This window comes from Microbacterium sp. NPDC058342 (assembly GCF_042723935.1).
Taxonomy (GTDB): Bacteria; Actinomycetota; Actinomycetes; order Actinomycetales; family Microbacteriaceae; genus Microbacterium.
The window spans coordinates 342,004-397,157 of record NZ_JBHXID010000001.1 but is presented as its reverse complement, the minus strand read 5'-3'; the positions used below and the strand labels follow the sequence as shown (position 1 = coordinate 397,157).

The following is a 55,154-nucleotide window of genomic DNA, read 5'->3' as shown; positions in this document are numbered from 1 at the left end:
GACCGGGCACGTCGTAGAAGTCCCACTGGTTGCGGTCGTCGATGCCGATCACCGGGTAGGCGTGCCAGAGCACGATGCCGTCCAGGCCGCCGAAGCGCGTGCGGGCATCGGCCACGAAGCGCTCCGGCGTGAAGCGCTGAGCATCGAAGTCGAAGAACAGCTCGTCCCACAGCCACACCTGCGCGACCGTGAAGCAGCTGCTCGCCCAGGCGGACTCCGGGTCGTCGTAGCGGGTCGGCACGCCGTGCCGTGCGCGGGCGCCGTCGCGCCACGCGGCCAGCTGCGTGCGCCAGTCTTCGAGCTCTGCGGGGTCGGACGGGGCGACGAAGATCTTGCCGTCGTCCATCGTCAGGGCGGCCTCGCCGGAGGTCACGTCGACGAGTTCGCCGTCCGCTCGCAGCGGCACGGGTGTCGGGCGGTCCAGCTCTCGCGGTCGGAGGGGATCGAATCCGCTGCTCACGTCTTACTCGCTCTCTTCACGCAGGCGCGCGACCTCGGCGGCCTGGGGGACGGCGTCCTGTGCGCCGGGTCGGGTCACGGAGATGGCCGACGCGGCGGCGCCCCAGCGCGCGGCGTCTGCCAGCAGGGCGGCATCAGCATCCGCAGGCAGGCGACCGGATGCCGCCAGGCGCGCGGCGAAGACGCCGCAGAAGGTGTCGCCGGCACCGGTCGTGTCGACCGCGCGGGCCGCGAACGCGGGCACGTGAACGCGCTCGCCGCCGACGACGACGAGCGACCCGCGCTCGCCGAGCGTGACCACGAGCGCACGCACGCGGGCCGAGAGCACGGTCACCGCCGACTCCAGATCGTCGGCCCCGGCGATCTCCCGCGCCTCGTGCTCGTTGACGATGAGCACGTCGATGCCCGGGAGCAGCCGCTCGGCTGCGGAGACGAACGGACTCGACGGCGCGGCGTTGAGCACGTGCCAGCTGCCGGTGGGCCGGAGCGCCGCGGCATCCTCCACCAGCGAGATCGGCACCTCGAGCTGGGTCAGCAGCACGAGCGATCGGGCGACGACCGTGCGCTGAGCCTCGGCGAGGCGAGGCAGCGCGGCATTGGCTCCCGGCACCACGACGATCGTGTTCTCGGCGTCGTCGTCCACGGCGATCAGGGCGGTCCCGCTCGGCCCGTCCACCTCGGCCAGACCGGACACGTCGATGCCGTCGCCCTCCAGCGCAGCGCGCAGCACCGCGCCGTCGGCATCCGTGCCCACCGCCCCGACGAAGGCGACCTCCGCACCGCCCGCGCGGCGCGCAGCGACCGCCTGGTTCGCGCCCTTCCCACCGCCGGAGCGCGTGAGCGATGTTCCCAGCACGGTCTCGCCGGGGCCGGGGATGCGATCGACCCTGGCGACCACGTCCTGGTTCACGCTGCCGACGATGACGACGGTCATGCCGGCGCCCCCGAGAGCCGGAGGGTGCGCTCGGCCAGCCCGCGGATCGAACGCTCTGCGCCGCCGGGCATCGACGTCGCGATGCTGTCGCGCAGCGGATCGGTCCAGGCGGGGTCGATCGCATCCGCGCCGATCAGACCGCCCACGACGGATCCGACGGTCGCGCCGGCGGAGTCGGTGTCCCAGCCCCCGGCGACCGCGAGCGCGATCGCCGAGCCGAAGTCGTCGCCGTGCGCCTGCAGGGCACAGGCGATGAGGGCGGCGTTGTTCAGCGTGTGCACCCAGTGCATGCCGGCGAACTCGGCGTGCAGCGCGTCGAGCGCCGCGGCCGTCGTGAGGCGCCCGGCGGCCAGCTCGCGTCCGGTGGCACGGCCGAGGCGCACGGCGGCGGCGAGACGGGATGCCGGGGGCACGACCGCGTCTGCCGCGTCGAGCACCTCGTCCGGCGTCGCCGCGACGAGAGAGGCCGCGCACAGCGCAGCGACCCAGATCTCGCCGTAGACGCCGTTGCGGGTGTGGCTGAGACGCGCGTCGATCCACGCCGACCGCGCAGCCGCGCGCACGTCGCCGGGGTGGGCCCAGCCGTGCACGTCGGCGCGGATGAGAGCGCCGATCCACTCCCGGAACGGGTTGAGGTGGGTGGCGGTCTCCGGCACCGGCCGGGCGTCGAGGATGTTGCGGTACGCCGCCCGCTCGGCCGTGAACACGCGGCCGGCGGGGAGAGAGGCGAGCCACGCCTGCGCGACGTCGTCCGTGGTGAGGTCGGCGCCGTGCTGCTCGAGCAGGTCCAGCGCCAGGATCGGGAAGTTGAGGTCGTCGTCCTCGGGCATCCCGTCGATGTTCTCGACCAGCGACGTCGGCGCCGACCGCCGATTCCACGGCCAGCGCTGCGCGATCTCCGCCGGCAGGCCGCGCGCCGTGAAGTACGTGCGGATGGGCCAGTTCCCGGTCGCGCGGGCGATGCGCTCGATGCCCTCACGCGGGATCTTCTCCACGGGCTTGCCGAGAAGGCAGCCCGCGGCCCGCCCCGCCCAGGCGCCGTGCACGCGGTCGAACGTCGCGCGTGCGGAGAACGTCGGCGGCTCGGGGAGGAGCGCCTCGATCTCGGCCCAGTCGTCGGGCTCCGCGCTGCTCGGCTGCTGCTGGAGCTGCAGCTCGGCGAGCAGCTCCCTGGCCAGCGCGCGCAGTTCGGGGCTCGCCGGCGTCGCACTCGCGCCGGACGGCGCCAGAGCCGTGGAACCACCCGCGTCCGCCCAGCGCTGCTCCACGGCGGCGAGGGCGGGCTCGGGTGCGCCCTGCTCGCGGAGCGCCGCGAGCTCGGCGGGCACGAGGTCCTCGGGCTGGGCCCAGGTCAGTCTCACGCCGCCGCCTCCCGGCCGAGCAGCGTGTGGAGGGCGTCCGCACGGCGGGCGGCGCGCCGGGCATCCTCACCGGCGATGTCACGGACCACCTCGGTCATCGCGGTCACGACGCCGTCGAGATCGAGACGGCTGGCGGTGGTGACCTCCTGCACCCACTCGGCGGGGATGACGTCGATCCCGCCGAGTCCGCCGCAGATGGCGCCGGCCATCGTCGCGATCGAGTCCGAGTCGCGGCCGTAGTTCACGGCGTCGAGGACGGATGCGCGGGCGTCTCCGTCGTGCGCGAGCACGAACCCGAGCGCGACGGGAAGCTCCTCGATCGACTTCGTGCGCGAGGGCAGGCGCGCATCCATCGCGGGCGCGCGGTACTGGTCGCCCACGGTGTCGTACGGTGCGACGGCGGCGCGGATGACCCGGCCCAGCTCGCGCGGGTCCTCCGACCCGCCCGCGGCGCGGAAGGCGTCGACGGCGTCGAACACGGCGGCGATCGCGGCGGCGGTGCCGTCGTGCGCGACCTCGCCGACCGCGGCGCGTACATCGGCGACGGTCGCCCCGGGAGCCGCCGCGGCGGCGACGGCGGCCGCGAAGACACCGGCCGCCTCGCGTCCGTAGGAGGACTGGTGGGCGCCCGCCAGGTCGATGGCCTCGGCGTACGCCCCGCGGGGATCGCCGATGTGCACGAGGCCCACCGGTGCCATGTACATGGTCGCGCCGCAGTTCACGACGTTGCCGACCCCCGCCTCGCGCGGATCCGCGTGCCCGTAGTGCAGCTTCGCGACGATCCACTTCTCTGCCAGGAAGACGCGCTGCAGGATGAGCGCCTCGTCCTCGAGCTCGGGGATCCAGCGGCGCTCGCCGATCATCAGCGGAACCAGGTCACCCGCCACGTCGAACGCGTCGAGGTGGCGACGGCGCTTCACGTACACCTCGATGAGCGCATGCGTCATGAGGGTGTCGTCGGTCACGTGTCCGTCGCCCTTGTGGTACGGAGCGATCGGCCGGGCCGTGCGCCAGTCGGCGAGGAAGGGACCGACGATCCCCTCGACCCGGCCGCCGTGGCGCTCCTCGATCTGCTCAGGGGTCCAGCCCTCGGTCGCCCCTCCGAGCGCATCGCCCACCGCGGCCCCCGCAAGCACTCCGGCCACCCGGCTCTGCAGCACGTCCATTCCACTCCTCGTTTCGTGTGTCATCCGTCGGAGGGGGCGGGCACCCGGCCCGCCCCCTCATGTCTCAACCGGCGATGTCGGCCCAGCCGTCGGAGAGCTGCTTCGCCAGCTGCTCCTTGTCGATCTTGTCCGCCAGGTACTGCTGGTACGCCGGGGTCGCGATGGTGTCCTTCCATTCGGTGTACTTGTCCACCTTCAGGAACGGCGGGCCCTCGAGGCCCTCGCCGGAGGCGAGCACCTGCGTCCACGCGGGGTTGTCAGCGGCGAGCTTCTCGACCGCGGCGCGCGCCTCGCCCGACGACGGGATGAGAGCGTCGGCGTAGGCGATCTCGGCGAGGTTGTCGGCACCGAGGAAGTAGTTCAGGAACTCGGTGGACTCCTCGACGTGCTCGGAGTCGATGTTCACCGAGTAGGTCTGCGGATTGGCGGCCTGCACCGCACCCGCGGAGCCCTCCAGCGGCGGGAGTGCGACCCAGTCGAGGCCCTCCGGGGCGTCCTTGGCGATGTTCGTCGCCTGGAACGAACCCTGCACGGTCATCGCGATCTTGCCGCCGTAGAACGATGCGAGGACGTCCGAGCCCGACTGCGTCAGCGAGGTCAGATCGAGCGACTTGTCTGCGTAGGCCATGTCGTGGATGCGCTCGGGCACGGCGAGCTCGTCGTCGCCGACCTCGATCGTGGCCTCCTCGCCCTCGCCGTCGAAGAAGCCGCCGTCGAAGCCCAGCGACAGGCTCATCATCGTCGCCGTGGGCGAGGCCAGACCCCAGCCGAGCCCCTTGTGGTCGGTGGTGGTCGTGGCCTTGGCGATCTCGGCCAGCTCGTCCCAGCTCATGGTGTCGCCGGTGGGGACCTCGACGCCGGCCTCCTTGAGCAGATCGGCGTTGGCGAAGGCCATGTACGACTGCAGTGTCGACGGGTACGCGATGATCTCGTCGCCGACGGTCACCGAGTCCCAGATGCCCTCGGAGATGTCGGACTTCAGCTCGGGATCGATGTACTCGCTCAGGTCGGCGAGGTAGCCGTCGGCGGCGAACGAGACGATCGAGCTCGCCTCGAAGTGGATGATGTCCGGGGCCGTCCCACCCGTGAACTGGGTGATCAGCTTGTCGTAGGTGCCGTCCCATCCGGCCTGGACGATCTCGACCTGGATGTCGGGGTTGTCGCCGTTCCAGGCGTCGACGATCTTCTTGATCGCGGCCTGGGTGGCGGGCTGGTCGGAGAGGGACTGGAACTGGAGCGTGACCGCCCCGTCCTCGCCTTCTCCGCTGTTCTGCGTGGCGCTTCCCTGCGTGCAGGACGTCAGCGCCAGGGCTGCGACGCCGGCGAATGCGATGGCGCCGATGCCTCGGATTCTCTTCATGATGATCGCCTTTCTCGGTGGATCTGTCGGTGCGTGGACGGGTGTGCGGGGGCGGGTGTGCGGGGGCGGCGGTTCAGCCCTTGACGGCACCGGCGAGCATGCCGCCGGTGAGCTTCTTCTGCAGGACGCTGAAGATGATCAGGGAGGGGATGGTGGCGAGCACCGCTCCGGCCGCGAGCGGGCCGAGCTGCGTCTGCCCCTCGGCGCCCAGGAAGGAGCGCAGCGCGATCGGCAGCGTGTACAGCTCCGGGCTCTGCAGCAGCACGAGGGCGAGGAAGAACTCGTTCCACGCCGACACGAAGGTGAACATCGCCGTGGCGACCAGCCCCGGTGCGAGCAGCGGCAGCACGATCCGGCGCAGGATCGTGAGCCGGTTGGCCCCGTCCATCTCGGCCGCCTCTTCGAGCTCCGGTGGGATCGCGGCGACGTAGCCCTGCAGCATCCACAGCGTGAACGGCATGGTGAAGGTGACGTAGACGAGGATCAGCCCGAACAGGGTGTCGTTGAGGTTGATCGTCCGCAGCACCAGGAACAGCGGGATGATGATCAGGATGCTGGGGAACACCTGGCTGGTGAGGATCCACACGGTGCCCGCGGCCCGGAGCCTGCCGCGCAGGCGCGCCAGTGCGTACGCCATCGGCATCGACAGCAGCACGGTGATGATCATCGTCACCACCGACACCAGCAGGGAGTTGCCGGCCGCGGGGATGAGGTTCTGCCGCTCCAGGGCCGAGGCGTAGTTGGAGAAGTCCCATTCCGCGGGGATCAGGTTGACTGCGAGGGAGTTCAGCTCCTGCGACGACTTGAAGGACGCCGACACCAGCCACACCAGCGGAAAGCCGAGGAAGGCGAGGAAGAACGCCAGGGCGGCGTACATCAGGACGGTGGCGTACCAGGGACGCTTGGCGTTCACGCGCGGGCCCCCTTGTTCTGCCGGAACTGATTGATGAGGTAGAGCGAGAGGATGATCAGGATCGCGACGACGAGCACGTTGCCCATCGCCGAGGCGGCGCCGATCTCGCGGTTGCGGAACGCCTCGAGGTAGGTGAACAGCGGCGGGATCATGGTCTGCCCGCCCGGGCCGCCCTCGGTGAGCACGTAGATCAGTCCGAAGGAGTTGAACTGCCAGATGAAGTCGAGGGAGGTGACGGCGATGATGACGGGGCGCAGCGCCGGCAGGGTGACGTGCCAGAAGCGCCGGAAGACACCCGCACCGTCCACGGCCGCCGCCTCGTGCTGCTCGGCCGAGATCGACTGCATCCCGGCCAGCAGCAGAACGGTCGTCTGCGGGATGCCGGACCAGACTCCGACGACGATCACGGCGGGCAGCGCCGTGGAGAAGTCGCCGAGCCAGTTGACGCCGGGCAGCCCGAACCACTCCAGCACCCCGTTGAGCGGACCCGAGTTCGGGTTGTAGATCATGCGCCACACGATCGCGATGACCACGGGGGGCATGGCCCAGGGGATCAGCGCCAGCACGCGCGTGAGGCCCTTGAGACGCAGGTTGCTGTTGAGCAGCAGCGCGAGGCACATGGCGCAGATCAGCGTCAGCAGGGCGACCGAGGCGGACCAGACGAGCCCGATGCCGAACGACCCCCAGAAGCGCTGATTCCCGGCGAGGTCGATGTAGTTCTCGAGACCGTTGAAACGGATCTCGGCGTTGCGCTTGAGCGTCGCGTCGGTGAAGCCGATGGCGACGCCGCTCACGAGCGGGATCACCGAGAAGACGATGATCGGCAGCAGCGCGGGGATGACGAGCGCGATCGCCTCTTTGCGCTGCGCCCGGGTGCGGGCGCCGATCTGCCGCACCTTCGGGTTCGTGCGCGCCGTCTGCTTCCTGTCGGTTGCGGTGCTCATCCGGCGACCCTCTCCTCGTCGATCGCGACGATCTCCCCTTCGTCCGGCGACGTCGCCGAGCGCAGCGTCGACCCGCGGACGACGAGCTGGGGAGCGATCGCGACGGTGTGCACGGCGCGCTGCGGATCGGCGATCCGCGCGAGCAGCAGCTCGGCCGCGACGCGACCGCGGTCGGCTGCCCCCATGTCGACGCTGGTGAGCCCGGGCCGGACGACGGAGGCGAGCGGGGTGTCGTCGATACCGGTCACGGCCAGATCCTCCGGCACGGAGAGCCCGAGGTCCTCCGCGGCGCGCAGCGCGCCGATGCCGATGAGGTCGTTGGCGGCGATGATGGCCTGCGGTCGGTCGGCAGCCCGCAGCAGCGGCAGGGCGGCGTCGTAGCCGGCCGCGATGGTGAAGTCCGCGGCGGAGACGCTCTGCGCGTGCACGCCCGGATGTGCGGCGAGCGCGCCGGCGAAGCCCTCGCGACGGAACGCGCCCGGTGTCGTGTCGATCGGTCCGTTGATGAACGCGAGGTCGCGGTGAGACTGCTCCACGAGGTGGTCGACGACCTGGCGCATGGCGGTGAGCGAGTCGGCGCGCACGGTGTCGAAGCCTGCGTCATCCGGCACGCGGCCGAGCACGACGACGGGCAGCGGAGCGGCGGCGAGGGCGGCGAGAAGCTCCTCGGTCACGCGCAGCGGCGAGATGATCAACCCGTCGACGTACCCGCGGCTCAGGTCGCGCACCACGTCGACCGACGAGGACGAGCTGCCGGTCGAGGAGAGGAGCAGCCGGTAGCCCGATGCGGCGATCACCTCCTGGATCGACGTCATCATCTCCACGTAGACGGGGTTGCCGATGTCGGCCACGGCGTACGCGAGCTGGAAGGTGCGCCCACGCTTGAGCGACTGGGCGGTGGCATCGGCGACGTAACCGAGATCGGCGGCCGCCTGACGCACCTTGGCGATGGTCTCCACGCTCGCGGTGCCGCCGTTGAGGGCTCGGGAGGCCGACGCGATCGAGACGCCGGCGCGCGCGGCGACCTGCGTGATGGTGACCTTGACCATGGGGCTCCCGTGCTGCGCTCTGGAAACGTTTCCAACGTTACTGGAAACGTTCTCACTGCCCAGGTCCGATTGTCAAGAGGCAGTTGCGTGAGCCGCTGATATGTACGCACCACGCCGTCGATGCCTTGATGTCACTTCGTTGTTATGTTCTAATATCGAGATGCGGTGGCAAGGACAGACGATCGACGATGCGGATCCTGACGCGCTGCCCGGCCTGGAGAACCGCAACGGCATCGTGCAGTCCGTCACCACGCCGGAGTTCTCCGGCATGACGTTCCACGAGGTGCTGGCCAAGTCGGCACTGAACGAGGTACCCGGACCGTCGCGGATGCCGTTCAACTGGACGATCAACCCCTACCGCGGATGCAGTCATGCATGCGTCTACTGCTTCGCTCGCGGAACGCACCAGTATCTCGATCTGGATGCGGGGCACGACTTCGATTCTCAGATCGTCGTGAAGACGAACATCGTCGACGTGCTCCGGCGCGAGCTGCGCCGCGGCTCCTGGCAGCAGGAGACCGTCGCGCTGGGCACGAACACCGACCCGTATCAGCGGGCCGAGGGGAGGTATCGGCTGATGCCGGGGATCATCCAGGCGCTGGCGGAATCCGGCACGCCGATGTCGATCCTCACCAAGGGCACGCTGGTCCGCCGCGACATCCCCCTGCTGAGGGAGGCTGCGAAGCGCGTGCCGATCGACATCCAGATGTCCATCGCGATGTACGACGACGCGCTGCAGCATTCCATCGAACCGGGCACGCCGACCACGCAGGCCCGGCTCGACACCGTGCGCGCCCTGACGGACGCCGGATTCCGGGTCGGGATCTTCCTGATGCCCGTCCTGCCGCACATCACCGACTCGGTCGGAGCGATCGACCAGGCGCTGTCGCGGATCGCGGATGCCGGCGCCGACCACGCCGTGTACGGTGCGCTGCACCTGCGCGCCGGCGTGAAGCCCTGGTTCTTCGAATGGCTGCAGCGCGAGCGCCCCGACCTGGTCGCCTCCTACCGCGGGCTGTACCCGGGGGCGGCGGCCGAGGCCCCGAAGGGCTACCGTCAGTGGCTGGCCAAGCGGATGCGACCGCTGATCCGCGCCCACGGCCTGCACACGCAGTCGGAGGAGGACCACGATCGGATGCGGGGGATCATGCGTGCCCGCATGCGGCCGGCTCCGGCATCCGCTCCCCCGGCCTCGCAGCCGGAGATGCTCTTCTGAGCCGGGCACGCCGAGCCTTTCGAGGCTGCCACGTCGAGACGACGATCAGTCGCGCTCCTTCAGCGGCTTCGTCCAGATCGCCAGGAAGAAGAGGGCCAGCGGGCCGCAGAGCATCGTGATGAAGAACCACCACAGCTTGCCTCGCCCCTGCATACCCGCCAACGCACTCGCGAGCAGAGCCACCGAGGTCCATGCCGCGCTGCCCACCGAAGCCGCTTGCTGCCAGTCCATCAGGACACCCTATGCGCGCATGCACGCGAGAAGCCGCCGCCACGCACCGTTTCGGGTGCGGGACGACGGCTTCGGGAGCGGCGTGATCAGGCGGTGAGCTCCGCCGCGGTCGGGACGCGACCGGAGATCTCCTCGATCACGTCGTCGCCCGGCTGCGCGCTCTCGAAGGGCGCCTCGATCTCGGCGCGGTCCAGCAGATCCTCCATGCGGCGGCGACGCTGACGGGTGATCAGCGTGACGACACGGCCCGAGCGCCCCGCACGGCCGGTGCGACCCGAACGGTGCAGGTACGTCTTGTATTCGTCGGGCGCGTCGGCCTGAACGACCAGGTCGATGTCGTCGACGTGGATGCCACGCGCGGCGACATCCGTGGCGACGAGCACCTGCACCTTGCCGGCGGTCAGCTTCTGCAGGTTGCGGGTGCGCTTGGCCTGGTTCAGGTCGCCGTGCAGCGACACCGCCGCGATGCCGGCGTCCTCGAACTGCTCCGCGAGCATCTCCGCGTAGGCACGCGTGCGGGCGAAGACCAGGGTCTGGCCGTCGCGGTCCACGAGCGAGGTGAGCACCTCGGCCTTGTCGCGGTGCTCGATGACCAGCACGCGGTGCTCGATGGTGCTCGACTGCTGGTCCTCGCCGGCGACTTCGTAGACGGCGGGCTCGACGAGGAACTCCTCGACGAGCGACGCGACCTCGCGGTCGAGCGTGGCGGAGAACAGCAGCTTCTGGCTGGACTCGCGGTCATCGAGCGCCGTTCCCGTGGCACGCAGGATCCGCTGCACGGGCTCGACGAAGCCGAGCTCGGTCATGTGATCCGCCTCGTCGAGCACGGCGACCCGCACCTCGGAGAGGTCGAGCTTGCGCTGCTCCATGAGGTCCTCGACCCGGCCGGGGGTGCCGATCACGATGTCCACACCCTTCTTCAGCGCACCGACCTGACGCGCCTGCGGCACGCCGCCGTAGATCTGCGTGGTGAACAGCCCGACGCTGCGGGCGATCGGCTGCACAGTGCGGTCGATCTGCAGCGCGAGCTCACGAGTCGGGGCGAGGATGATCGCCCGCGGCTTGCGGCCGATCTCACGGCGCCTGCCCTTCTGCGACAGCAGGATGCTCTCGACCAGCGGGGCGCCGAAGGCGATCGTCTTGCCCGAGCCCGTGCGTCCGCGGCCCAGCACGTCGCGTCCCTCGAGGATGCTCGGAATGGTCGCCGCCTGGATGGGGAACGGCGTCTCGGCGCCGAGGTTCCTCAGGATCTCGACGATGTTCGAGCCGAGGCCGAGATCGCCGAAGGTGATGTCCGCGACCTCGCCGGCCTGCACGGCCTGAGCCTCGAGGCGCTCGTGCACGACGTCGTCGACCTGGTGCGGGGCGGCCGGGGTGCGGTTCCAGTCACTGCGGCTGGGTCGGTCCTCGCGGCGGGGACGGGCGGGGCGCTCGGCCTGATCCCGACGGGGTCGCTCGGGGCGGTCGCCACGATCGAACCGCGGACGGTCGTCGAAGCGGGGGCGCTCCGTGCGCTCGAACCGCGGGCGCTCCGTGCGCTCGAACCGCGGGCGGTCGTCCCGCGCCGGCCGCTCGCTGCGGCGCTCGGCGCCACGCGGGCCGCGGTCGTCACGCTCGAAGCGGGGACGCTCGCTGCGCTCGTAGCTGCGCTGCGCACCACCGCGGTCATCACGGCGAGGACGGTCCTCCCGCTGCGGGCGGTCGTCGCGGCGGGTGCGGTCGTCGCGCTGGAACGGACGGCGGTCGTCGCGCTCGAACCGCGAGGTCTGCTCACGGCGCTCGTATCCGCCGCGTTCGCTGCGGTCGCCGCGGTCGCTGCGGTCGCTGCGGTCGCTGCGGTCGCCGCGGTCGTTGCGCGCACGGTCGTCGCGGTTGAAGCCCCGGCCACCACGGTCGTCCCGATCGAACCGGGGACGCTCATCGCGGCTGTAGCCGCCGGCCCGGTCGTCACGACGCGGACGGTCATCGCGGCGCTCGTAGCCGCGCGACCCACGGTCGTCGCGGGCGAAGCCGCCACGGTCGTCGCGGCGGAAGCCGCCCGGCCGGTCGTCACGGCGCGGACGCTCGTCCCGCTCGCCGCGGTGGTGCGGGCTCTCCCGGCGACCCGACTCGGCGCGGTTGCGGATGGCGCGGGCCTCGTCGCGGCCCGCCCGCTCGGAGTCGGTCCAGCGGCGCTTCTGTCCGGCCGCGCCGCCCTCGGCCGGGCGGTAGCCGCGGTGCTTGGGGCTGATGCTGCCGGGGCGGCGGTCGGCCGTGCGTGCGTCGCTCGAGTACGCGCGGCGCTCACCGGCATCCGTGCGCCGATCGTCGTCCCGGGACGGGCGACCGCCGGCGTGACGGTCGTGGAACGACGTCTTCTTCGCGTAGCGCGGCTCGAAGTTGCGGGACGGACGTCCGCCCTTGGGCTTGCCGTTCTTGGGCATGGTGTTTCCTCACTGTCTCTGACACGAGAACAGCGTCCGCGTTGGTGCGCACAGAGATCAGCGCACGGCGGACATACCCGGGCATCCGTCGGCCGGGGCCATTCATGTGATGGTTGATGAACCATCGGCCCCTGGGCTCACAAGGAGAGCAGTTTCACCCTCGAAAACTCCGCAGGTGCGCGGATGCCCGAAGCCGACCCCACCACACTACCGGACCATCCTGAAAGGTGGCCTGGTCGTACGATGGCGGCATGTCCTCCGTCGCAGCACCCTCCCCCACCGGAATCCAGATCCACCTGCGCCGTGCCGGTGTGACCGCCCAGATCACCCAGGTCGGGGCGTCGCTGCGGCACCTGACCGTCGACGGCGTCGACATCGTGCCCCCGTATCCCGGGGACCAGCCGACGCCGATGTGCTCGGGAGTCGTGCTCGCACCGTGGCCGAACCGCATCCGCGACGGGGTGTGGCAGGACGGCGGCACCGCCCGTTCGCTGTCGATCACCGAGCCGAAGTTCCGCAACGCCAGTCACGGGCTGCTGCGCTTCACGGCGTACGAGATCGTCGAGCAGACCGAAGACGCCGTCGCGCTCTCGGCCGCCGTCGTCCCGCAGACCGGGTATCCGTACCTCGTCGAGACGACCGTGCGGTACGCGCTGACGGATGCCGGCATCAACGTCACGCACACCCTGACCAACCGGTCGCCGGAGCCGGCGGCGGTCGCCCTGGGAACTCACCCGTTCGTCACGATCGGCGACGTCGACCCGAGCGAGCTGGTGCTGCGCGTTCCCGCCGAGACCTACTTCGAGACCGACGAGCGGATGCTGCCGATCGGCGAGTCGCCGGTGGCCGCGGGCACCGACCTGCGCGAGGGCCGCCGCCTGGGCGACGTGCAGCTCGACACCGGTTTCGCGAACCTGCACCGCGACCCCGACGGCATGGTGCGCACGACGCTCACCGCGCCGGACGGCCGAGCCGTCACCCTGCAGCAGGGAGCGGGCTTCGGCTATGTGCAGGCGTTCACCACAGACCGCTATCCCGGGCAGTCCCTCGTCGTCGCGGTCGAGCCGATGACCGCACCGGCCGACGCGTTCAACTCGGGCCGCGGGCTGCGCCACCTCGGCCGCGACGAGTCGTGGACGCTGGAGTGGGGCATCCGCTTCTCCTGACCCGGAGCGTTTCGCGTCCTCAGTCCACCTGGTTCGCCTCGGGCAGCCCGCGGGAGCGCAGCTCCCGGCGAGTCGGGTGGTGCTCGGAGCTGTCGGCCGTGGCGTTGGCCACGACGGATGCCGCGGCGGCGGCCGCCGAGGCCGCGGCAGCAGCGGCGGCGGATGCTGCAGCCGCCGCCGCCAGCATCTGATCGCCGCGGCGCGCGGTCTCGTACGGCTCCGACTCCAGGTGCGGGATGCGCGCGACCGCGCTCGCGTCCACCGTCCCGGCCGCCGCGCCCGGGGCATCCGGCTCCGCATCGGCCGGCGCCGAGGCCGCTCCCGAGCCGGTGGCGGCGGAGTGCGCGGGTGCGGGATCCGCTGCGACGGCGGCGCCCGTGGCGGGTCCCGCGTCGGGGCCGGCCGCGTCGTGCGCACCACCCTCGCCATCGGCCTCTCCTCCGCCGCGCGCGGCGCGCTTGGCGGCCCGGCGCTCCCGTGCGCCCTCGACGAGGTTGTAGAGCGTCGGCAGCACGATCAGCGTCAGCACGGTGGAGGACACCAGCCCGCCGATCACGACGATCGCGAGCGGCTGGGAGATGAACCCGCCGTGGCCTGTGATGCCGAGGGCCATCGGGGTGAGCGCGAAGATCGTCGCGAGGGCCGTCATGAGGATCGGCCGCAGACGCTTCTCGCCACCGGCCATGACGGCCTCGGGCGTCGAGAGCCCCTTCTCGCGGTACTGGTTGACGAGGTCGACCAGGACGATCGCGTTCGTCACGACGATGCCGATCAGCATCAGCACGCCGATCAGCGAGGCCACGCCCAGCGGCACGCCGGTGGCGATCTGCAGCAGGATCGCCCCGGTCGCCGCGAAGGGCACCGAGACGAGCAGCAGCAACGGCTGGCGCAGCGACTTGAACGTCGCGACCATCACCACGTAGACGATGAGGATGGCGGCCAGCATCGCGAGGCCCAGCTGCGAGAACGAGTCCGCCTGCTGCTGGGCGACGCCGCCGATCTCGGCGCGAGCGCCCTCGGGCAGGTCCACCTCGTCCAGAGCCGCGGTGACCGATCGCGTGGCGACGGCCAGGTCGTCGGATGCCGGCGGCACGGTGATCGTCGCGGTGCGGCGCCCCTGCTCGGTCGAGATCGACGTGGGTCCGTCGCGCTGCTCGACCGTCGCGAGATCCCGCAGCTCCACGACGCCCGACGGGGTCGGGATCGACAGCTCCTCGAGCTCCTCGACCGATGCCGGCGGCTCGGGGTCGACGAGGTACACGGTCAGCGCGGTGTCGTCGACCTCGATCGAGCCGAGCTGCTGGGGGCGCATCGTGTTCGACACGATCGAGCCCACGGCCACCTCGGACAGACCGCGCGCCGCGGCCTTCTCACGGTCGACCTCGACGGCGATGTACGGCAGCGACGCGGCGAGGTTGTTCGTGACCTCGCCGACGCCCTCCCGCCCGTCGAGGTCCTCCATCAGCGCATCCGTGGCCTTCTGCAGCGCGTCGCCGGTGGGCGCGGTCACCGTGATCTCGATGTCGCTGGATGCGAAGCCGCCCGACGATGCACCGACCGTCACCTCGCCGGCGTCGTCCAGGTCGTCGATTCTCTTCTGCACCTCGGCGCGCAGGTCCTCCTGGTCGGCGTCGTCGCTGGTCTGGATCGAGTAGGTGATGCCCGCGCCGCCCGAGAAGGCGTCGCGCAGGGCCGAGCCGCTCGAGCCGATCGAGGCCTGCACGTGGTCGATGCCGTCGATGCCGTTGAGTACGTCCTCGACCTGCTTCGCAGCATCCGACTGCGTCTGCAGGCTGGCCGTCGCACCGACGTCCTGGCTGACGGTCATGGTGTTCTGGCCCGAGTCGCTGAGGAAGTTGATCTTCATCAGCGGTGCGGCCGCGAGGGTGCCGGCCAGCACGATCACCGCGATCACGACCGTGGTCGCGGAGTGCTTGAGCGTCCACCCGAGGATCGGACGGTACACGCGCTGCAGCGGGGTCGGCGGGGCATCCGGATGCTCCGGATCGATCCGGTTGCCGTCGTCGTCGAGCAGCGGCTTGCCGGGCTTCAGGAACCAGTACGCCAGCACGGGAACGATCGTCAGCGCCACCAGGAGCGAGGCGGCCATCGCGATCGTGACGGTCATCGCGAACGGGCGGAACAGCTCCCCGACCATGTCGCCGACGAACACGATCGGCAGGAACACCGCCACCGTGGTGATGGTGGACGCCGTGATCGCCGCGGCGACCTCGCGCACCGCAAGGCGGATCGCCTCCCCCTTGTCGGCGCCTTGGACATAGTGCCGCTTGATGTTCTCGATCACGACGATGGAGTCGTCGACCACGCGGCCGATGGCGATCGTGAGCGCCCCGAGCGTGAGCACGTTCAGCGAGTACCCGAAGGCCTGCAGCCCGATGAAAGTGATCAGCACGCTGGTCGGGATCGAGATCGCGGTGACGAGCGTCGAGCGGATCGACAGCAGGAAGACGAGGATCACGAGCACCGCGAACGCCAGGCCCAGCAGTCCCTCGGTGGCGAGCGTCTCGATCGACTGCTCGATGAACGGCGCCTGGTCGAACACGACGGTGAACTCGGCATCCGGGAACGTCTCGCCGACCTCGTCGAGAGCAGCCAGCACCCCCTGAGACACCTCCACCGTGTTCGCCGCTGGCAGCTTCGTCACCGCGATCGACAGGGCGTCCTCGCCGTCCACGCGCGAGATCGAGCTGACCGGGTCGGTGGCCTGCTCGACCGTCGTGACGTCGCCGACCGTCAGGTCGGTGCCCACCAGCGGCAGCGCGGCCAGCTCCTCGGCCGAGGTGATCCGCGAGCCGGACTGCACGGTCAGGGTCTCGCCGTCCTCGGTGATGTCACCGCCCGGCAGCAGCACGCCGTTCTGCTGCAGCGCATCGCCGATCGCCTGGCTCGGGGTCTTCCCTGCCGCCAGCAGCGCCCGCGCCCCCGCGCTCGTCGACGGCTCGGGCGTGATCGTGATGCGCTGGCCGACGCCGCCGACGATCTCGGCCGCGTTGACGCCGTCCACGTCCTCGAGATCCGGGATGACCGTACTCTCCAGGTCGGTCTGCGCCGCCTCGGCGTCGTCGAAGCCGGTCACCGCGATCTGGATCACAGGGAAGTCGTCGATCGAGACGCTGAGCACCTGAGGTGTGACGTCATCCGGCAGCTGCTGCGAGATGCGGTTGATCGCCTGCTGCATCTTCTGCTCGGCGGTCGCGAGGTTCGTGCCGTAGGTGAAGGCCGCCTGCACGATCGAGGAGTTCGTGGTGCTCGTCGCATCGGTCGACTCGAGCCCGGGAACGCCCTGGATGGCCTCCTCGATCGGCGTGGAGACGTCGTTCTCGACGACCTCGGGCGAGGCGCCGGGGTAGCTCGTCATGACGATGAGCGCCGGCAGCTCGAGCGAGGGGATGAGCTCCTGCTTGAGGTTGGTGAGGGCCAGGCCGCCGAAGACGGCGGAGACGATCGTGATCAGCGCGATCAGCGCACGGTTGCGCAGGCTCAGGACGGAGAGGTTCGACACGGTGCTCGTTTCACTCGCTCTCGGACGGAGGACGGATGCTGTCGCCGAGGATCCCGGCGAGGGCGGACTCGATGAGGGAGGCGCTCAGGGGCGCGTCGTCGATGCGGGAGTGCCACAGCACTCCGTCGATGAAGATCGCTGCGGCGGTCGCACGATCGCGGCCGTGGTCGGCGACGAGGAATCCGGCCATCTGCTCCGACCAGCGGCGGGCGAGCTCGCGCAGCTGCGGGTCGTTGACCGCGGCGGTCACCACGGCGCGGTCCGCTTCGAGCGCGCGGGCGTCGGCGAGACCCTGCAGGATGAGATCGGTCAGCACCGCGGGGGTCGTGCCGCGCACGGCGAGGGTGGCACGGATGCCCTCGACGCGGGCGTCGATCTCGGCGGCGAGGTGGCGCAGCGCCTCACCGCGCAGTTCGTCGAGCGTGGCGAAGTACTGCGTGGTCGCCCCGAGGGGGACCCCGGCGCGCGCGGCGATGGACCGGTGGGTGAGCGCGCCGACGCCGGTCTCGACGATCAGCTCTGCGGCGGCCGTGACGATCACACGGCGCCGGGTCTCCGGGTCGCGCCTGCGGCGCGGTGCGGCATCCGACATCCCACCCCCTTCTGTACAGATGTACATTACGGGGCTAGGAAGGTGCTGGGAGCTCAGACGGAGTCTCCCACCGCCAGCCCGAGCGCCGCCGCGGCGAGGCCCAGCACCAGCATCCCCGCGGCGTTGAAGGCGGATGCCCCGCGCTCGCCGTCGCGCCACAGCGCGACCGTGTCGATCATCGCCGTGCTGAAGGTCGTGTACCCGCCCAGGAAGCCGGCGCCGACGACGAATGCCGCGTCGGGCAGCATCCCGATGACGATCCCGAGCGCGAACGACCCGGTCGTGTTGATCACGAGCACCCCCCAGGGGAAGCGAGTGCCGGCCACCCGCCCGATGCCGAGGTCGACGAGGTACCGCACGGCCGCGCCGAGACCGCCGCACGCGGCGGCGAGCAGGAACACCAGCGGACTCATCGGAGCACCCGCCGGCGGCCGAGGCGCATGCCCGCTGCTGCAGCGGCCACGCCGAGAACGATGCTGGCGACCACGTAGAGCGATGCGAGCAACGGTGCCGACGACCACATCACCACGCTGTCCACCGCGAAGGCGCTGTAGGTCGTGAACCCGCCCAGCACTCCGGTGCCGAGGAAGACCCGCAGATCGGAGGCCGGCAGGCGGGCGGTGAGGATGCCCAGCGCGAGCGACCCGACGATGTTGGCGCACAGCGCGCCGAGGGCGGCGTCGGGAATGAGCATCCCGAGACCCAGCCGCGCGGCGGTGCCCAGCATGCCGCCGACCGCGACGAGCACCGCCCGGCGCGCGACGGTGCGCACAGCGGTCGGGGAGGTCACGGCGTCACTCTAGTCGCCGAGCCCGGGCGCTCGGCCGCGGCGTTACGTAGACTCGTGGAACGGCTGCCCGCTCCGCCCGAACGAGCGCACACCGCCAGGAGGACGACGCCCGCGTGCTGACGAGAAGGATCTTCGGATGGTCCCGCCTGCTCGGCGCGATCGTGTGCCTGGTCTCGCTCACGCACCGGATGCTGTGGGGCATGGGATCGCAGACCCTGGCCAGCGACAACTTCTTCGCCTACCTGACGATCCAGTCCAACGTCGCCTTCACGGCGCTCTCCCTCGTCGCCGGGGTCATCGCGCTGCGTCGCGCCGAGGACCCGCCGTGGCTGACCAGCGCCCGCGCACTGGTGCTCAGCTGGACGACCACCGCAGGCCTCGCGTTCTCGATCATCGTCTGGCAGGCGGGGCTGCGCGGCATCCCGATCACTGTGCCGTGGTCCGATGTGGTCCTGCACTACGTGCTGCCCGCTCTCGCCGTCATCGCCTGGCTGATCGGCCCCGGGCGCCGCACCGCATCGTGGCGGGTGCTGCCCTTCGTGCTGCTCTACCCGGTGCTGTGGGGCGTCTTCACGATCGTGCGGGGCCGGTTCATCGGCTGGTACCCGTACTACTTCCTCGACCCGCGGCAGGTGTCCGGCCTGCCGGAGATGGCGATCTCGTGCCTGCTGGCGCTGTCGATCTTCGCCCTCGTCGCGACGTCGCTGGTGCTGCTCAGCCGGGTGCCGGTGCGCCTGGCGCCGTGGGGTGAGATCAGCCCTTCTCCTCAGCCGGCGGAGCGAAGAAGGCCAGCGACTGCCGGGCGGCGGCACGCGACTGCCGGTCGCTGAGCGCCGCGAACTGCTCGGCCTCGGGGCCGCCGACGATGCCGACCAGCACCGGCTCACCGGTGGCCGGCAGCAGGTTCAGCCAGGTGCGGATGAGCCCGTCGCCGCCGACGACGTGCCAGATCGGTTCCTCGGCATCCCAGAACGGCTCCTCGAAACGCATCCACACCGTCTCGATGAACCCGGATGCCAGAGCGGCGATCGCACCGCGGTGCGAGAAGGGCAGCGCCGGGGCGAACTCGATCCCCTGCCGCTGCAGCACCCCGATCGGTGCGGTGACGATCACACGGTCGAACGAGAGCGCCTCGCCTGTTCCCAGGCGCAGGCTCACCCCGGTGTCGTCGTAGGCGACGCGCACCACGGGCGACGCGAGGGTGACCTCGAGATCGTCGAGGTACGCGTCGAAGAACGCGCCCAGGTCGTCGGTGGTGCCTGTGAGGGCATCCGACGCGAACGCGGGCGGGTACCAGCTCGAGGCCCGGGCGGGATCGGCGCCGGTGGTGGCGGCGAGCCAGGCGAGGGATGCCATGAGCGCCGGGTCGTCGGGATCCGCGCCGTTGCGGGTGAGCGCCTCGGTGAGCGGGAGGTCGGAGGGGAGCGCCTGCGCCTTCTCCACGGCCTGCGCGATGGCTGTCCCGTCGACCGCGTCGACGCGGCCTTCCTCGGACCATCCGGTCGCGGGCTCGAGCTCGAGGTGGTTCTCGCCGAGAGTAGTGAGGCGGTCGCCCAGCGCGGCCACCTGTTCGTCGGTGATCAGCCAGGCGCCCAGCTGAGCGGGGATCGGCCAGTCGTCGCCGCTCTGGCTCAGGATGCGTCCGCCCGAGCGCTCCCGTGCCTCGAAGATCGTCACCGCGCGTCCGCTGTCGGCCAGCATCCGCGCCGCGACGACGCCGGCCGCTCCGGCGCCGATCACGGCGATCCGCTCCTTCTCGGCGCCCACCGACATCAGGTCGAGCGCTGCGCCGCGGCCGGAGTCGACGGCACCGAGCACCGTTCCCGGGTTGGTGGGGTCGAGCGCTTCGCCCGCGAAGAAGACACGATCGCTGATCGGTTTCGCGAGCGTCTCGCGCTGCGCCGGTTCGGCGCCGGCGGGAAGGTAGCTCACCGCCCCGTACGAATACGGATCGGTGGACCAGGTGCTGCGCGCCCAGGCCGCCGGCGCCGGCACCTGCGAGGGTGCGGTCGGCTCGGGCACCGGGATGCTCCGCGTCGGCTTCGGTGCGGGCTCGGGCGTGCATGCGGCGAGCAGCATCGCCACGGCGCCCGTTCCGGCACCGAGGAGCAGACTGCGGCGGGTGATGCTCATCGTCAGCCAGACTATCCCGGGCCCTCGCCGGGCCGCACGCCACTGCGCGGCCGGATGCTCGCCCGGGTGCTCGCCCGACCACGCGCGATCACCCGCCGACCGCCCGCGACCCGCCGACCACAGGAGATCGCACGAAACACAGGAGCCCCCGGCGGGCAGCATCCTGTGTTTCGTGCGATGTCCTGCGAATCGTGCGGCTTACAGATTCGCCTCCGCGTACACGCTCAGCGCGTCGCGGACGAATTCCGCGCCGGCGGTGCCTCCGTCGCGCGTGGCGTAGTTCGCCCCGAAGCGGGGGTCGGCGACGTACATCTCGCCGAGGCCGATCACGTAGCCCTTCACGTCGCCACCCGGGACGGATGCCGGGGTGCCCGGCACGCCGGTGAGCCACTCGACGTGACGACGGGCGACATCCTGCGCCTCGTCGGACGCCGGGTCGACGCCGCGCTCCGCGGCGGCGATCCAGTCCCGGCCCAGGTCGGAGACACACTGCTGCCAGGCCGCGCGCTCGTCATCGCTCAGACCGCGCCACCAGCGGTCGCCGTCGGCATAGGCCTTCGCGCCCCAGCGCTGCTCGACCTCCTCCTTGTACTCGGTGTGGTCGAAGCCGTCGAACATGTTCTCTGCCATGAGGTCCTTCCTCTCTGTCAATGCGGTGATGGTGGATTCGACGGAGGCGATCTGCCTGGCGAGACGCTGCTGCTCCTGCCGGAGCCAGCCGAGGTGCGTCTCGAGAGCGGATGCCTCGGCCCGGGCATCCGCTCCCGCCGACGCGTCCAGCACCCCGGCGATCTGCGGCAGGCCCAGTCCCAGCTCGCGCAGCAGCAGGATGCGCTGCAGGCGCACCAGCCCCGCCTCGTCGTAATGGCGGTAGCCGTTCGATGCGACGCGGGATGGCTCGAGCAGCCCGATGTCGTCGTAGTGACGCAGCGTTCTGCTCGTGGTTCCGGCGAGCCGGGCGATCTCCTGGATCGACCAGTCCATGCGCTTCCTCCTCGTGAATCCGTCGATATGACCACCGTAGAAGTTGACGCAGCGTCAAGATCAAGCGTTCTTCCTGGTAGTTTCCCGCACACCCTTGACAGAGTCGAGATATATCGTGTTACGCTCCCGATACGCGATATATCTCGATATCGCCTCAGACAGGAAGAGAACGACATGACCGAGAAGTGGCTCATCGCCCCGGGCGAGGAACGCGTCATCGACATCGCCTCCGCGTCCCGGCTCAAGGTCGGGCTCGTCGGCGGGCAGGTCGATGTCGTCGCGCACGACGAACCCGGCATCCGCATCGAGGTGCACGGTGTCACCATCAAGGACCTGCGCGTCGAATCCGACGGCACGCAGATCGAGATCGACCACCCGCAGATCGGCTGGGACAACTTCCTCGAAGTGTTCCGCAACTTCGGAGCCGGCGGCCCCAAGGCCGAGATCAGCGTGGCCGTGCCGCGTGCCATCGCGCTCACGCTGGGCGTGGTCAGCGCGGGCGCTCTCGTCTCGGGCATCCGCAACGACATGCGGCTCAACACCGTGTCGGGCGACATCATCGCCGACGACGTCTCCGGCGACCTGACCGCCAACTCCGTCTCGGGCGACGTGCAGCTGCGGGGCCTGTCGGGTTCGGTGAGTGCGAACAGCGTCTCCGGCGACGTCGCGGTGACCGGCACACTGCGCAAGGCGACCGTCGACACCGTCTCGGGCTCGATCCTCATCGACGCCATCGGCGACGCGAACACCATCAACCTGAACACCGTCTCGGGAGCCACCACCGTGCGCCTGGACGAGACCCTGCCCGCCCACTACGTGCTGCGCAGCATGAGCGGCAAGCTGCTCGTCGACGGCGTGGAGCGCTCCAGCGGCGGACCCAGCAGCTATTCCGGCCAGATGGGAGAGCTCGCCGGCAGCTTCGTCGATGTGCGCGCCAACACCGTCTCGGGCGGTATCACCGTGCTGCGTCGTCCGCGCGTGAGCGTGGCCGACGACGCCGAATGGGAGGAATCATGACACCCGCGGTCTTCTCGCACGGCGACCTGCGCCTGTACCTGCTGTCACTGCTGAACGAAGCGCCTCAGCACGGGTACGGCATCATCCAGGCACTGACCGATCGCACGGGCGGCACCTACACGCCCAGCGCGGGCACGATCTACCCCCGCCTGGCGAAGCTCGAGGAGGAGGGCCTCGTCACCAAGACCGTCGAGGGACGCACCACCATCTACGCCATCACGGATGCCGGTCGTGCCGAGCTCGCCTCTCGCGAGCAGGACCTCGCCGGCATCGAGGAGGGACTCGCCGACTCCGTGCGGCTGATCGCGAGCGAGGTGCGCCAGAGCGTACAGGAGGCCATGCGCAGCCTGCGGGCCGACCTGGCGACGGCCGCGCACGAGGAGAAGAAGTCCGCCAAAGAGCGCTCGCGCGCCGCGGGGATGAGCGACGAACGGGTCAGCAGCCGCGAGAACCTGCAGCGGGCGGATGCCTCGATCAACGCGTTCCGCGCGCAGGTGCGCACCGATCTGCGCACGCACGTCGCGAAGGGCGGGATGCTGGCGGCATCCGTCGTGAGCGAGCTGGAGCAGGCGATGGACGAGGCCTCGCGCGCCGTGACGCGCGCCCTTGCCACTCCACGCGACTGATCCGGAGCGCCGGCCGCGGCCCGTGCGCGCGGCGGGCGCGGGATCCCGCGCCCGCCCGGGTCGGCCCCTGTCGTCCGGGTGGCCGCCTGGTCGTCCGGGCTGGCGCCTCGACGTCCGCGTCGGCGCCCCCGTCGTTCCAGGTCGGCGCCCCGTCGTCCAAGTCGCAGTTCGTCCCGGTTTGCGGCCCCGCAACCCGCCCAGGTCGCAGTTCGTCCCGGTAAACAGGCGCCAAAGCGGGACGAATCGCGACCTGAACGACCGACCGGATGCCAAAGCGGGACCAATCGCGACCTGGAGCGGCACCCCCGGCCCGCAGCCGGCGTCCGGCATCCGACTCCGGTCGGCGACCGCCAGCCGAGTCGCAATTCGTCTCGGTATCCGCACCCGCATCCCGCCGAGGTCGCAGTTCGTCCCGGTAAACAGGCGCCAAAGCGAGACGAATCGCGACCTGGACGACCGGCCGGATGCCAAAGCGGGACGAATCGCGACCTGGAGCGGCGTCCCGGCCGGCAGCCGCCCCCCTGACCTGGACGACCGGCCGAAGGCCAAACCGGGACGAATCGCGACCTGGAGCGGCACCCCGGCCCGCAGCCGGCGTCCGGCATCCGACTCCGGTCGGCGGCCGCCGGCCGAGTCGCAGTTCGTACCGGTTTCCGGCCCCGGCGCCCGCCCAGGTCGCAGCTCGTCCCGGTAAATAGGCGCCAAAGCGGGACGAATCGCGACCTGGACGACCGACCGGATGCCAAAACGCGACGAATCGCGACCTGGAGCGGCACCCCGCCCCCGGCCCCCGCCGGCGCCTGAGTAACGCCGGACCGAGGAATCGGACCGGGCCGGCAGGCCGAGCCGTCGCCTACTCGGTCCAGATGTCCTTCTGCTCGTCGGGCACCTGTTCACCCTGCGGGATCACCAGCACGGGCCGATGCTGGCGATGCGCCAGGCGGGCGGCCACCGAACCGGTGAAGAACTCGCGGATCGACTCGCCGAGTCCGCGCTTGCGCGTGCCGATGACGATCAGCTCCGCATCGAGCTTGTTCGCGAGCTGCTTGATCGCGAGGGCGGGGTCGCCGACGAGCTGCCGCGCCGTCCACACGATGTCCTCCTTCCCCAGGGCGGACGACACCTCTCGCTGCACGTCCTCGAACTCCGCCACGCCGGCTTCGAGGTTCAGATCGATCGGAGCCGAGTGCACGTAGCCGTCCGGATCCTCGTACGTGACGAAGCGCGTCACATCGACGTGCACCACCACGAGCGGTGCACCGAGGAGCTTGGCGTAGCGCACGGCCTCGGCCAGCACGTGCGGCGGCTGCCCGGGCTGCAGGCCGACGATCACGGCCTTCTGCAGCGCGGCGTTCTGAGCCGCTTCGTCGGATGCTGAGTGCGTGGAATCTGTCATGGCGATCGTTCCCCTCACCGGCCGCAGGACGGCCTCAGGCTCTGGCGTGCGTGCTATCCTGAATGCTACTCTTACCGGCCTCGCGCCGGTGCCGTGAATATCATCGGGCCCCGCACAGCCCGCTGCTGAACTCGTAAAAAGGGGGTCTCGCGCATGGGCCGTGGCCGTCAGAAGGCGAAGCACACCAAGATCGCCCGCGAACTCAAGGCGTACAGTCCTGAGGTGAACTACTCGGCACTCGAGCGTGAGCTCGGGCATCCGACCACCGACAGTGACCAGTACGTCGACAAGTGGGCCGACGAGTACGAAGACGAGGACGAGGACGAGCTCGAGCGAGCCTGATCCGCCTCCCCGCAACACCGTCACCCTGGTCGACGAGCATCCGCTGGCTCGACCAGGGTTTCGTCGTGTCCCGGCGCCTCCCCCGGGCGCGCTGAGCGACGTCGACCGTCACCACGCTCCGCGGCGGCGCTCCCACTCGTCTTCGACGGTACGGCGCCGGCCCGCGAGCATGCCGGCCGGGATGCTCGCGATGAGCACTCCCCCGATCACCACCAGCGGCACGCTCCAGCCTCCGGTCGCGTCGTGCAGGACCCCGACGAGCACCGGGAAGAGAGCAGCGAGCACGTAGCCGACGCTCTGCACGAAGCTCGACAGCAGCACGGCGCTCTCCGGCGTGCGGGAACGGATGCTGATCAGCACGAGCGCCAGCGGGAACAGCAGGCCGACGATGCCGAACAACGCCACCCACAGCCACAGCAGACCCGGCAGCGGGGCGAGCAGCAGGCCGGCGATCCCGACGATGCCGCAGATCGCTCCGGTCAGGAAGAGCGGGCGCGTGGCGTGGAACCTCACCACGAGCACGGGGATGAGCAGCGATGCGGGCAGCCCCATGAACGCGAACAGCGAGAGCAGGAAGCCGGCCGTTCCCGGAGTGACTCCCGCGACGTCGATCACGATCACGGGGAGCCACGCGAACGAGACGTACGCCATGATCGACGATGTGCCGAAGACCACCGCCAGCGCCCACACCAGCGGGATCCGAGCGAGCCGGCCGAACAGACGCCGGCTGGTGGGGGACGTCGCGATCGGCCCCGTGGCGGTGAACACCGGATCGTCCTGAGTCTGCTCGTGCTCCGGCTCGCGGAGCGACTCCGCCGAGCCGGTGGATGCGCGCTGTCGCATCAGCATCACGAGCCAGGGGACGACGCCCGCGGCGGCGAAGACCGCCCACATCGCGAGCGAGAACCGCCAACCCGCGGCATCCGCCACGGGCACGGCGACCAGCGGCGGCACGAACGTCGAGAAGGCCATCGACGTCGTGTACAGCGTCATCATCAGTCCGATGCGATCGGCGAAGTACTTCTTCACCAGCGGCGGCATGAGGATGTTGCCCATCCCGACGCCGGCGAACACCAGCGCCGTCGCGAGCACCAGCCCGACCGAGTCGCCGATCACCCCGCGCAGGACCAGGCCGGCGGCGATCGCCGCCAGGGCGACCACGGTTATCCGCTCGAGCCCCAGCCGCTGTTCGAGGATCGGTGTGAGCAGGCCGAAGACGGCGAAGCACACGGGTGGCAGAGTGCCGATCAGGCCCAGCACGGCTGACGAGAGCGGGAAGTCGGCCGAGATCAGATCGATGACCGGAGAGAGGGATGCCACCGCCGAGCGCAGTGAGAACGCGCACAGCAGGATGCCGAGCACCGCGAGCGCCCGACCGCGCCAGAGCGGCTGAGCATTCACGCCGGCCCGCTTCGTGCGCCCTGTGCGCTGTGGGCGGACGTCACGACGTCTGCGACTTCTCGACCCACTCCAGGTACTCGGGGGTCACGGTGCCGGTGATGTAGCGACCGTCGAAGCAGCTCATGTCGAGATCGGTCAGCTTTGACCCCTCGATGATCGCCGCCTTGAGGTCCTCGACCTCCTGGTAGACGATGCGATCGCAGCCGAGCTCCTCGGCGATCTCGGGAATCGTTCGGTCGTGCGCGATCAGCTCGGCACGCGAGGGCATGTTGATGCCGTACACGTGCGGATGCCGCACGGGCGGCGCCGCCGAGGCGAAGATGACCGACGCGGCACCGGCGTCGCGCGCCATCTGGATGATCTGCTTGCTGGTCGTCCCGCGCACGATCGAGTCGTCGATCAGCAGCACGTTCTTGCCGCGGAACTCGGCCGACATGGCGTTCAGCTTCTGGCGCACGCTCTTCTTGCGCACGGCCTGGCCGGGCATGATGAAGGTGCGGCCGACGTAGCGGTTCTTGTAGAAGCCCTCGCGGTACTCCTTGCCGAGCTTGCGCGCGACCTCCATGGCTGATGGACGCGAGGAGTCGGGGATGGGCATCACGACGTCGATCTCGTCGAGCGGCACGTGCTTGGCGATGGTGTCGGCCAGCTTCTCGCCCATCCGCAGGCGCGACTCGTAGACCGAGACGCCGTTCATCACCGAGTCCGGGCGGGCGAGGTACACGTACTCGAATGCGCACGGGGTCAGCCGCGTGCCGTCGGCGCACTGCCGCGTGAACAGCTCGCCCTCGTTCGTGATGAACACGGCCTCGCCGGGCTCGACCTCGCGAACGACCTCGTAATCCGCGTTCTCGAGCACCAGGGACTCACTGGTGACGACCCACTCGTCGGCGTCGCCGGGCGTCGCCGTCGTGCGGCGGCCCAGGATCAGCGGCCGGATGCCGAAGGGGTCGCGGAACGCGAGAAGGCCGTACCCGGCGATGATCGCGATCACCGCGTACGCGCCCTCGATTCGGGCGTGCGTTCGGGCGACGGCCTCGAAGATGCGCTCGGGGTCGAGGTCGACCGCGGAGGTGGAGGTCTGCAGCTCGTGCGCGAGCACGTTCAGCAGCAGCTCGGTGTCGCTGGAGGAGTTCAGGTGCCGGCGGTCGCGCTGGGCCATGTCGGCGGTGAGCTCACGGGTGTTGGTGAGGTTGCCGTTGTGGATGAGCACGATGCCGTAGGGCGCGTTCACGTAGAACGGCTGCATCTCCTCCTCGTTGGAGGCGGTGCCCTTGGTGGCGTAGCGCACGTGCCCGAGACCGATGTTCCCCAGCAGGGAGCGCATGTCACGGGTGCGGAAGGCCTCGCGCACCATGCCCTCGGCCTTCGCCATGTGCATGACGCCGTTCGGCTCCGCGGTGGCGATGCCGGTGGCATCCTGCCCGCGGTGCTGCAGGAGCAGCAGCGCGTCGTAGATGTCCTGGTTGACGGGGCCGCTTCCGACCATTCCGACGATGCCGCACATGGGGTGTCAGTTCATCCCGTCCGCGTAGGCGCCGACCAGGCGCACAGCTCCACCATCGACGCCCTTGGCGCCCTCTTCGAATTCGCCTTCTGGGCGGGAGTCGGTGCGCACCGTCGCGACCTGCCAGGCGGCGATGCCCTGAGCTCCGATCGCCGCGATCGCCGCATCCTTGTGCTCGTCTGCGACGACGGCGAGGAAGCCGATGCCGAGGTTCCAGGTGCCCTCGGTGTCGATGATCGGGGTGCCCGCGACGTCGGCGAGAACACGGAAGACCGGACTCGGCGACCACGTCGAGCGGTCGACCTCGGCCCAGCTGCCCTGCGGAAGCACGCGAGCGAGGTTCGCGGCGATGCCACCGCCGGTCACATGGCTGAGCGAGTGCACGGCGCCCGCCGGAACGGTGTCGAGGAGCATCAGCAGCGGCGTCGTGTACAGCCGCGTGGGCTCGAGCAGCACCTCTCCCCACGTGGCGCCGAAGTCGGCGGCGTTGTCGCCGTACCCGATCCCGGCGTTCGCGACGATGTGGCGCACGAGAGAGTAGCCGTTGGAGTGCAGGCCGCTGGATCCCAGCGCGATGACGGCGTCGCCGTCCTGCACGCGATCGGCGCCGAGCACGGCATCCGCCTCGACCACTCCGGTCGCCGCTCCCGCGACGTCGTAGTCGCGCGGGCCCAGCAGCCCCGGATGCTCGGCGGTCTCGCCGCCGACCAGCGCGGTGCCGGTCGCGGCGCAGGCCTCGGCGATGCCGCGCACGATGTCGGCGATGCGCTCGGGCACGACCTTGCCGCACGCGATGTAGTCGGTCATGAACAGCGGCTTGGCACCGACCACGACGATGTCGTCGACCACCATGCCCACGAGGTCCTGGCCGATCGTGTCGTGCTTGTCGATGGCCTGGGCGATCGCGACCTTGGTGCCCACGCCGTCGGTGCTGCTCGCCAGCAGAGGACGCGTGTAGCCGAGCAGAGCGCTGGCGTCGAACATGCCCGCGAATCCGCCGACACCGCCGAGAACCTCGGGGCCGTGCGTCGCGCGCACCGATGCCTTCATGAGTTCGACGGCGAGGTCGCCGGCCGCGGTGTCGACGCCGGCCTGAGCGTAGGGGTTGGTGGGGGAGGCTGCCACCCTGACAGCCTACCGGCCCGCGGGTGGGCCGGGCGTCTTCGTTCCGTGCCCGACGCGCGGGCATCACAGCCTGATCCGGTGCACTCTGCTATGATGGGTGGTTGCGCGATGTTCCGCCGATCTCACCGGCGCAGCGCACATCCGGTCGGGGCATGAGTGGCCGGGTCGCACCGATGCGAGTCCAGCGCCCCCGACTGCACCGAGGCGGCAGCGTGCCGCCCGCCACACGAGTCAAGAATCATGAGCAGTATCCACACTTCCGCGCGCCCCGGCGCGCTCCTCTCCCAGCATCCGATGACCGAAGGCGCCGGCCTGGCCTGGCGCCAGGCGGATCACGACGTGTTCGTCGCCACCAACGAGGGCGAGTTCGCCGGCTTCGTGACGGTCGACCGCAATGCGCACGTCGTTCACGACAGCCACAGCCGCCGCATCGGCAGCTACCCGACCCTGGCCGCCGCCCGTCAGGCACTGGTGGATGCCACGCGCCCGCCGTCCCGCCGCCGCGAGCGGCTGCGCCGCCGCATCCTGTCCCGTCGCCGCTGAGCAAGTCTCCCCACCCGGATCCGGACCTCTGGCCACCGCGCCCCGCCCATCGCGGCCCCGCCTTCGACGGATGTGGCGCAACACGCGGCATCCATCCCACGGAGGCGACGATCCGCGCCACATCCACCGACCATCGCGCCCGCGCCGCGCCGCAGACGGGGCCACAGGCGCGTTCGTTCCATACCGTCGGGGACTTCCATACGATGGGGCCATGGTCGACAAGCCGCAGTGGCTGATCCGCGAGGACGCCGGTACCTCGGTGCTGGTCGCGCTCGCGCTGCGCCAGCTGCTGGGCATCCGCACGCCCGAGGACCTGCCGACCCTGCGCGGGCTGGAGGTGCGTCGTCCGGATGCCGCCGACGCCGACGACGCGCTCGAGACCCAGTGGCGCGAGTACTGGGACATGACCGTCGAACCGCGTGCGCACCGCTCGACCGTGCCGCTGGATCTCGTCGACGGATTCGACACCCTCGTGGCGCTTCCGACAGCCGGCGCCGAGGATCTGCGCGACGCGATCGTGCCGCATGCGCCCGCAACCCTGCGGTACGCGCAGGACGCGCACAACCGCTATGTCGAATCGGTCAGCTCGTCGGGCGGCGCGTACCGCGCCTACGCGAGCGCTATCGCCGAGTTCGAGCGCGAAGTGGGGCGCCGCGCGCACTCCTTCGAGCTGAACGTGCAGGTGCTGCCGTTCAGCCAGCGCGGCATCTGGTGGATCGGGGCGCTGAGCGTGGCCGTCACCGACGGACTGCGCAGAGACATCGTGGCGTTCGACGCGGCCATGCGGCCCGTGATCGCCGAGCTCGCCTGATCAGGCCGCGTCGTCCTCTTCGGTGACCCGCTCGTGCTCGACACGCACCACGCGGGCGTGCCGGCGCGCCGCGCGCTCCAGGATGAGCGCGACCACGCCGCCGAGCGCGATGCCGATGGGGACCGTCCACAGCAGCGCGAAGCCGAAGACCTGTCCGGGCGGGTAGACGACGTCGAGGGTCTTCGACGGCTCGTAGCTGCCCACGGCGGTGAGAATGCCGGCGACGATGACGCCCAGCACGACGCCGATCCCCAGGAACACGCCGTAGCGCGGGACCGGCCGGAGGGTGGCCTCGACCGTCTGGTTCACTGTGCTGCGGGACATGCATCCATTGTCCCACGCCACGCCTGGGGGCGGGTCAGCGGACCGCGACGGCCCACGCCCCGACCCCGTTCTCGTTGAAGCCCTCCGCGCCGATCGAGACTACCTGGCCGTCGCCGACGGTGCTTTCGAACCTGACGGCGCCGTCGGCGCAGCGCACCCGCTTCACCTCCGCTCCGGCGTGCGAATCGGTCGTGATGCGGACCTGCGCGTCCATCGTCTCGGCTCCGAAGCACGAGAACTCGATCGTGCCGATGCGAGCGGGCTCGTCGAGGTCGATGCGGACGCCCGAGGGGATGCCCCCGTCCTCTGCGCTCTGCACGTCCGCCGTCTTCGCTGCGAGCCCCGCCATCTGGCCGATGCCGGCATCGGCCAGCTGCCGGCGCTCCAGCCACCGTTGCACGTCGGTGGGATCGGCCGTCTCGGGTGCCGTGCATCCCACCAGGACCGATGCCAGCAGCACCACCGTCCCCACCGCCGCGATCCGTCTCATGCCTCCGACGCTATCGGCTCGGTTGCGGAACCGGGTGGCATACGCGAGACGGATGCGCGTGTGCGTCATCCGGAAACGGGTTCCTCGCGGGCGGCGGCGGGGGGCTCACGGGCGCAGCGGGAGCAGGTCCGACAGGTCGGCGCGGGTGCCGGATGCCAGCACGCGGCCGGCGGCGAGGGCATCCGTCCAGTGCTGCGCGCCCGTCGCGAGGGCGATCCAGGTCGCCGCGTCCATCTCCACGACGTTCGGCGGCGTTCCCCGGGTGTGCCTCGGCCCCTGCACGACCTGCACGGCGCCGAATGGCGGCACGCGCACCTCCACGCTGTTGCCGGGCGCCTTCTCATCGAGCAGCTGCAGAAGATAGCGCACCGCCGTGGCGGTCGTGGCGCGGGATGCGTCGCCGGCCGACACCGCGGTGAGTGCGGCACGGCCGTCGTCGACATCGATCCTGCGGGCGGGCATGACTCCAGGCTACGACCCGGCTCCGGGCGAGCGGGCATAGGCTCGACGGGGATGACGGACACAGCTGAGATGCACGATGCCGACGGCACACTGCGCGGTGCGCGCGCCGAGCTCCTGCACGCCGCGCGCACGGCATCCGGATGGATACCGCAGTACCCGCCGGGCACGACGCGCCCCAACCCCGCCTCGGTGCTCGTCCTGTTCGGACGACTCGACAGTGTCCCTGCTCGCACCGACGATGCCACGGTGGCGGCCGATCTCGACGTGCTGCTGCAGCGCCGAGCCGCCACGCTGTCGTCTCATCCGGGTCAGGTCTCCTTCCCCGGCGGCGGACGCGACGACGCGGATGCCGACGCCGTCGCCACGGCGCTGCGCGAGGCGCAGGAGGAGACCGGCCTGGACCCCGAGGGCGTCGAGGTGCTCGCCTCGCTGCCCGAGATCCCCCTGGCGGTGAGCAACTTCCTCGTCACCCCCGTCCTGGGCTGGTGGCGACGGCCGTCGCGGGTCGCCGCGGTCGACCACGCCGAGACGGTGGAGGTCTTCCGTATTCCCGTCGCCCAGCTGCTCGACCCCGCCAACCGATTCACCTCGGTGCTGCACCGCGACGGCGTGACCTATCGGGGGCCGTCGTTCGAGGTCGACGGCACGGTGGTGTGGGGGTTCACCGCGGGCATCCTGGACGCCCTGTTCGAGGCGACCGGCTGGACGTTGCCGTGGGATTCCGGCCTCGAGCGCCCCGTGACCGTCTGAACCCTCGACGCCGTCGCGACGGTAACCCGCACGAGGGCCGCCGGTAGGCTTGCGGGCATGAAGATCCTCGTCCTCGGTTCCGGTGCGCGCGAGCACGCGATCATCCTCTCCCTGCGCTCGGAGACCACTGAGCACGAGATCTTCGCCGCGCCCGGCAACGCGGGCATCGCCCAGGACGCCACCCTCGTCGACGTCGATCCGCTGGACGGGGCCGCGGTCGCCGCGTTCTCGAACGAACGCGGCATCGACCTGGTCGTGATCGGTCCCGAGGCGCCGCTCGTCGCGGGGGTCGCCGACGTGCTCCGCGAGCGCGGCATCCCCGTGTTCGGGCCGGGAAGGGCCGCCGCACAGCTGGAGGGCTCGAAGGCGTTCGCGAAGAGGATCATGGATGCCGCGGGCGTGCCCACCGGGCGCGCTGTGCGCGCGACGTCCGTCGCCGAGGCGGAGGCCGCGCTCGACGATCTCGGTGCTCCCCATGTCGTCAAGGCCGACGGTCTCGCCGCGGGCAAGGGCGTGATCGTCACCGCCGACCGGGCCGAGGCGCTCGCGCACGCCGAGCACTATCTTCTCTCCGGGCCGGTGCTGGTCGAGGAGTTCCTCACCGGTCCCGAGGTGTCGCTCTTCTTCCTCAGCGACGGCGACACGGTGCGGCCGCTGGCGCCCGCGCAGGACTTCAAGCGCGCGTTCGACGGCGACGGCGGGCCGAACACCGGCGGCATGGGCGCCTACTCTCCACTGCCGTGGCTGACCGAGCAGTTCGGCAGCATCGACGCGTTCGTCGACGAGGTGACCGAGACGATCGCGCTGCCCGTCATCCGCCGGCTCGACGCCGAGGGCACCCCGTTCATCGGCCTGCTGTACGCCGGCCTCATCCTCACCCCCGGCGGCGTGCGCGTGATCGAGTTCAATGCGCGCTTCGGCGACCCCGAGACCCAGGTGGTGCTGCCGCGCCTTCGCACGCCGTTGTCGCAGCTGCTGCTCGCCGCGGCCTCCGGCACGCTGGAGGACCAGCCGCGGCCCGAGTTCGCCGACGACGTCGCGATCACGGTCGTCCTCGCCAGCGAGGGGTACCCCGAGGCTCCGCAGACCGGTCGCATGATCGAGGGACTCGCGCAGGCGGCGTCGGTCGACGGTGTGAAGATCGTGCATGCGGCGACCGCCGGCCCGGATGCTCCCGGTGGTGCGCTCATCGCGACCGGGGGCCGGGTGCTGAACGTCGTGGCGACGGGCTCGGATTTCGCGGATGCCCGGGAGCGCGCCTACGACGCGATCGGCCGCATCGCGCTCGACGGCGCCCACTACCGGCACGACATCGCGGCTCGCGTCGCGGAGTGAGCCCACGCGACGACTCGTCGCGTGGGGATGCCCGGCTCAGACAGGCTTCTCCTGGATGCCCCAGGGCGAGCCGTACCCGGCCGGGGCCGGTGCCGCCAGCAGCTCGAGGAACGGACGCGCGTCGAAAGCCTCGGGCCCCAGGATGCCGGTACCCGACCATGCACCGCGCGCGAGCAGCTCGAGGGCGATGACCGGGTTGATCGCCGTCTGCCAGACGACCGCCTGCGAGCCGTACTCCGCCATCGTCCACTCGTTGTCGGCCACGTGGTACAGGTAGGTCGAACGGGGAGTGCCGTCCTTTCCCGTGCCGCGCACCCAGACCCCGGCACAGGTCTTGCCGCTCATGCGATCGCCGAGGGTGGCGGGGTCGGGGAGCACGGCGGCGACGACGTCGCGCGGAGAGACCTCCACCCCCTTGACGGTGACCTTCTCGGTGCGATCGAGCCCCAGCCTGTTCAGCATCTTGAGGATCTCGATGAACTCGTCGCCGAGCCCGTACTTGAACGTCACGCGCTTGGCCGAGGTCCAGCGCGGCATGAGCAGGACCTCCTCATGCTCCACGTTCACGCACTCCACGGGGCCGATGCCCTCGGGAAAGTCGAAGACCTCGGGCTCGGAGAACGGAGCCGTGGTGAACCAGCCACGATCCTTCTCGTAGATCACCGGCGGGTTCAGGCACTCCTCGATCGTCGTCCAGATCGAGAACGACGGCGCGAAGTCGTACCCGGCGACGACGAGGTTCGCGCCGTCTCGCACGCCGATCTCATCGATCTCCCGGAACAGCTCGTCCTCGGCGTAGCGCGCGAACACGTCTGACAGCCCGGGCTCGACGCCTATGCCGACCACCGCGAGACGCCCGGCATCCGTCCATTCCCGCGCCTTCGCGAACTGCTCGTCGCCGAGCTTGACCCCGGTGAGCTCGAAGGGCCGCTCCGGATGCCTCTGCGACAGACTCATCGCCATGTCGAGGTACACGGCACCGGCGGCGAAGCATCCGTCGAAGATTGGCATGACGAAGCGCGGGTCGACGGCGTTCAGCACGTGGGTCGCACCGTGTTCGCGGATGAGTGCGGCGACGGAGTCAGCCGACGACGCGTCGACCTGTGCCGCAGACAGGCGCTCGTCGCCCATCCCGGCGATGAGCGCCTGAGGCCGGGCGGGATCGTAGTCGGCGACGATCAGGCTCTCGAAGAAGTCGCGGCGCACCGCGATCCGCACGGCCGCCGACCCCACTCCCCCGGCGCCGATGATGAGGATGCGCATGTCAGACCCCTTCGTCCCGTGCATCCGACCCTAGGTGATGCGCACTGTCGAGTCCAGCAGCGAATCGACTCGAAAGCGACGAAATCCGAAGGCTTGCGTGAGTTGAGCCACGATTTCGCCGCCGGAGCGAGCGATCCACGTCGAATCGCAGCGGCTGGCTACAGCTCGATCCAGTACTGGCGCACGCGCGTCGCGGGAGCACTCGCCGCGTCAGCGGGCCGATCGATCGTGTCGTGCAGCACGCCACCGGCACCCTCGATCGTGCGCGAGGAGCCGGTGTTGTCGTCGTCGCAGGTGAGCATGACCCGGTGGTACCCGTTACTGCGGGCCCGATCGAGCACGAGCGCGAGCGCCGCGCGTGCGATGCCACGGCGGCGGCGGGAGGGCCGCACGGCGTAGCCGATGTGCCCGCCATAACTGCGCAGCCACTCGTTCAGCTCACGCCGGAAGGAGATGAAGCCGACGACCTCGTCGCCCTCGGTGATCCAGAAGTAGTCGCAGGGCACGTGACCCTCGGGGAGGGCTGCGCCGGGGCGACCGTACAGCTCGGCCTTGGCCGCGAACGCCTCACAGGCGGCGAGGTCGGGAACGACACCGGCGTCGAGGCCCGCGCCGTCGATGTGCGCTCCGCCGAACTCGGCGACCGCGGCAGCCCAGGAGTCGAAGAGGGACGGCGAGGGAGAAGCGAGCGCGATCGTCATCGGGTCATCCCATCACGTCCGTTCCGCGGTGGCGAAATCCGGCGCTCAGCCTCGGCGCACGTAGTACCAGTTCGCGAGGAACCAGCAGATCACCAGCGCGAGGAACGTCACGATGCTCGCCCAGCGCGAGACCGGGTCGGTATCGACGATCGCGTGCAGCATCAGCTGCGCGGCGCTGACCACCAGCGCGATGACGCCGACGGCAGCGAGGCCCTTCACCGCGGCGGCGCGGTCGCGCTCATCGGCGTACTCCAGCGCGTTCACGCGCTCGAGATCGCCCGAGCCGCCGCGGCGTGCGAGGATCGCGCCGAGACCCCCGCCGATCGCGCCGAGCAGCAGCGCGACGCCCGCGATCGTCTGCCCGAACACGAGGCACAGCAGCGATCCGACCGCGCACACGGCCACCAGCACGGAGTTGACGGGCGACATCGGCCAGCTCAGCCGACGCCGCCGCCGGGCATCCCCGGCCTCGTCATCCATCGACATCGAAGATCTCTTCCACGGTGGAACCGAAGTGGCGCGCCAGGTGCACGGCCAGCGTCAGCGACGGGTCGTAGCGGCCGGTCTCGATCGCGTTGATGGTCTGCCGCGAGACGCCGACCGCCGTCGCCAGAGCCTGCTGCGAGAGGCCGCCCTCCGCCCGGAGCTCCTTGACCCTGCTGCGCACGTCTCCACCGTAGGCGAAGGGGTCCGCACTGTAAAGCACGCTTGACACAAGGGTGGCATGTAAAGCATGCTTGTCATGTCAAACAGGCTTTACATCTCCGGAGGTCCATCATGCAGGAAGCGCTCACCGATTTCACGCAGTCCCTTCCCCTCTGGCTGCAGTGGGCGGGCGTGATGCTCGCAGCCGCGATCCCGTTCATCGAGTCCTACTTCGGCACCCTGATCGGGATCATCGCCGGCGTACCGCTGCCGATCACGCTGCTGGCCGCCGTGCTGGGCAACACCGCATCCATGCTGGCCTTCGTGTTCGCCGCCTCGGCCGCGAGGGCGAAGGTGCTCGCCCGGCGCGCCGCCGGCGAGGCGCCGGCCGAGCCGTCGCCTCGCCGCGAGAAGGTCAAGCGCATGTTCGACCGCTTCGGCGTCCCCGGCGTGAGCCTGCTGGGTCAGACCGTGCTGCCCAGCCAGATCACGTCGGGGATGATGGTGTCCTTCGGCGCGAGCCGCAACGCCGTGATCCTGTGGCAGATCATCTCGATCATCGTGTGGGCGATCATCTTCGCGCTGATCGGCATGGGAGGCGTCGCCCTCCTCCGCTGACGCCGCGCGGCTGCGCGCGCCGCACGGCGGGCATCCGGTTCCGTGCGCTCAGCGCAGCTCCGCCTCGCTCCTGCCGCGGTAGCGGCCGATGAAGAGGGATGCCACGAGCGCGACGCCCATCACGCAGGCGGGCAGCAGCATCGTCTGCGCCATGCCCGCCGAGAAGCCCTCGGCGATCGCATCGGGCATCTTCCCCCCGCCGCCGAGACCCGCGGGCGCCTGGTCGAGACCCGGCAGGTTCGCCTCGAGACGCGCCTGCATGAAGGCGGCGATCGCCGACGAACCGACCACCGAGCCGATGGTGCGCGTGGTGTTGTAGATGCCCGCGCCGGCGCCGGCCTGGCGCGGCGGCAGGTTGCGGGTCGCCTCGGTGGCGAGCGGTCCCCACATGCCGGCGTTGCCGATGCCCAGCAGCGCCGAGGGCAGCAGGAACATCCAGGTCGGGGTGTCCACGTTCATCAGCGACGCGTTCCACAGCACGCCGCCGGCGACGAAGAGCAGACCGGGCACGAGGATGAATCGCGGGTCGACACGGTCGAGCAGGGATCCGGCGAGGGGCGCGAGCGCACCCGAGATCACCGCCATCGGGATCATCAGCAGCGCGGATTCGGTCGGCGTGAGTCCGCGCGCCAGCTGCAGGAAGAACATGAAGGGCAACGACATGCCGGTCACCGTGAAGCCCACCGCGGCGATGCCGAGGTTCGACGCCGAGAAGTTGCGATCGCGGAACAGCGCGAGGGGCACGAGCGCCTCGCTCTTCGTCCTCCACTGCTGCAGCACGAACACGATCAGCAGCACGACGCCGGCGCCGATCAGTCCCCACACCGAGATCGGGCCCGTGATCGTGCCCCAGTCGTACTTCTCGCCCTCCTGCAGGCCGAAGACGATGAGGAACAGCGACACCGCGCTCAGCACCACACCGACGACGTCGAAGCGGTGCGGATGCGTCTGGAGCCTCGGCACGAGCACCCACGCCATCACGAAGGCGACGACGCCGACGGGGACGTTGATGAAGAAGATCCACTCCCAGCCGAGCCCGTCGACGAGCACACCGCCCAGCAGCGGACCCACCAGGGTGGCGACGCCGGCGGTGGCGCCCCACAGGCCCATGGCGGCGCCGCGGCGCGCGGGCGGGAACGTACGGGTGATCACGGCCATGGTCTGCGGCGTCATGAACGCCGCCCCCAGCCCCTGCACGGCGCGCGCGGCGATCAGCCCCTCGAGCGTCGTCGACAGGCCGCACCACAGCGAGGACGCCGTGAAGATCACGAGCCCGATCAGGTAGATGTTCTTCGGTCCGAAGCGGTCGCCCAGGCGTCCCGTGATCAGCAGCGGCACGGCGTAGGCGAGCAGGTAGGCGCTGGTCACCCACACCACGTTGTCGAGGTTGTTGGTCTCGGGGTCGAGTGCCGCCTTGATGGCCGGGTTCGCGACGGACACGATCGTCGTGTCGACGAGGATCATGAAGAACCCGATCACGAGCGCCCAGAGTGCGGGCCAGGGACTCTTCGGCTTGTGTCCGTGCGCGTATGTCCCCGTGGAGGGTCCGCGCGTATCGGCAGGCGACGAGGATGAGGGGGAGTCGGTCACCCGGTAACGCTACACCGGGACGCGCGCGCGCCCGCGAGTGGGAGGATGTACCCGTGAGCGAAGCACAGAGCATCCCCGGCTGGCGGCACATCTACTCCGGAAAGGTGCGCGACCTGTACGCGTCGGAGGATCCGGGCGACACCCGCATCCTCGTCGTCGCCTCCGACCGGGTGAGCGCATTCGACCACGTGCTCTCCCCCGGCATCCCGCAGAAGGGCGAGCTGCTGACGAGCCTGAGCACCTGGTGGTTCGGCAAGCTGGCCGACGTGCCCAACCACATCGCCGAGGGCGAGATCCCGGATGCCGTGGCCGGGCGCGCCATGCTCGCGATGGCCCTCGAGATGCTGCCCATCGAGTGCGTGGTGCGCGGATACATCACCGGCACGGGCTGGGCCGAGTACGTCGATCGAGGCACGGTCTGCGGCATCCCCCTTCCCGCCGGCCTCAAGAACGGCGACCGCCTGCCCGAGCCGCTGTTCACCCCCGCCTACAAGGCGCCCATGGGCGAGCACGACGAGAACATCACCTTCGAGCGGGTCGTGGAGTTGGTCGGCGCCGAGCGCGCGTCGCAGCTGCGGGACACGTCGCTGTCGCTGTATCTCCGCGCCGCGGACGTCGCCGAGCAGAAGGGGCTGATCCTGGCCGACACCAAGTTCGAGTTCGGCACGGATGCCGAGGGCACGCTGCGCGTCGCCGACGAGGTGCTCACCAGCGACTCCTCCCGCTACTGGGATGCCCAGAGCTGGCGTACCGGCACGACGCCCGAGGAGCGCATGGCCAGCTTCGACAAGCAGATCGTGCGCGACTGGCTCGCCGACAACTGGGACAGGCAGGGCGAGCCGCCCGCGCTGCCCGAGGAGATCGTGGCGCAGACCGCCGCGCGCTACCGCGAGCTCATCGAGCGCCTCGCGGGCTGAGCGCGCCCCACGGGGGCGATAGTGTTTCCTCGGCGCTGAGCTTGTCCCGACCGCGCCGTCCGATCCCCGAGGAGCCCCCATGCCGCTGTGGAACATCCACGGCAACGGTCGCACTGTCGCGCCCGGCGCCGTCGTCCGTCCCGACGAGAGACTGAATTGGCCCGCCACGATCGCGATCGGCGTGCAGCACGTCGTCGCCATGTTCGGCGCCACGTTCCTCGTGCCGATCCTCACGGGCTTCCCGGTGCCCACGACGCTGCTGTTCAGCGGCGTCGGGACGATCCTGTTCCTGCTGGTCACGCGCAACAAGCTGCCCAGCTACCTGGGCTCGTCCTTCGCGTTCATCGCCCCGGTCACCGCGGCCACCGCATCGGCGAGCATGAACTCGGCACTCGCCGGCATCGTCGCCGTCGGCGTGCTGCTCGCGATCATCGGCGTCGTCGTGCACACCGTCGGCGTGCGCTGGGTCGACCGCTTCCTGCCGCCGGTGCTCGCGGGCACGATCGTCGCGCTGATCGGGTTCAACCTCGCCGGCGCCGCCCGCGGCAACTACGAGGTGTCCCCGTACACGGCGACCTTCACCCTGGCGATCACCATCCTCTTCGCCGTGGTCTTCCGCGGCTTCCTCGGTCGCATCTCGATCTTCCTCGGCGTGATCGCCGGGTACGTCTTCGCGGCGGTACGCGGCGAGCTCTCGATCCCGAACCCTCTGCTCGACGGCAAGACACCCCTGGAGCTGATCGACGAAGCCGCCTGGATCGGCCTGCCGGAGTTCCACTACCCCGACTTCGCCGCGCCCGGCACGTGGTCGGCGATGGCGATGTTCCTGCCCGTCGTGCTCGTGCTGATCGCCGAGAACGTCGGCCACGTGCGCGGTGTCGCCACCATGGTCGAAGATCCCGCGATCAACAGGCAGACCGGCAAGGCGCTGATCGCCGACGGCGTCTCCACCTCACTCGCCGGGTTCTTCGGCGGCTCGGGAACCACCACCTACGGCGAGAACATCGGCGTGATGGCATCCACTCGCGTCTACTCCACCGCGGCGTACTGGGTGGCCGGCATCACCGCGATCCTGCTGAGCATGTCGCCCAAGTTCGGCGCCGTGATCAACTCGGTGCCCGCCGGCGTGCTCGGCGGCGTCACCACAGCGCTGTACGGTCTGATCGGCGTGATCGGCATCAAGATCTGGGTGGACAACCGGGTCGACTTCTCGCGCCCGGTCAACCAGTACACGGCGGCCGTGGGCCTGATCGTCGCGGTCGGCGGATTCATGATCAAGGACACCGAGTCCGGCTTCGAGCTGGGCGGCATCGTCCTCGCCACCATCGGGGCGATCCTCATCTACCACCTGGGCAACCTCATCGCCCGGCTGCGGCGGTCGGGTGCCGACGACCCGAAGCCGCTCGAGGCGGTGGGCCCGCTCGGGGGAGATCCGGCCTGATCCGGACCGGCGACACTGTCAACCCCGTGTCGCCGGTCGCCGCGCGGCTCTAACGTCATTCGACATGGAAGACCTCGTGCAGCGCGACGCCGCAGACCTCGACCGGCTCAGTGACATCGCCCGCAGCCGCGGGCTGCGGATCGCCGTGGTCGAGTCGCTCACCTCGGGCAACCTCGCGGGTACGGTCGGCGCGGCCGGAGAGGCCGCCGAGTGGTTCGCGGGCGGCGTCGTGGCGTACATGACCGACGTGAAGGAGCAGCTGCTGGGCCTTGAGCACGGCACCGATCCCTGTTCGGCCGACTGCGCGGAGCAGCTCGCCCGTGGAGCGCGCGCGCTCTTCGACGCCGACCTCTGCGTGTCCACGACGGGGGTGGGCGGCCCTGGACCCGACGACGGTCACCCGCCGGGGACCGTGTACCTCGGATGGGCCACCCGGAAGCAGGTGGGGCATCGTCACCTGCGCCTGGACGGCGGGCCCGAGGAGGTGCTCGCCGCGACGGTCACGGCCGCCGTTCGGATGCTGACCACGCACGCCGCAGAGATCTGACCGGCTGCGGCCCGCATCCGGTCTCGGGTCACTTCAGGTCCGCCCGCGTCCCACAACCGGCGGGTGCGGACCCCGGGCACACGCCACTAGTGGGACACAGGACCGGGGAGATCCCAGCACCGGCGGGTGCGGACCCCGGACAGCCACCACTTGTGGGACACGTGGATGGCTGGGCCGGCACCGGCGGGTCGCCGGTCTCAGGCGATCCGGCCGATCACGGCATCCGCGGCGACCGTGGCACCCACCTCGACCGCGTGCGTCAGGGATCCGGCGCGCTGAGCGGTGACGGGGGTCTCCATCTTCATCGCATCCAGCACCGCCACGGCGTCTCCCTCCCCCACCGTCGCACCGTCGTCGGCGAGCCAGCGCACCAGTGTCCCCGGAGCGGGGGCGCGCAGGTCGGCCGGGTCGGCCTGCGCCGGCGCGGGGGCGGATGCCGCGGCGCCGGCGAACCCCGCGAGCAGCGCCGTGGGAACGCCGAGCGTCACGCGACGGCCGTCGATCTCGACGGGGAAGCGCTGCAACCCGGCATCTTCCATGGGCGCCGGCCGCAGCTGCGGCTCGAGTCGCGGCAGCAGGGCGCTCTCGATCCATTGGGTGTGCACGGCGAAGCCGTCCGTCGCGAACTCGGGCTGCTCGATCGCCAGCCGGGCGAAGCCGATCACGGTCGCCGGCCCCTCGACGGCGAGCTCGCGCAGGGCTCGGCGAGCACGGACGAGCGCCGCGTCGCGCGAATCGGCGAACACGATGAGCTTGGCGATCATGGAGTCGAAGGCGGGCTGCACGGCATCCCCGGCTTCGATGCCGCTGTCCCAGCGCACCCCGGGCCCGCCCGGCACCCGCAGAACCGCGACCGCGCCCGGGCTGGGCAGGAATCCGCGGCCGGGGTCCTCGGCGTTGATGCGGAACTCGAACGCGTGCCCGCGCGGCTCGGGAGTGCCACTGAGCGAGGTGCCCTCGCCGAACGCGATGCGGAACTGCTCGCGCACGAGATCGACGCCGGCGACCTGCTCGGTGACGGGATGCTCCACCTGCAGGCGCGTGTTCACCTCGAGGAAGGAGATCGTGCCGTCGGCGGCGAGCAGGAACTCGACGGTGCCTGCGCCGCGGTAGTCGACCTCGGCGCAGATGCGGCGGGCGGCCTCGTGGATCGTCTCGCGCTGTCGTTCCGTCAGTCCGGGGGCGGGGGCCTCCTCGATGAGCTTCTGGTTGCGGCGCTGCAGGGAGCAGTCGCGGTCGCCGACGGCGATCACCCCGCCGTGCCCGTCGCCGAGCACCTGCACCTCGATGTGGCGCGGGCTCTCCAGGAACCGCTCGACGAAGCACTCGCCGCGGCCGAAGGCGACGATGGCCTCGCGGGTGGCGGCGTCGAACGCCTCGGCGACCTCGCCGAGCTCGCGCACGACCTTGATGCCGCGCCCGCCGCCACCGAAGGCCGCCTTGATCGCGATCGGGACCCCGTGCTCCTCGGCGAAGGCGACCGCCTCGGCCGGGCCGGAGAGTGGCTCGTCGGTGCCGGCGGCGAGAGGAGCCCCCACGCGCTGGGCGATGCGGCGCGCGGTCATCTTGTCGCCGAGCGCCTCGATGCTCTCCGCAGACGGTCCGATCCAGATCAGCCCCGCGTCCTCGACCGCGCGGGCGAAGGCGGCGCTCTCGGACAGGAAGCCGTAGCCGGGATGCACGGCGTCGGCGCCGCTGCGGCGGGCCGCGTCGAGCAGCGAATCGATCGACAGATAGGTGTCCGCCGCGGTGGCGCCCCCGAGCCCGACGGCTTCGTCAGCCAGGCGCACGTGCAGGGCGTCGGCATCCTGGTCGGCGTATACCGCGATCGACATATATCCGGCTTCGGCGCAGGCGCGGATCACCCGCACGGCGATCTCGCCGCGATTGGCGATCAGGATCTTGGTCATGACGTGCTCTTCTCGGCGATGATGCGGAAGCGGACGCGCGCCCCCGGGGGCAGCTGACCGGCGAGATCCAGGCAGCGGTCGGTGAGGGCGCCGATGATCGGATACCCGCCGGTGAGCGGGTGGTCGGGCAGGAAGAGCACGGGCTGGCCGTCGGGCGGAACCTGGATGGCACCGTTCACCGCCCCCTCGCTGGGCAGCTCGCCGGCGACGGCGCGCTCCAGCGGCACGTCTCCGTGCAACCGGATGCCCACGCGGTCGGAGCGCGGCGTGACGGCCCACTCCTGGTCGGCGAGGGTCTGCAACGCCGCAGCGGTGAACCACTCGTCACGCGGTCCGAGAGTGATGTCGAGCACGACGGTCTCGCCGGGGACGGGCAGCATGCGCGCCTGCGGGAACGGGTCGACGGCGTGCGGGGCCTCGCCGCCGACCTCGACCACGTCGCCCGCGGTGAGCGGCGCGGGGCCGAGGCCCGCCAGGGTGTCGGATGCCACGCTGCCGAGCGCGGCGTGCGCCACGAGACCACCGCGGACCGCGATGACATGCCGCAGCCCTGCACCGGGATGCGCGAGCACCAGCTCATCTCCGTCGACGACCGCGAACGGAGCGCCGTGCCGGACCGTGCGCTCCACGCCGGCGGCATCCGTCAGCGCCAGCTCGCCCGCGGCTCCCGCCACCGCCGCGACGCCATCGCCGTGAAAGCGCAGCACGGCTCCGCCGACGCTCTCGAGCACGGCCGCGTCCGGGCGGTTGCCGACGGCTCGGTTGGCGTCGCGCAGCGCGGTGCGGTCGGCGATGCCGGATGCCGAGACGCCGAGCGCCGCGTGCCCGTACCGCCCGAGGTCCTGCACGAGCAGCTGCAGTCCCGGCCGGACCACCTCGACGCCTCGCGCGTCGGCATCCGCCGCCCGGGGAGCCGAACTCCGCTCCGGACCGCCTGCCGCCGCACCGAGGCCGCCCTGTGTCTCCCGCGCGGCGCGTTCGAAGCGCACCAGGGTGCCCGGCGAGAGCAGCGCGGGCGGCTCGCGATCGATGTCCCACATCACGGCGTCGGTGCGGCCGATGAGCTGCCAGCCGCCCGGGCTCTCCCGCGGGTACACGCCGGTGAAGTGCCCGGCGAGTGCGACCGAGCCCTCGGGCACGCGGGTGCGCGGCGAGGAGCGGCGCGGCACGTCGAAGAGCGGGTCGTCGCCGACTGTGTAGCCGAAGCCGGGGGCGAAGCCCGAGAACGCGACCTGCCATCCGGCGGCGAGGTGCCGGTTCACGACCTCCTCGGCCGAGACGCCGAGCAGCGTCGCGACCTCGTCGAGGTCCTCGCCGTCGTACCGCACGGGGATCGTCACCTCACGGGTGTGCGGCACGTGCTCCGCATCCACCCGCGTGGTCTCGAGCATCGCCGCCAGCTCGTCCGCGGACACCCGCAGCGGGTCGAACCGCACCAGCACGGTGCGGGCACCGGGGATGCGTTCGACCACGCCCGGCACGCCGTCCCAGGCGAGGTTCAGGCGCATCGCCTCGTCGAGGTCAGCGGCCTCGACGAGCAGGGCGCGGTCGGATGCGGTAAGGATGCGCATCAGACGCCGTGCTCCGCGCCGGGCGCGTCGGTGACGAACATGCGGCCGCGGCCGTCGGCCGCGCGCGCGGCGATCAGCTGCTCGAAAGTGGCGACGACCGTCATCTCACACCCCGGCGCCGGAACCCGCGAACGGGGCGATGGTCACGCCGGCCGCCTGCAGCATCCGCCTCGTCTCCGCGGCCATCGCGATCGCACCGGCGCTGTCGCCGTGCACGCAGATGGACTGGGCGTCCACCCGCACGTCGGTGCCGTCGATCGCGCGGATCACGCCGGTCTCGGCGAAGCGCACCATCCGCTCGGCGACGGCGACGGGATCGTGCAGCACGGCACCCTCCTGGGTGCGCGAGACGAGCTGCCCGTCGGGCTGGTAGGCGCGGTCGGCGAACGCCTCGGCGGCGACCTGCAGGCCCGCCCTCTCCGCGACCTCCAGCACCACGCCGCCGGCGAGGCCCAGCAGCACCAGGCGCGGGTCGATGGCCTTGACGGCGGCGACGACGTCGCCCGCCTGCCGCTCGTCGCGCGCGATCGTGTTGTACAGCGCGCCATGCGGCTTGACGTACGCGACCGCGCCGCCGACCGCTCGTGCGAGTCCCTCGAGCGCGCCGAGCTGATACTCGACATGCGCCTGCAGCGTGGCCGAGTCGATCTCGACGTTCGTGCGCCCGAAGTTCTCGTAGTCGCGGTAACCGGGGTGGGCGCCGATCACCACGCCGCGGCGCACCGCGTCGGACAGGGTCTCGCGGATGCCCTCGGGGCTGCCCGCGTGGAAACCGCACGCCACGTTCGCGCTCGTGACGATGCCGAGCATGGCGGCGTCGTCGCCGACGATCCGCTCGGGGGTGTTCTCGCCGAGGTCCGAGTTCAGGTCGATGGATGCCACGTCATGCTCCGTTCGCTGTGCGCCTGTCGTTCACGATGCCACGTCCGCCCGCTCACGCCCCGATGCCGAGGAACGCGAAGATCGGGCCGATCGAGACGACGCCCATGTACCAGGTGAGCGCGGTCACGAGTGTGCCGGCGATGAGCAGCACGAGCGGGTACCTCCTGGTGCCGAGCAGGTCGCGGCGGAACCAGCCGATGTACATGAACACGGTCAGGCCGATCGGCAGGATGAGTCCGTTGAAGCCGCCGACGAACACGAGGATCGCGGCCGGTGCGGTGCCGATCAGCAGGTACACGATCAGCGACACGACGATGAACCCGACGGTCGCCCACTGCAGCGACCAGCCGCCGAGGAATCGCCGGTGGAAGCCGGAGAGGAACGAGGCCGAGGTGTAGGCGGCGCCGATCACCGAGCTGAGGGCCGCGGCCCAGAAGATCGCGCCGAAGATGCGCAGGCCGGCGTCGCCGAGCACGGCGCCGAACGCCTGGCCGGCGGGGTTGGCCGCCTGACCCGACAGGTCGAGGGTGACGCCGGATGCCACGACCCCGAGGATCGCGAGGAAGAGGACGTAGCGCATGATGCCGGTGACGAGAATGCCGTTCGCGGCGGCGCGCATGACCGGGCCGGCGTGCTCGGGCCCGGTGTGCCCGGAGTCGAGGTAGCGGTGCGCACCGGAGTAGGTGATGTAGCCGCCCACCGTCCCGCCGACGATCGTGGTGATCGTGGCGAAGTCGATGTCGTCGGGGATGATCGTCTGACGCAGGGCGTCGCCGACCGGGGGCTGCGCGACGACCGTGACGATCACGGTCATCACGATCATGCCGACACCGAGCACGACGAGCACGACGTCCATCACGCGCCCGGCGCGCTTGATGAGGAAGATGATGATCGCCAGCGCTCCGGTGAGCAGTCCGCCGAGCTTCGGGTCGACGCCGAGCAGCGCGTTCAGGCCGAGCCCGCCGCCGGCGATGTTGCCGATGTTGAACGCCAGCCCGCCGACGATCACCAGCACGGCGATGACGTGGCCGGAGAACGGGATGGCGCTGTTCGCCAGCTCGCCGGCGCGCTTGCCGGAGGAGGTGATCATGCGCCACACGTTGAGCTGCACGGCGATGTCGATGATCACCGAGACGAGGATCGCGAAGGCGAAGGCCGCGCCCATCTGCGCGGTGAAGGTGGCGGTCTGGGTGATGAAGCCGGGGCCGATGGCGGAGGTCGCCATGAGGAAGATGGCGCCGATGACGGCGCTGCGGCCGACGCGCTTCTTCGCGCCGGCCAGTCTCGCCTCGTCCTCGGCGGAGAGCGGTGCAGTGTTCTGCTCGGACATGAGGGGTGTTCCCATCGTCGTTGGTGGGTGTCGGATGAAACGAGTGTAGAACACATCGACATAAATTGTTCAACAATCTTTCGCGATGCCCCCGCGGCCGCCTACTCTGTGGTTATGCCCACCCGCGCGCCCCTCGCCGACATCCTGCGCGAGCGCATCATCGACGGCGACTTCGCCCCCGGTTCGCGGCTGTCGGAATCCGCCCTCGCCGAGCAGCTCGAGGTGTCGCGGAACACCCTCCGCGAGGCCTTCCGGGTGCTCGCCGAGCAAGGACTGATCGAGCACGTTCCGCACCGCGGCGTCTCGGTCGCCTCGCCCACGATCGCCGACGTCATCGACATCTACCGCGCGCGGCGCGTGATCGAGTGCACGGCGTTGAGGCAGTCCGAGCCCGAGCATCCGGCGGTTCAGCTGATGCGCGACTCCCTCGCGGAGGCCGAGGCGAATCTTCCGGCCGAGGACTGGCGACGCGTCGGCAGCGCGAACATGGCCTTCCACGACGCGATCGTCGCCCTGTCCGACAGCCCGCGTCTGGCCCGCACGTACCGCGACGTGGCCGCCGAGCTGCGCCTGGTGTTCCTCGAGATCGACGACCCGCGGGCCCTGCACGAACCGTTCGTGCGCAAGAACCGCGTGGTCCTGACGGCGCTGCTCGAACGCGGGCCGGCGGCCGCCGCGGAAGAGCTGGAGCGCTACCTCATGGCATCCGAGCGGACGGTCCTGGGCGCTTTCACCCGCATGGGCAAGGCTTAGCCGCAGCATCCGGCGTCGGATCCGCCGTCGAGCACACGGCTCGCGCCCGACGGACGGCGTCCGCTCAGACCGCGGGGGCCGAACCGCGCACGACCAGCTCGGTCGGCATGATGGTCAGCGGCGGGGGCTGATCGCCGGCGAGCAGGTCGACGATGACCCCGGCGAGCAGCTCGCCCTGCTCGAACATGGGCTGGCGCATGCTGGTGAGCTCGTACGCCTCGGCGAGCGGCGAGTCGTCGAAGCTCACGATCGCGATGTCCTCCGGAACCCGCAGCCCCGCCCCGCGCAGCACGCCGATCGCACCGCGCGACATCAGGTCGCTGGCGATGAACAGGGCATCCGGGATCTCCGGCTGCCCGAGCAGCTCCAGCGCGGCCTGGGCACCGCCCTGCTCGCTGAAGTCGCCGTCGACCTCCCCGGCGGACTCGAGACCCGCCTCGGCCAGCGCCGCGAGGAACCCGTCGCGCCGGTCGACGCCCGACGACATCGTCAGCGTTCCCGTGATCGTCGCGATGCGCCGCCGCCCGAGGTCGATCAGGTGCCGGGCCGCGTCGGCCGCCGCCCGCACGTTGTCGACGTCGACGATGATGTCGCTGTCGCGGGGTTGCGACGGGCGCCCGCCGAACACGACAGGCACGGCGTCGGCGATGCTGCCGACGAACGAGTCGCTGGCGTGATGCGACACGATGATCGCGGCATCCACCCCGCCGTTGCGCACGAAGCGCACCATCTTGCCGCCGGGGTCGTCGCTCGCGATCAGCAGGTTGAGGATGTAGTCCGAGTCAGCCAGCCGGGCATTGATGCCGGCCACGACGGATGCGAGGAACGGGTCACCGAAGAAGCGCGTGGTGTCTTCGGGGACGACGAGACCGATCGCGTGGGTCTGCCTGCTCGCGAGCGAGCGGGCGGCGCGGTTGGGGGCATAGTTCAGCTCGGCGATGGCCTTCTGCACCGCGGCGAGCGCCTCGGCGCTCACGGCCGTGGAGCCGTTCACGACACGGGAGACGGTCGACCGCGAGACGCCCGCGAGCGCGGCGACCTCTTCGATCGTGGATCGGGGCATCGGGTACTCGTTTCGACGGGCGCGGGCTCGAGGCCCCGCGGGGTCAGATCGCGCGGGCGGCGATGATGCGAGCGTACTCCCGCCCGCTCGCCTTGATCGTGCGCTCCTGGGTGCCGTAGTCGACGCGCACGAGGCCGAAGCGCTTGGCGTAGCCCCAGGCCCACTCGTAGTTGTCCAGCAGCGACCAGTAGAAGTACCCGCGCACGTCGGCGCCCTGGTCGATGGCATCCCTGGTCGCGGCGATGTGCGCGCGCAGGAACTGCACCCTGTCGTCGTCCGCCACCTCGCCGTCCGCCGCGACGACGTCGGCGTAGGCGACGCCGTTCTCGGTCACGTACAGGGCGACGTCGGGGGCGTACTCCTCGCCCACGCGCACCAGCAGGCGGGTGAGCCCCTCGGGCTGCACCTCCCAGCCCATGTCGGTACGGGGCAGGCCGCGCTCGACCCAGTGGATGCCCTCGTCGGACGGGAAGGGCGAAGCGGTGACGCGCTGCTGGCCCTCGGTCTCGTGCGGATTGCCCTCGGCGCCGGGCTGCGGATGTCCCGACAGCAGCTCGCCGTGGTAGTAGTTGATGCCCAGCGCGTCGAGCGGACTGGAGATCACGTCGAGGTCATCGGGCCGCACCGCCTGCTGCCAGGTCGCGACGGCCTCGGGGTCGACCTCGCGGATGTCGCGCACGATGTCGGCCGGATAGCTGCCCCGGAAGATCGGATCCAGGAACCAGCGGTTGAACTGGCCGTCGATGCGCCGCGCGGCGTCGACGTCGAGGGGGTCGGCGGGGTCGGCCGCATCGGCGACGGTGAGGTTCAGCGTGATGCCCAGATCGAGCTCGGGCGCGCGCTCGCGCAGCGCCTGCACGGCGCGCCCGTGCGACAGCAGCAGGTGATGGGCGGCGAGCAGTCCGTCGCGGATGCTGGTGCGGCCCGGCGCGTGCACGCCCGCGGTGTAGGAGAGGAACGACGAGCACCACGGCTCGTTCATGGTGGTCCAGTGCTGCACGCGGTCGCCCAGTGCGTCGTGCACGCTGAGCGCGTAGTCGGCGAAGCGGTCGGCGATGTCGCGGTTCGTCCAGCCGCCCTGCTCCTCGAGAGCCTGCGGCATGTCCCAGTGGTGCAGCGTCAGCCAGGGCACGATGCCGGCCTCGAGCAGCTCGTCGACCAGGCGGCTGTAGAAGTCGATGCCCTGCGGGTTCACCGCTCCGCCGTCGGGGCGCACGCGCGACCAGGAGGTGGAGAACCGGTAGGTCTGCAGGCCCAGCTCACGCATGAGCGCGACGTCTTCGCGGTAGCGGTGGTAGTGGTCGCACGCGATGTCGCCGTTGTCGGCGTTCACGACCGCGCCCGGCACGCGGGCGAAGGCATCCCAGATGGATGCGGTGCGGCCGTCCTCGAAGGCCGCGCCCTCGATCTGGTAGGCGGCCGTGGCCGCGCCGAACAGGAAGCCGTCGGGAAAGGAGCGGGTCATGCAGAACATCATGCCACGAGTTGCGGGAGCGCTCCCACGACGGAGCGCAGCGGGCTCCCGGACCGGTCGGATAGCCTTGGCTGGTGAATCCCGAACTGGCGCGCGCCGAGGCACTGATCCGCTCCATCCCGGACTATCCGAGTCCCGGCATCCTCTTCCGCGACATCACTCCGCTGCTGGCGGATGCCGCGGCGCTGCGCGCCACCACCGAGGCGCTCGTGGCGCCGTTCGCCGGCTCCTTCGATGTGGTGGCCGGCGTCGAGGCCCGCGGATTCATCCTCGCCGGCGCGGCGGCCATCACGGCCGGCACCGGCCTGGTTCCGATCCGCAAGGCCGGCAAGCTGCCCCGGCCCGCGGCATCCGTCGACTACGCGCTCGAGTACGGCACCGCCACCATCGAGATGCACGACGACCTGCCCAGCGGAACCCGCATCCTGCTCATCGACGACGTGCTCGCCACGGGCGGCACGCTCGCCGCCGGGCGCCGGGTGATCGAGGAGCTCGGGTACGTCGTCGCGGGCATCAGCGTGCTCTTCGAGATCAACGGACTCGGCGGCCGCGACGTCATCGGCGACCTGCACACCGTGTTCCGCTCCGCCTGACCCCCTCGGGCAGGGCGGCGGCGGGGATCAGCGGGTGCGCGGGGCGGGAGGGCGGGCGATGTCGGCCGGAGCGCTGCCGTTCTCGATCGCCGAGCGGACGGATGCCGCGGCGTGCGCCAGACTGCTCACCGCGACGAGCTGCTTCGCGCGTGCGTTGACCGCGACAAGCATCCGCGTGGCGACCTCGTCCGGCGATCCCTCCGGGCCCAGCGCGGCGACGTTGCGGCCGGCGAGCGGCTCCAGCGCGTCTGCGTACGCCATCAGCTCGTCGACGTCGTAGTCCAGTCCCACCTCGGATGCCTGGGCGAGCGCGAACGCCATGCCGCGCTCGGCCGCACCGGGGTATCCGCGCCAGTCGCGTCGACGCATCAGCTCGTGGGTGCGCTCGCGGTACTCGTCGTACGCCGGATCGGACGCGATGTCCTCGGGGACGCCGAGGGCGAGGGCCTGGCACGCGTTCATCACTTCGATCGTCGTGACGCCGTCGGTGTCGATCAGCTCGGTGAGCCCGCGAATGGCCTTCGTCGACGCATCGTAGAGGTCGCGCAGCACGATGATCAGCCGAACGCGGTGCGCGTGCCGATCGTCGTAGACGGCGGTGGTGCGGTTGCGCAGGCGTCCGGGGGGAAGGATGCCCACCCGGATCCAGTGCTTGAGCGTCGTCGTGCTCACGCCGGTCTCACGCGACAGCCCGCTGAGTTTCATGCTTCCCTCCCGCACACGCGATCGTGTCTCCTTGGAGAGCATCGGGTCGGCGCACTCTCCACGATGCGCACATCGTGCGAAGACTCTAGCCTGCTGTCCCAGGGGACCGCTGTCCGCATGGGACGCCACGCGCGCAGCACTTCGAGGCGGGGACCCTCGACATTCCGAGGTATGGGAGCCTCGGCGGGCCCGGGTGGAGCAGCGGGGGGTGCATCCTCCACCCGGGCCGCTGACCCCGCACGCGATCGCATAGAATCGCAGCTATGCCCACCATCGTCGTCGACGTCATGCCCAAGGCCGAACTGCTCGACCCGCAGGGGAAGGCCGTCTCGGGCGCCTTCGCCCGTCTCGGCGTCGACAGCTTCAGCCAGGTCCGCATCGGAAAGCGCTTCGAGCTCACCGTCGACGGCGAGGTCACCGACGAGCTGCTCGCCGAGGCGCGCCGTGTCGCCGAGGACGTGCTGTCCAACTCCGTGATCGAAGACGTCGTGGGCGTCGAGGTCGCGCAGTGACCGCACGCATCGGGGTCATCACCTTCCCCGGTTCGCTTGACGACCGCGATGCGCAGCGCGCCGTGCGCATCGCCGGCGCCGAGCCCGTCGCCCTGTGGCACGGCTCGCACGACCTCGAAGGCGTGGACGCCCTCGTGCTTCCCGGCGGCTTCAGCTACGGCGACTATCTGCGCTCCGGCGCGATCGCGGCCCTCTCGCCGATCATGGCCGAGGTGAAGGACGCCGCCGCCAAGGGCATGCCGATCCTCGGCATCTGCAACGGCTTCCAGATGCTCGTCGAGGCGCACCTGCTTCCCGGCGGCCTGATCCGCAACGACCATCAGCACTTCGTGCGGCGCGACCAGAAGCTCACCGTCGAGAACGCCGACACCGCCTGGACCAGCGCGTTCGAGCAGGGCCAGGAGATCGTCATCCCGCTCAAGAACGGCGAGGGGGGCTACATCGCCGCCGACGACACTCTCGACCGGCTCGAGGGAGAGGGTCTGGTCGCGTTCCGGTACGCGGGTGTGAACCCGAACGGGTCGCTGCGCGACATCGCCGGCCTCACGAACGCCGCCGGCAACGTGGTCGGCCTGATGCCGCATCCGGAGCACGCCACCGAGCCGGGCTTCGGTCCCGACACCTCCGCGGCGATGCGCTCCGGCGTCGACGGGATCGGCTTCTTCGCATCCGCGATCGCCGCCGTCTCCCGCGTCGCCGCCTAGCCGCACCCGCACCCGCCACTGCTGGGACACAATCCGGGCGCGTGTCCCAGAACCGGCGGGTCCCCGGCATCCGCACCCGCCACTTCTGAAACACAATCCGGACGCGTGTCCCAGAACCGGTGGGTGCCGAGCATCCGCACCCGCCACTGCTGGGACACGGCCCGGCCGGCGGGCGTCGGGTCAGATGCCGGCGGGCGGCCAGACTCCGATGATCACGGCCATGACCAGCACGGTCACCAGCTCGTGCCCGATGTTCAGCGTCGTCAGGCGGGTCGATCGGCCCTCGAAGGCGTCGTGGGTGATGAACCGCGCTGCGATGAAGCCCGCCCAGAGCGTGACGGCGGTCACGACGGATGCCCAGAAGTACGCGCCCTCGTAGAAGTGCCACGCGATGGATGCGGCCCCGGCGAGCACCCAGGCGGTGAGGAAGCTGACGATGACCGTCGTGATGATCGGCATCGCCGCCGACGAGGCCGGACGATCGAGATCGACCCCGGCCAGCTTCGCCCAGCGGGTGCCGAACACCTTCGGCGCGTACCAGAGGGAGCCGACGATCATCGTCGACACGGTCGCCACCAGCACCGCCCAGTAGTTGATCTCCGGAACGATCATGAGCCCTCCTTCATCGGATGCGGCCAGACTACTCCCGCGTCATCTCGGGCGAAACGGGCATGCCGCCCGTCCGCCGACCGATAGGGTCGAGACGTGAGCCTCCTCGTCACCGTGCCCCACGACCGCCTCGTCGCCGACATCGGGGATCTGCCCGACGGGGTCGATCTCAGGGTGTGGGACATGCGCAGCCCGGCACCGGCGTCGCACATCGACATCGTCGTGCCGCCGTACGTCGGCGCGAACGGAACGCTCGCCGCCCTGGAGGGGATCGAGGTCGGCCTGGTGCAGAGCCAGTCCATCGGATACGACGGCATCGAGAAGCTGCTGCCCGGCGGGATGCCCTTCGCCAACGCGGCGAGCGTGCACGAGACGTCGACGGCCGAGCTCGCCGTGGGTCTGATGATCGCCGCGCAGCGGCAGCTCCCCCGCTTCGTGCACGCGCAGGAGCGCGGCGAGTGGGCACCGGTGTTCGCCGAGAGCCTGGCCGACCGGCGCGTGCTGCTGGTCGGATTCGGCGGGGTCGGCAAGGCCATCGCCCGCCGTCTGGTGCCCTTCGAGGTGGAGCTGACGGCGGTGGCGCGCAGCGCGCGCACCGAGCGGGTCGACGGCGTCGGCGAGCTCGCCGTGCACGCGATCGACGAGCTGCCCGCGCTTCTGCCGAACGCCGAGATCGTCGCGCTGAGCCTTCCGGGATCCGCCGAGACCCAGCACGTCTTCGATGCGGAGATGCTCGGGCACATGGCACCCGGGGCCCTCCTGGTCAACGTGGGACGTGGCTCCCTCGTCGACGAGTCCGCGCTGCTGCCCGCCCTGCAGGAGGGACGCATCCGTGCCGCATCCGACGTGTTCGAGCAGGAGCCGCTGCCCGACGGGCATCCGCTCTGGACCGCCCCGAACCTGCTGATCGCGCCGCACGGCGGAGGCGCGTCGACGGCGATGAATCCTCGGATGGCGCGGCTGGTGCGCACCCAGATCGAGCGGATGCTGGCGGGCGAACCGCCGCTGAACGTCGTCATCCCGGGGTCCTGAGCCGCGTCGGCGGACCACCGCGATCGAACCGTTTCGATTCGCGCTGTCGGACTGTAAGCGCTTGCAGTAGCCTGTTCGCATGGCACAGCTCGAACAGGTCGCATCCCCCGGTTCCGAATGGTGGCGCACGGCCGTCATCTACCAGATCTATCCCCGCTCCTTCGCGGACGCATCGGGAGACGGCATCGGAGACCTCCCCGGCATCACCGCCCGCCTCGACGATCTGAAGAGCCTCGGCATCGACGCCATCTGGCTGAGCCCGTTCATGACGAGCCCGCAGAAGGACGCCGGCTACGACGTCGCCGACTACCGCGATGTCGACCCGCTGTTCGGCACGCTGGCCGACTTCGACGAGATGCTGAACGCGGCGCACGCCCGCGGCATCCGCGTGATCGTCGACCTGGTGCCCAACCACTCCTCCGACCAGCACGTCTGGTTCCAGCAGGCTCTGAAGGCGGCCCCCGGCAGTCCCGAGCGCGCCCGCTACGTGTTCCGCGACGGCCGCGGCGAGAACGGCGAGCTGCCCCCGAACAACTGGGAGAGCGTGTTCGGCGGCGGGATGTGGGAGCGCATCACCGAGGCCGACGGCACCCCCGGCCAGTGGTACCTGCACATCTTCGACGTCACCCAGCCCGACTTCGACTGGACCAACGAGGAGGTCAAGGAGGAGTTCCGCAGCGTCCTGCGCTTCTGGCTCGACCGCGGCGTCGACGGCTTCCGCGTCGACGTGGCGCACGGCATGGTCAAGGAGGCGGGCCTTCCCGACTACGCCCCCGTCGCCGATGCCGACTCCATGGGCGGCGGCGAGGAGAACGTGCCGTACTGGGGTCAGGACGGCGTGCACGACATCTACCGCGACTGGCACCGGGTGCTCGCCGAGTACGACGGCGACCGCGCGCTGTGCGGCGAGGCCTGGCTGCC

General features: G+C 70.7%; 56 protein-coding genes (2 of these 56 only partly in view). 20 read left to right on the top strand and 36 right to left on the bottom strand.

The window, feature by feature from the left end:
- The 8 genes from ACFWHT_RS01825 to ACFWHT_RS01790 all read right to left on the bottom strand — a co-directional run.
- Window positions 1-460, bottom strand: the 5' portion of a protein-coding gene (locus ACFWHT_RS01825; RefSeq protein ID WP_378824919.1) for an SUMF1/EgtB/PvdO family nonheme iron enzyme. It extends 1,496 nt beyond the left edge of the window; the window shows 460 of its 1,956 coding nt (coding positions 1-460); it begins with the start codon at window positions 458-460; its stop codon lies beyond the left edge, outside the window.
- Between the two features lie 3 nt (window positions 461-463).
- Window positions 464-1,393: a ribokinase gene (locus ACFWHT_RS01820; RefSeq protein ID WP_378824918.1), complete on the bottom strand. Its 930-nt coding sequence runs from the start codon at window positions 1,391-1,393 to the stop codon at window positions 464-466.
- Entirely contained in the window at window positions 1,390-2,754 is a 1,365-nt protein-coding gene (locus ACFWHT_RS01815; protein WP_378824915.1) for an ADP-ribosylglycohydrolase family protein, read from the bottom strand. Before ACFWHT_RS01815 ends, ACFWHT_RS01820 begins: the two co-directional genes overlap by 4 nt.
- Window positions 2,751-3,920: an ADP-ribosylglycohydrolase family protein gene (locus ACFWHT_RS01810; protein ID WP_378824913.1), complete on the bottom strand. Its 1,170-nt coding sequence runs from the start codon at window positions 3,918-3,920 to the stop codon at window positions 2,751-2,753. Before ACFWHT_RS01810 ends, ACFWHT_RS01815 begins: the two co-directional genes overlap by 4 nt.
- A 64-nt stretch (window positions 3,921-3,984) precedes the next feature.
- On the bottom strand, window positions 3,985-5,280 hold the full coding sequence (locus ACFWHT_RS01805; RefSeq protein WP_378824911.1) for an ABC transporter substrate-binding protein: 1,296 nt from the start codon (window positions 5,278-5,280) through the stop codon (window positions 3,985-3,987).
- Window positions 5,281-5,353: 73 nt separating this feature from the next.
- Entirely contained in the window at window positions 5,354-6,193 is an 840-nt protein-coding gene (locus ACFWHT_RS01800; protein ID WP_378824909.1) for a carbohydrate ABC transporter permease, read from the bottom strand.
- Window positions 6,190-7,137 carry a carbohydrate ABC transporter permease gene (locus ACFWHT_RS01795; protein WP_378824907.1) on the bottom strand — a complete coding sequence of 316 codons (948 nt, stop codon included), beginning with the start codon at window positions 7,135-7,137 and terminating at the stop codon, window positions 6,190-6,192. Before ACFWHT_RS01795 ends, ACFWHT_RS01800 begins: the two co-directional genes overlap by 4 nt.
- Window positions 7,134-8,186, bottom strand: coding sequence for a LacI family DNA-binding transcriptional regulator (locus tag ACFWHT_RS01790; protein ID WP_378824904.1), 1,053 nt, complete (start codon window positions 8,184-8,186; stop codon window positions 7,134-7,136). Before ACFWHT_RS01790 ends, ACFWHT_RS01795 begins: the two co-directional genes overlap by 4 nt.
- 160 nt (window positions 8,187-8,346) lie before the next feature.
- Here ACFWHT_RS01790 and ACFWHT_RS01785 point away from each other — a divergent pair, with 160 nt between their 5' ends.
- Entirely contained in the window at window positions 8,347-9,402 is a 1,056-nt protein-coding gene (locus ACFWHT_RS01785; RefSeq protein WP_378824902.1) for an Rv2578c family radical SAM protein, read from the top strand.
- 45 nt (window positions 9,403-9,447) lie between these two features.
- On the opposite strand, the gene ACFWHT_RS01780 is transcribed toward ACFWHT_RS01785, so the two are convergent.
- Together ACFWHT_RS01780 and ACFWHT_RS01775 are read right to left on the bottom strand one after the other, a co-directional pair.
- On the bottom strand, window positions 9,448-9,633 hold the full coding sequence (locus tag ACFWHT_RS01780) for a hypothetical protein (RefSeq protein WP_378824900.1): 186 nt from the start codon (window positions 9,631-9,633) through the stop codon (window positions 9,448-9,450).
- An 86-nt stretch (window positions 9,634-9,719) separates the two neighbouring features.
- The gene (locus tag ACFWHT_RS01775) at window positions 9,720-12,056 is read right to left on the bottom strand and encodes a DEAD/DEAH box helicase (protein ID WP_378824898.1); all 2,337 of its coding nucleotides are present in this window, start codon (window positions 12,054-12,056) and stop codon (window positions 9,720-9,722) included.
- Between the two features lie 251 nt (window positions 12,057-12,307).
- Here ACFWHT_RS01775 and ACFWHT_RS01770 point away from each other — a divergent pair, with 251 nt between their 5' ends.
- Entirely contained in the window at window positions 12,308-13,222 is a 915-nt protein-coding gene (locus ACFWHT_RS01770) for an aldose 1-epimerase family protein (RefSeq protein ID WP_378824897.1), read from the top strand.
- Window positions 13,223-13,241: 19 nt separating this feature from the next.
- On the opposite strand, the gene ACFWHT_RS01765 is transcribed toward ACFWHT_RS01770, so the two are convergent.
- Genes ACFWHT_RS01765 through ACFWHT_RS01750 form a run of 4 tightly spaced genes read right to left on the bottom strand, consistent with a single transcriptional unit; the run spans window position 13,242 to window position 18,127 of the window.
- On the bottom strand, window positions 13,242-16,745 hold the full coding sequence (locus ACFWHT_RS01765; protein ID WP_378824895.1) for an efflux RND transporter permease subunit: 3,504 nt from the start codon (window positions 16,743-16,745) through the stop codon (window positions 13,242-13,244).
- Between the two features lie 10 nt (window positions 16,746-16,755).
- Window positions 16,756-17,337 (bottom strand): TetR/AcrR family transcriptional regulator, encoded by a 582-nt coding sequence (locus tag ACFWHT_RS01760; RefSeq protein ID WP_378824892.1) that lies wholly within the window; start codon window positions 17,335-17,337, stop codon window positions 16,756-16,758.
- Window positions 17,338-17,390: 53 nt separating this feature from the next.
- On the bottom strand, window positions 17,391-17,750 hold the full coding sequence (locus tag ACFWHT_RS01755) for a fluoride efflux transporter FluC (RefSeq protein WP_378824890.1): 360 nt from the start codon (window positions 17,748-17,750) through the stop codon (window positions 17,391-17,393).
- On the bottom strand, window positions 17,747-18,127 hold the full coding sequence (locus ACFWHT_RS01750) for a fluoride efflux transporter FluC (RefSeq protein WP_378824889.1): 381 nt from the start codon (window positions 18,125-18,127) through the stop codon (window positions 17,747-17,749). The genes ACFWHT_RS01755 and ACFWHT_RS01750 overlap by 4 nt, the downstream gene beginning before the upstream one ends.
- Window positions 18,128-18,240: 113 nt before the next feature.
- On the opposite strand from ACFWHT_RS01750, the gene ACFWHT_RS01745 reads away from it, so the two are divergent.
- On the top strand, window positions 18,241-18,957 hold the full coding sequence (locus ACFWHT_RS01745; protein ID WP_378824887.1) for a Pr6Pr family membrane protein: 717 nt from the start codon (window positions 18,241-18,243) through the stop codon (window positions 18,955-18,957).
- Here the strand turns inward: ACFWHT_RS01745 and ACFWHT_RS01740 are convergent.
- The gene (locus tag ACFWHT_RS01740; protein ID WP_378824885.1) at window positions 18,881-20,260 is read right to left on the bottom strand and encodes an FAD-dependent oxidoreductase; all 1,380 of its coding nucleotides are present in this window, start codon (window positions 20,258-20,260) and stop codon (window positions 18,881-18,883) included. The genes ACFWHT_RS01745 and ACFWHT_RS01740 overlap by 77 nt on opposite strands.
- 198 nt (window positions 20,261-20,458) lie before the next feature.
- Window positions 20,459-21,244: a MerR family transcriptional regulator gene (locus ACFWHT_RS01735; RefSeq protein ID WP_378824883.1), complete on the bottom strand. Its 786-nt coding sequence runs from the start codon at window positions 21,242-21,244 to the stop codon at window positions 20,459-20,461.
- Window positions 21,245-21,418: 174 nt separating this feature from the next.
- Here ACFWHT_RS01735 and ACFWHT_RS01730 point away from each other — a divergent pair, with 174 nt between their 5' ends.
- Both ACFWHT_RS01730 and ACFWHT_RS01725 read left to right on the top strand, forming a co-directional pair.
- A complete protein-coding gene (locus ACFWHT_RS01730) occupies window positions 21,419-22,261 on the top strand; it encodes a DUF4097 domain-containing protein (RefSeq protein ID WP_378824882.1) in 843 nt (280 codons plus the stop codon).
- Window positions 22,258-22,887: a PadR family transcriptional regulator gene (locus ACFWHT_RS01725; RefSeq protein ID WP_378824880.1), complete on the top strand. Its 630-nt coding sequence runs from the start codon at window positions 22,258-22,260 to the stop codon at window positions 22,885-22,887. Before ACFWHT_RS01730 ends, ACFWHT_RS01725 begins: the two co-directional genes overlap by 4 nt.
- A gap of 853 nt (window positions 22,888-23,740) precedes the next feature.
- On the opposite strand, the gene ACFWHT_RS01720 is transcribed toward ACFWHT_RS01725, so the two are convergent.
- Window positions 23,741-24,283, bottom strand: coding sequence for a universal stress protein (locus tag ACFWHT_RS01720; RefSeq protein ID WP_378824879.1), 543 nt, complete (start codon window positions 24,281-24,283; stop codon window positions 23,741-23,743).
- A 153-nt stretch (window positions 24,284-24,436) separates the two neighbouring features.
- On the opposite strand from ACFWHT_RS01720, the gene ACFWHT_RS01715 reads away from it, so the two are divergent.
- Window positions 24,437-24,625, top strand: a complete 189-nt coding sequence (locus ACFWHT_RS01715; protein WP_378824877.1) for a DUF3073 domain-containing protein — start codon at window positions 24,437-24,439, stop codon at window positions 24,623-24,625.
- A 108-nt stretch (window positions 24,626-24,733) separates the two neighbouring features.
- Here ACFWHT_RS01715 and ACFWHT_RS01710 read toward each other — a convergent pair whose 3' ends face one another.
- Genes ACFWHT_RS01710 through purM form a run of 3 tightly spaced genes read right to left on the bottom strand, consistent with a single transcriptional unit; the run spans window position 24,734 to window position 28,658 of the window.
- Complete coding sequence (locus ACFWHT_RS01710; RefSeq protein ID WP_378824875.1) at window positions 24,734-26,026, bottom strand: MFS transporter; 1,293 nt, start codon at window positions 26,024-26,026, stop codon at window positions 24,734-24,736.
- Window positions 26,027-26,066: 40 nt separating this feature from the next.
- On the bottom strand, window positions 26,067-27,533 hold the full coding sequence (gene purF, locus ACFWHT_RS01705) for an amidophosphoribosyltransferase (protein WP_378824872.1): 1,467 nt from the start codon (window positions 27,531-27,533) through the stop codon (window positions 26,067-26,069).
- A gap of 6 nt (window positions 27,534-27,539) precedes the next feature.
- Window positions 27,540-28,658, bottom strand: a complete 1,119-nt coding sequence (purM, locus tag ACFWHT_RS01700; protein WP_378824871.1) for a phosphoribosylformylglycinamidine cyclo-ligase — start codon at window positions 28,656-28,658, stop codon at window positions 27,540-27,542.
- Between the two features lie 240 nt (window positions 28,659-28,898).
- On the opposite strand from purM, the gene ACFWHT_RS01695 reads away from it, so the two are divergent.
- Together ACFWHT_RS01695 and ACFWHT_RS01690 are read left to right on the top strand one after the other, a co-directional pair.
- On the top strand, window positions 28,899-29,201 hold the full coding sequence (locus ACFWHT_RS01695) for a hypothetical protein (RefSeq protein WP_378824869.1): 303 nt from the start codon (window positions 28,899-28,901) through the stop codon (window positions 29,199-29,201).
- A gap of 211 nt (window positions 29,202-29,412) precedes the next feature.
- Window positions 29,413-30,012 (top strand): zinc-binding alcohol dehydrogenase, encoded by a 600-nt coding sequence (locus ACFWHT_RS01690; RefSeq protein WP_378824868.1) that lies wholly within the window; start codon window positions 29,413-29,415, stop codon window positions 30,010-30,012.
- Here ACFWHT_RS01690 and ACFWHT_RS01685 read toward each other — a convergent pair whose 3' ends face one another.
- From ACFWHT_RS01685 to ACFWHT_RS01675, 3 genes are all read right to left on the bottom strand, one after another.
- A complete protein-coding gene (locus tag ACFWHT_RS01685; protein WP_378824866.1) occupies window positions 30,013-30,336 on the bottom strand; it encodes a potassium transporter Trk in 324 nt (107 codons plus the stop codon).
- A 34-nt stretch (window positions 30,337-30,370) separates the two neighbouring features.
- Complete coding sequence (locus ACFWHT_RS01680) at window positions 30,371-30,826, bottom strand: hypothetical protein (protein ID WP_378824864.1); 456 nt, start codon at window positions 30,824-30,826, stop codon at window positions 30,371-30,373.
- 105 nt (window positions 30,827-30,931) lie between these two features.
- Window positions 30,932-31,288: a sterol carrier family protein gene (locus ACFWHT_RS01675; RefSeq protein ID WP_378824863.1), complete on the bottom strand. Its 357-nt coding sequence runs from the start codon at window positions 31,286-31,288 to the stop codon at window positions 30,932-30,934.
- 51 nt (window positions 31,289-31,339) lie between these two features.
- Here ACFWHT_RS01675 and ACFWHT_RS01670 point away from each other — a divergent pair, with 51 nt between their 5' ends.
- Entirely contained in the window at window positions 31,340-32,038 is a 699-nt protein-coding gene (locus ACFWHT_RS01670) for an NUDIX hydrolase (protein WP_378824861.1), read from the top strand.
- Between the two features lie 57 nt (window positions 32,039-32,095).
- Window positions 32,096-33,373, top strand: a complete 1,278-nt coding sequence (gene purD / locus ACFWHT_RS01665; protein ID WP_378824859.1) for a phosphoribosylamine--glycine ligase — start codon at window positions 32,096-32,098, stop codon at window positions 33,371-33,373.
- Between the two features lie 36 nt (window positions 33,374-33,409).
- Here purD and ACFWHT_RS01660 read toward each other — a convergent pair whose 3' ends face one another.
- The 4 genes from ACFWHT_RS01660 to ACFWHT_RS01645 all read right to left on the bottom strand — a co-directional run bounded on the left by ACFWHT_RS01660 (window position 33,410) and on the right by ACFWHT_RS01645 (window position 36,004).
- A complete protein-coding gene (locus ACFWHT_RS01660; protein ID WP_378824858.1) occupies window positions 33,410-34,636 on the bottom strand; it encodes a saccharopine dehydrogenase family protein in 1,227 nt (408 codons plus the stop codon).
- 158 nt (window positions 34,637-34,794) lie between these two features.
- Window positions 34,795-35,337: a GNAT family N-acetyltransferase gene (locus ACFWHT_RS01655; RefSeq protein WP_378824856.1), complete on the bottom strand. Its 543-nt coding sequence runs from the start codon at window positions 35,335-35,337 to the stop codon at window positions 34,795-34,797.
- Window positions 35,338-35,382: 45 nt separating this feature from the next.
- Window positions 35,383-35,823 carry a hypothetical protein gene (locus ACFWHT_RS01650; protein ID WP_378824854.1) on the bottom strand — a complete coding sequence of 147 codons (441 nt, stop codon included), beginning with the start codon at window positions 35,821-35,823 and terminating at the stop codon, window positions 35,383-35,385.
- Window positions 35,810-36,004: a helix-turn-helix transcriptional regulator gene (locus ACFWHT_RS01645; protein WP_378824852.1), complete on the bottom strand. Its 195-nt coding sequence runs from the start codon at window positions 36,002-36,004 to the stop codon at window positions 35,810-35,812. Before ACFWHT_RS01645 ends, ACFWHT_RS01650 begins: the two co-directional genes overlap by 14 nt.
- A 110-nt stretch (window positions 36,005-36,114) precedes the next feature.
- Here ACFWHT_RS01645 and ACFWHT_RS01640 point away from each other — a divergent pair, with 110 nt between their 5' ends.
- Window positions 36,115-36,600: a hypothetical protein gene (locus ACFWHT_RS01640; protein ID WP_378824851.1), complete on the top strand. Its 486-nt coding sequence runs from the start codon at window positions 36,115-36,117 to the stop codon at window positions 36,598-36,600.
- A gap of 48 nt (window positions 36,601-36,648) precedes the next feature.
- On the opposite strand, the gene ACFWHT_RS01635 is transcribed toward ACFWHT_RS01640, so the two are convergent.
- Window positions 36,649-38,064, bottom strand: coding sequence for a DHA2 family efflux MFS transporter permease subunit (locus ACFWHT_RS01635; RefSeq protein WP_378827856.1), 1,416 nt, complete (start codon window positions 38,062-38,064; stop codon window positions 36,649-36,651).
- Between the two features lie 179 nt (window positions 38,065-38,243).
- Between ACFWHT_RS01635 and ACFWHT_RS01630 the strand changes: the two genes are divergently transcribed.
- From ACFWHT_RS01630 to ACFWHT_RS01620, 3 genes are all read left to right on the top strand, one after another.
- The gene (locus tag ACFWHT_RS01630; protein WP_378824848.1) at window positions 38,244-39,107 is read left to right on the top strand and encodes a phosphoribosylaminoimidazolesuccinocarboxamide synthase; all 864 of its coding nucleotides are present in this window, start codon (window positions 38,244-38,246) and stop codon (window positions 39,105-39,107) included.
- Window positions 39,108-39,186: 79 nt separating this feature from the next.
- Window positions 39,187-40,548, top strand: a complete 1,362-nt coding sequence (locus ACFWHT_RS01625) for a uracil-xanthine permease family protein (protein ID WP_378824846.1) — start codon at window positions 39,187-39,189, stop codon at window positions 40,546-40,548.
- 64 nt (window positions 40,549-40,612) lie between these two features.
- Window positions 40,613-41,095 (top strand): CinA family protein, encoded by a 483-nt coding sequence (locus ACFWHT_RS01620; RefSeq protein WP_378824844.1) that lies wholly within the window; start codon window positions 40,613-40,615, stop codon window positions 41,093-41,095.
- Between the two features lie 197 nt (window positions 41,096-41,292).
- Here ACFWHT_RS01620 and ACFWHT_RS01615 read toward each other — a convergent pair whose 3' ends face one another.
- From ACFWHT_RS01615 to ACFWHT_RS01600, 4 genes are all read right to left on the bottom strand, one after another.
- Entirely contained in the window at window positions 41,293-43,005 is a 1,713-nt protein-coding gene (locus tag ACFWHT_RS01615; RefSeq protein WP_378824843.1) for an acetyl/propionyl/methylcrotonyl-CoA carboxylase subunit alpha, read from the bottom strand.
- The gene (locus ACFWHT_RS01610) at window positions 43,002-44,576 is read right to left on the bottom strand and encodes a carboxyltransferase domain-containing protein (protein ID WP_378824841.1); all 1,575 of its coding nucleotides are present in this window, start codon (window positions 44,574-44,576) and stop codon (window positions 43,002-43,004) included. Before ACFWHT_RS01610 ends, ACFWHT_RS01615 begins: the two co-directional genes overlap by 4 nt.
- A 105-nt stretch (window positions 44,577-44,681) precedes the next feature.
- Complete coding sequence (locus tag ACFWHT_RS01605) at window positions 44,682-45,458, bottom strand: LamB/YcsF family protein (RefSeq protein WP_378824839.1); 777 nt, start codon at window positions 45,456-45,458, stop codon at window positions 44,682-44,684.
- A gap of 52 nt (window positions 45,459-45,510) precedes the next feature.
- Window positions 45,511-46,788: an NRAMP family divalent metal transporter gene (locus ACFWHT_RS01600; RefSeq protein ID WP_378824838.1), complete on the bottom strand. Its 1,278-nt coding sequence runs from the start codon at window positions 46,786-46,788 to the stop codon at window positions 45,511-45,513.
- A gap of 114 nt (window positions 46,789-46,902) precedes the next feature.
- Here ACFWHT_RS01600 and ACFWHT_RS01595 point away from each other — a divergent pair, with 114 nt between their 5' ends.
- A complete protein-coding gene (locus tag ACFWHT_RS01595) occupies window positions 46,903-47,541 on the top strand; it encodes a GntR family transcriptional regulator (RefSeq protein ID WP_378824836.1) in 639 nt (212 codons plus the stop codon).
- Window positions 47,542-47,605: 64 nt separating this feature from the next.
- On the opposite strand, the gene ACFWHT_RS01590 is transcribed toward ACFWHT_RS01595, so the two are convergent.
- Window positions 47,606-48,604: a LacI family DNA-binding transcriptional regulator gene (locus tag ACFWHT_RS01590; protein ID WP_378824834.1), complete on the bottom strand. Its 999-nt coding sequence runs from the start codon at window positions 48,602-48,604 to the stop codon at window positions 47,606-47,608.
- 43 nt (window positions 48,605-48,647) lie between these two features.
- Window positions 48,648-50,069, bottom strand: a complete 1,422-nt coding sequence (locus ACFWHT_RS01585) for a GH1 family beta-glucosidase (protein ID WP_378824832.1) — start codon at window positions 50,067-50,069, stop codon at window positions 48,648-48,650.
- An 83-nt stretch (window positions 50,070-50,152) separates the two neighbouring features.
- On the opposite strand from ACFWHT_RS01585, the gene ACFWHT_RS01580 reads away from it, so the two are divergent.
- Window positions 50,153-50,671 carry an adenine phosphoribosyltransferase gene (locus ACFWHT_RS01580; RefSeq protein WP_378824830.1) on the top strand — a complete coding sequence of 173 codons (519 nt, stop codon included), beginning with the start codon at window positions 50,153-50,155 and terminating at the stop codon, window positions 50,669-50,671.
- A 27-nt stretch (window positions 50,672-50,698) separates the two neighbouring features.
- On the opposite strand, the gene ACFWHT_RS01575 is transcribed toward ACFWHT_RS01580, so the two are convergent.
- Entirely contained in the window at window positions 50,699-51,376 is a 678-nt protein-coding gene (locus ACFWHT_RS01575) for a MerR family transcriptional regulator (protein WP_378824828.1), read from the bottom strand.
- Window positions 51,377-51,639: 263 nt separating this feature from the next.
- On the opposite strand from ACFWHT_RS01575, the gene purS reads away from it, so the two are divergent.
- Together purS and purQ are read left to right on the top strand one after the other, a co-directional pair.
- On the top strand, window positions 51,640-51,888 hold the full coding sequence (purS, locus tag ACFWHT_RS01570; RefSeq protein WP_378824826.1) for a phosphoribosylformylglycinamidine synthase subunit PurS: 249 nt from the start codon (window positions 51,640-51,642) through the stop codon (window positions 51,886-51,888).
- A complete protein-coding gene (gene purQ, locus ACFWHT_RS01565; RefSeq protein WP_378824824.1) occupies window positions 51,885-52,592 on the top strand; it encodes a phosphoribosylformylglycinamidine synthase subunit PurQ in 708 nt (235 codons plus the stop codon). The genes purS and purQ overlap by 4 nt, the downstream gene beginning before the upstream one ends.
- 180 nt (window positions 52,593-52,772) lie before the next feature.
- Here purQ and ACFWHT_RS01560 read toward each other — a convergent pair whose 3' ends face one another.
- Entirely contained in the window at window positions 52,773-53,201 is a 429-nt protein-coding gene (locus ACFWHT_RS01560; protein WP_378827854.1) for a DUF1761 domain-containing protein, read from the bottom strand.
- Between the two features lie 96 nt (window positions 53,202-53,297).
- On the opposite strand from ACFWHT_RS01560, the gene ACFWHT_RS01555 reads away from it, so the two are divergent.
- Window positions 53,298-54,233, top strand: coding sequence for a 2-hydroxyacid dehydrogenase (locus ACFWHT_RS01555; RefSeq protein WP_378824822.1), 936 nt, complete (start codon window positions 53,298-53,300; stop codon window positions 54,231-54,233).
- A 79-nt stretch (window positions 54,234-54,312) separates the two neighbouring features.
- A protein-coding gene (locus ACFWHT_RS01550) for a glycoside hydrolase family 13 protein (protein WP_378824820.1) crosses the window boundary here: on the top strand, window positions 54,313-55,154 show its 5' portion. Its footprint extends 820 nt past the window's final position; 842 of the gene's 1,662 nt are visible here — the first part of the coding sequence; it begins with the start codon at window positions 54,313-54,315; its stop codon lies beyond the right edge, outside the window.

Excerpts from the sequence above, each read along its gene's own strand:
- ACFWHT_RS01785 (WP_378824902.1), top strand. The coding sequence starts at position 8,347 with ATGCGGTGGCAAGGACAGACGATCGACGATGCGGATCCTGACGCGCTG.
- ACFWHT_RS01755 (WP_378824890.1), bottom strand. The coding sequence starts at position 17,750 with ATGAGTCCGCTGGTGTTCCTGCTCGCCGCCGCGTGCGGCGGTCTCGGC.
- ACFWHT_RS01675 (WP_378824863.1), bottom strand. The coding sequence starts at position 31,288 with ATGCCCGCCCGCAGGATCGATGTCGACGACGGCCGTGCCGCACTCACC.
- ACFWHT_RS01680 (WP_378824864.1), bottom strand. The coding sequence starts at position 30,826 with ATGAGACGGATCGCGGCGGTGGGGACGGTGGTGCTGCTGGCATCGGTC.
- ACFWHT_RS01685 (WP_378824866.1), bottom strand. The coding sequence starts at position 30,336 with ATGTCCCGCAGCACAGTGAACCAGACGGTCGAGGCCACCCTCCGGCCG.
- ACFWHT_RS01805 (WP_378824911.1), bottom strand. The coding sequence starts at position 5,280 with ATGAAGAGAATCCGAGGCATCGGCGCCATCGCATTCGCCGGCGTCGCA.
- ACFWHT_RS01670 (WP_378824861.1), top strand. The coding sequence starts at position 31,340 with ATGACGGACACAGCTGAGATGCACGATGCCGACGGCACACTGCGCGGT.
- ACFWHT_RS01655 (WP_378824856.1), bottom strand. The coding sequence starts at position 35,337 with ATGACGATCGCGCTCGCTTCTCCCTCGCCGTCCCTCTTCGACTCCTGG.
- purD (WP_378824859.1), top strand. The coding sequence starts at position 32,096 with ATGAAGATCCTCGTCCTCGGTTCCGGTGCGCGCGAGCACGCGATCATC.
- ACFWHT_RS01820 (WP_378824918.1), bottom strand. The coding sequence starts at position 1,393 with ATGACCGTCGTCATCGTCGGCAGCGTGAACCAGGACGTGGTCGCCAGG.
- ACFWHT_RS01690 (WP_378824868.1), top strand. The coding sequence starts at position 29,413 with ATGGTCGACAAGCCGCAGTGGCTGATCCGCGAGGACGCCGGTACCTCG.
- ACFWHT_RS01780 (WP_378824900.1), bottom strand. The coding sequence starts at position 9,633 with ATGGACTGGCAGCAAGCGGCTTCGGTGGGCAGCGCGGCATGGACCTCG.
- ACFWHT_RS01615 (WP_378824843.1), bottom strand. The coding sequence starts at position 43,005 with ATGACCAAGATCCTGATCGCCAATCGCGGCGAGATCGCCGTGCGGGTG.
- purF (WP_378824872.1), bottom strand. The coding sequence starts at position 27,533 with ATGTGCGGCATCGTCGGAATGGTCGGAAGCGGCCCCGTCAACCAGGAC.
- ACFWHT_RS01770 (WP_378824897.1), top strand. The coding sequence starts at position 12,308 with ATGTCCTCCGTCGCAGCACCCTCCCCCACCGGAATCCAGATCCACCTG.
- ACFWHT_RS01790 (WP_378824904.1), bottom strand. The coding sequence starts at position 8,186 with ATGGTCAAGGTCACCATCACGCAGGTCGCCGCGCGCGCCGGCGTCTCG.
- ACFWHT_RS01620 (WP_378824844.1), top strand. The coding sequence starts at position 40,613 with ATGGAAGACCTCGTGCAGCGCGACGCCGCAGACCTCGACCGGCTCAGT.
- ACFWHT_RS01650 (WP_378824854.1), bottom strand. The coding sequence starts at position 35,823 with ATGTCGATGGATGACGAGGCCGGGGATGCCCGGCGGCGGCGTCGGCTG.
- ACFWHT_RS01715 (WP_378824877.1), top strand. The coding sequence starts at position 24,437 with ATGGGCCGTGGCCGTCAGAAGGCGAAGCACACCAAGATCGCCCGCGAA.
- ACFWHT_RS01625 (WP_378824846.1), top strand. The coding sequence starts at position 39,187 with ATGCCGCTGTGGAACATCCACGGCAACGGTCGCACTGTCGCGCCCGGC.
- ACFWHT_RS01720 (WP_378824879.1), bottom strand. The coding sequence starts at position 24,283 with ATGACAGATTCCACGCACTCAGCATCCGACGAAGCGGCTCAGAACGCC.
- ACFWHT_RS01660 (WP_378824858.1), bottom strand. The coding sequence starts at position 34,636 with ATGCGCATCCTCATCATCGGCGCCGGGGGAGTGGGGTCGGCGGCCGTG.
- ACFWHT_RS01610 (WP_378824841.1), bottom strand. The coding sequence starts at position 44,576 with ATGCGCATCCTTACCGCATCCGACCGCGCCCTGCTCGTCGAGGCCGCT.
- ACFWHT_RS01640 (WP_378824851.1), top strand. The coding sequence starts at position 36,115 with ATGCAGGAAGCGCTCACCGATTTCACGCAGTCCCTTCCCCTCTGGCTG.
- ACFWHT_RS01635 (WP_378827856.1), bottom strand. The coding sequence starts at position 38,064 with ATGATCCTCGTCGACACGACGATCGTGTCCGTCGCGAACCCGGCCATC.
- ACFWHT_RS01775 (WP_378824898.1), bottom strand. The coding sequence starts at position 12,056 with ATGCCCAAGAACGGCAAGCCCAAGGGCGGACGTCCGTCCCGCAACTTC.
- ACFWHT_RS01590 (WP_378824834.1), bottom strand. The coding sequence starts at position 48,604 with ATGCCCCGATCCACGATCGAAGAGGTCGCCGCGCTCGCGGGCGTCTCG.
- ACFWHT_RS01740 (WP_378824885.1), bottom strand. The coding sequence starts at position 20,260 with ATGAGCATCACCCGCCGCAGTCTGCTCCTCGGTGCCGGAACGGGCGCC.
- purS (WP_378824826.1), top strand. The coding sequence starts at position 51,640 with ATGCCCACCATCGTCGTCGACGTCATGCCCAAGGCCGAACTGCTCGAC.
- ACFWHT_RS01585 (WP_378824832.1), bottom strand. The coding sequence starts at position 50,069 with ATGACCCGCTCCTTTCCCGACGGCTTCCTGTTCGGCGCGGCCACGGCC.
- ACFWHT_RS01760 (WP_378824892.1), bottom strand. The coding sequence starts at position 17,337 with ATGTCGGATGCCGCACCGCGCCGCAGGCGCGACCCGGAGACCCGGCGC.
- ACFWHT_RS01735 (WP_378824883.1), bottom strand. The coding sequence starts at position 21,244 with ATGGACTGGTCGATCCAGGAGATCGCCCGGCTCGCCGGAACCACGAGC.
- ACFWHT_RS01795 (WP_378824907.1), bottom strand. The coding sequence starts at position 7,137 with ATGAGCACCGCAACCGACAGGAAGCAGACGGCGCGCACGAACCCGAAG.
- ACFWHT_RS01810 (WP_378824913.1), bottom strand. The coding sequence starts at position 3,920 with ATGGACGTGCTGCAGAGCCGGGTGGCCGGAGTGCTTGCGGGGGCCGCG.
- ACFWHT_RS01725 (WP_378824880.1), top strand. The coding sequence starts at position 22,258 with ATGACACCCGCGGTCTTCTCGCACGGCGACCTGCGCCTGTACCTGCTG.
- ACFWHT_RS01730 (WP_378824882.1), top strand. The coding sequence starts at position 21,419 with ATGACCGAGAAGTGGCTCATCGCCCCGGGCGAGGAACGCGTCATCGAC.
- ACFWHT_RS01575 (WP_378824828.1), bottom strand. The coding sequence starts at position 51,376 with ATGAAACTCAGCGGGCTGTCGCGTGAGACCGGCGTGAGCACGACGACG.
- ACFWHT_RS01695 (WP_378824869.1), top strand. The coding sequence starts at position 28,899 with ATGAGCAGTATCCACACTTCCGCGCGCCCCGGCGCGCTCCTCTCCCAG.
- ACFWHT_RS01595 (WP_378824836.1), top strand. The coding sequence starts at position 46,903 with ATGCCCACCCGCGCGCCCCTCGCCGACATCCTGCGCGAGCGCATCATC.
- ACFWHT_RS01600 (WP_378824838.1), bottom strand. The coding sequence starts at position 46,788 with ATGTCCGAGCAGAACACTGCACCGCTCTCCGCCGAGGACGAGGCGAGA.